Raw genomic sequence first — 55347 nt, 5'->3', positions numbered from 1 at the left:
GGCGCAGCAAGCGCAAACCTTCTTCCCGGGCGCCAAAACCTGTGCCACGAAACATCAGCAGATGGCCGTAAAAACTTTGTGCCGGGACATACCCCAGGTTCGCCATTCGGGAAAACTGCCCTTCCATCCAGCGCCAGGCCCGCGGCTGGGCGACCAACCAGCGCGAACGCACCAACTTGCGCGCCAGCCCGTAACCCAACCGTGCACGCAACCGCCACCACAACGCCATATATCAGGACTCCTGCGGATACTCGAACTCGAAAACCCTGGCCACTTCGGACGCATGCCAAGACGCGGCGGCAATACCGTCGATCGGGCCAGAGAACCTTCCCAGGCGCACCACACACTCAAAGAAACCCGGGCGTGGCAAGCGGCTGGCGCCCTGACTAATGACCAACGAGCTGCGCAAGGGTTGCTCGGAACGGGCATCCAGCGCTGCAAGATGCTCCAGCGCAGCCACCAGCGTTTGCATGGCCGGAGCCGGAAGTTGCAAACGCTCGATCAACGCCCGATACGTCAACAAGTGGCGCTGGCTTCGAGCGTAATTCAGTTCATCAAGCAATGCCTGCCAGTGTTGTCGGCTGATACGCACCTTCATGAGCTGGCCTCCCAGCCGGCCACGCCCAGCACTCGCGCCAGGGAGCGGCGAATCGCTGTGTCCGGCTCACGCACGCCGCGCTCAATCAACTCCAGGTAGGAAGGGCTGATACCCACACTGCGCCCCAGCTCCTCCAGGCTCATGCCCTGCTTTTCGCGCAACTCGCTTAAACGGGAAAAAGGCACTGCGCTGCGCTGGTCCGCCTGTGGCTCCGCTGCCGCTAGAGGTGTATGACCCGCCGCTTGCAGCAGGGTTTGATAGTCCGCCCAAGGCAGCACGGCATATTCCGGCTCACCGTCACGGGTAATCACTTGTACGTTCATGCCTTAATCTCCTGGTTAAACAACCGCCATTCCATTAGCAGCCACATCCTAACAGGTGAGCCTGACCACGTCAGGCGCTCACATCGGGTCTCGGCCGGAACGGGCACGAATCTCATCTTCTTGCGGCAATCGCTCCAGCTGGCTACGGCGCGCGGCCGGCTGTTGTTCCCGCCACCGGCTAAAGGCCTCCAGCTCGTGATCCCAGGTGCGCATGATCCAGGCCAACACCGCAACGTCGTCCAACAGGCCTACGCCCAAAATAAAATCCGGAATCAGATCAATGGGTGACAAGAAGTAAGCCAGGCCCGCTACGGCAACCAGCAAGGCCTTGCCACTGATTGCCCGGTACTCGCCGCGCCACCAGGCCAGACACAGCGCTTGAAGCAACTGCAGATTGTCCTTGAAGGATTTACGCCCTCCGCGCTTGCCGCTTTTACGCGCGACCGCCAAAAGAAGCGCCGGTAAACGCTGGCGGGCCAAAATTCGCTCAGCCACCGGCAGAAAACGGGCGAAGCTGGGTGGCATTTTCATGGTCATCTCCTGGTCGTAACAGAGTCGCGCACAGCTCAGCTCATGCTGCGCGAACTACATTCTTATTGAAGTTCAGACTCCTCTGATCGCCGCCAGGTTTCTTGTACAGCAAAACGACAACGCCCCGTATGAACGGGGCGTTGTAAAAGTGCGGTATGGCGGAACGCTTACTCGGCTTCGTTCTCGGCAGGCTCACCCTTGATGGCCAGCAGCTCCAGATCAAAGACCAATACCGAACTCGGCGGAATCATCGGGCTCGGGCTCTGCTCGCCGTAGGCCAGCTCGCTGGGAATATACAGCTTGAACTTTTCACCCACGTGCATCAGTTGCAGGCCTTCAACCCAACCCGGAATCACGCCACCAACGGGCAGGTCAATGGGGCTGCCGCGCTCGATCGAGCTGTCGAACACGCTGCCATCGGTCAGACGACCTTCGTAGTGGACGGTCACGATATCGTCGACCTTGGGTTGCGCACCTTCGGCTTTCTTGACGATTTCGTATTGCAAGCCGCTAGCAGTCGTGATCACGCCTTCGCGCTTGCCATTTTCTTCCAGGAATTTCTTGCCAGCCTCGGCATTCTCACCCTGCATGGCGAGCAGGCGCTCTTCGGCGCGCTCCTGCAGGGAGGCGAAGGCCTCCATCAGCTCTTCGTCCTTGATGCGCTGCTCTTTCTTGCCAATGGCGTCTTCGATACCCAATGCAACGGCTTTGGAATCCAGATCGTCCATGCCTTCCTGAGCCAGGCTTTTGCCCATGTTCAGGCCAATGCCGTAGGAGGCTTTCTGTGCCGGAGTTTCCAGCTCGACGCTGGTTTGCGAGTCACAACCCGCCAAAACCAGGCCCACCAGAGCCATGGACGCCGCCAACCGATGTTGTCTCATGCTGTTTCCTTAAGTTCGTGCGCCTTGCGGGCAAGCGATAAAGCGGCGAGCTTAACAGCCCACCCTAAAAACTGGCTACCGCGATAGGACTGGCAAAACCTCGACAAGGTTCAGAAGTTGAACAGTAACCGGCCGACGAGCCTGTGACATATTGCCACTATGCTTGCCTGATAGTGATGAAACGCAACCCCGCCCTGTGACCGCACCGCTTCGTCTGCGTTAAGCTTGCGCTGTCACTCTAGCCAGGGAACTGCCTACATGGTGCTCCATCGCGTACATAACCAGATTCTTCGCAGTCATCACCTGTTCGAACCTCTCAGCGATGAACAGCTCGATGAGTTGATGGGCACCAGCCAACTGCTGAATCTCGACAAGGGCGATACGCTGTTCCATCAAGGCGAGACTGCCCATTCGTTTTATTTCGTGATTTCCGGCGCGGTGAAAATTTATCGTTTGACTCCGGACGGTCAGGAAAAGGTCTTTGAGGTGATCGGCAACCGCCAGACGTTCGCCGAGGCGATGATGCTGATGGACACCCCCAACTACGTGGCCTCGGCCCAGGCTGTGGGCCCGACCCAGGTGTATCGTTTTTCCAACAATACCTACATGCACTTGCTGGAGAACAACAACCGCCTGGCGTTTGCGCTGCTCGGCAAGCTGTCGGTACGCTTGCATCAACGCATCAATGAAATCGAGACGCTGTCGCTGAAGAACGCCACGCACCGTGTGGTGCGCTACCTGATGACCCAGCAATCGCGGATGCCCAAAGGCGACAACGGCTTCGAGTTACCGATGGCCAAGCAATTGATCGCGGGGCATCTGTCGATTCAGCCGGAAACCTTTTCGCGCATCATGCGCCGCCTGATCGACGAAGCCGTGATCAGTCAGGAAGGCCGCAAAATCACCATTCTCGACAGTCAGCGCCTCGAACAGTTCGAATGAATTGATCGGTATCAAGCAGAAAACCGCGGCTGATATGCCACGCTGCAAGCAGGAGGACGAACCATGCCCAACTGCTTGTACTGCCAGCAAGACAATCCAACCGGCGCAGATGAATGCGAGAATTGCGGCATGCCGCTGCCCGCCCTCGCAGACCTGGCACCAGAGCGCCGTCAGCGCCGCTTCCTGTGGTTCTGTATCGGACTCACCGCATTTTGTGTGGTGATGTTCTTCTGGTTGCCACGCTCGATTCATTGAGCCGTTGCGGTCAGCCCGCCCTTTTTGAGCCCAGCTGTGCGCTGATAGCCCCAACTCACGTCCCGCCTGCCAGCTTTGGCCGAAGCGTTAACCCCACCTCTAATCAACAGTCATCCGCGCCCCACGAACCGTTGGCGAGACTGGAAGCTCGCCAACGGTTCGTAGTGATTTACGCGCAGTGCGCTGCGCCTTTCACGGCTGAGTCAGTTGCTTGTACAGCTGCGGCAGGCGGAACGGCAATTGCTGCGGTTCCTTGATCAAGGTAAAGCCGTTGGCGCCGAACATATAAGGCAGGTAATCGCCAGCCTCCTGATCGATGGTGATGCAGAACGGCAGCAACCCTGCTCGGCGAGCTTCCAACACCGCCTGGCGCGTGTCTTCCACGCCATAGCGGCCCTCGTAGAGATCCAGGTCATTGGGCTTGCCGTCGGTGACCAGCAGCAGCAACTTGCGCCGCTGCTTGCATTCGCTGAGCAACTGGGTGGCCTGGCGAATAGCCGCGCCCATGCGCGTGTAATAGCCGGGGCGCAACGCCTGGATGCGACCGCGAGTCGTATCGTCGTAGCGCTGCTTGAAGCTCTTCAATTCCTGCATGCGCACCTGCTGGCGACGCAGCGAAGAGAAGCCATAGAGGGCAAACTGATCCCCCACCGCCGACAGCGATTCACCAAACAGCAAGAGACTGTCGATGATCACGTCGATCACCTTGTGCTCGTTGTCCAGGTGCGCGTCGGTGGACATCGACAGGTCGGCCAGCAGCAGGCTGGCCAGGTCACGACGGTTTTGGCGCATTTCCATGAACAGCCCGCGCTCGGCGCATTGACCGTGTTGTCGCTCGACGTGGAAATCCAGCCAGGCCTGCATGTCCAGCTCCGCGCCTTGGGGCTGCTGGCGCAACCATTGGCGGTCGTTGCGCAAGTGTTCGAACTGGCGGCGCAGGCGGCGTGCCAAGGGCGCCAGCTTGGCTGGCAGTGGCGCAGGCTCGGAGCCGCGCGGCAGCATCATCTGCAGGTTGACGTAATCCTTTTGCAGTGACTGCTTGCGGTAGTCCCACTCCGGCAGCTTGAGACCTTCACCCAGCGGGATATCGTCGACATCGGCGGGGGGCAGATCGAGGTGCAATTTGAGGCCACCGCCCTTGCGCATGCGCTGGCGCGACAAGGCCAACTCGTCAAGGTCCTCGGCAACCCGACCGGCATCCATGTCTTCGCTGTCGTCGCCGCAGCGGTCCAGGTCCACATGCTCCGACCAACTGAACAGGTTTTCCAGGCGGAACAACAACAGCCCGCCTTTACCGGTGTTTTCCTCGACGCGCGTGGCACGCTTGCGCAGCTTTTTCTGATCTCCGGACGGCGCCAGCAGACTGCCTTCGTCCTCGTCGCCGAGATCGGCGGCCTGGGGCTCGCCAAGATTCTCTGCCGGATACAGCCACAGCGGCAGCGGCCAGGGAGCATGTTCGCTGCGTGGCCAGTGTGTCACGCTGCCAGGCTCACGTAGCGCCTGGCACAAGGCCCGCTCCAGTGCGGCCTCGTCTTTGGGCAGTTGCGCGGGATCGGGACGCAAGCGCAGGTGTGCCTCGACCAGCCGCTGATAACGCGTGCGCAGCGCCGGATAACGCTCCAGCAAGTCCTGCGTCCAGCGCTGATTGTCGCGCGCCCAGTGGCGCATCGAGCCGGACTGTGCCGCCAGCAGCGCCAGCCAGCGATAGAGTTCCTGGTTCAACCGCGTCTCGGGATACACCGCCAAACTCGAGGGCAGGCGCAGGTTATTGGCATCACACCACGCCACGGGCAGTTGCTTGCAGGTCCCGGCCACCTGTTGCAGCAGGTTGCGCCGCAGCATCAGCTCACGGGCGCTGGCGGCCTCGACCCCCACTCCGCTGGCGCCGCCCAGCGCACGAAACAGCACGGCCAGCGGACGCTGCATCTCGCTCAGCTCGACGCACGCCTCCGGGAAATCCGGGCTGGCCCGTCGGGTGATGAAGCGGTGCCAGACACCTCCCACCCACTCTTCGACTTCGACACTAAAGGCCATGCCGGTTTCCTCTTGCTATCGGTCAGGCTCCGTAGCGAGCCTGACGGTAATAATCGTGGATGAAGCTGGCTCCATCGTCGTGAAACAACAACGGCCCGCTGTTCCAGCCGGGCCGTCATTTACATACCGCTGCTGGTTTACGCGCTAGCGTTGACGGCAGCGGTTACCCGTACCTCGCCACGCTGGCGGAAGCTCAGGAAGTAGCAGATCAGACCGATACCAAAGCCCACGCCCGCAACCAGACGCAGCCAGAAGAACACAGCCAACTGGTCCATGGTGTTCATGAAGGACATGGCGGCGCCGTCAGCTGGGATGCGTTGCAGCCAGATCTGCACCACACCGGCGGCAGTGAGCAGCAGAGTGATCAGCAACATGGAGATGGTCATCAGCCAGAAGCCCCACAGTTCCACGGTCTGGGCGCGCGGACTCGGCGCTTCACCGAGGCCACGCAGACGCGGCATGGCGTAGGAGATCATGGTCATGATGATCATCGCGTAAGCACCGTAGAACGCCAGGTGGCCGTGGGCCGCGGTGAGCTGGGTGCCGTGGGTGTAGTAGTTCACCGGCGCCAGGGTGTGCATGAAGCCCCACACGCCAGCCCCCAGGAACGCAGTCACCGTGGTGCCCATTGCCCAGACAGCGGCGGCACGGTTCGGGTGTTCACGGCGACGACGGTTCACCATGTTGAAGGCGAACAGCACCATGGCGAAGAAGGGCAATGGTTCCAGCGCCGAGAAGATCGACCCCAGCCACAGCCAGACGCCCGGCGCACCGATCCAGAAGTAGTGGTGACCGGTACCGATGATGCCGGTGATCAGGGCCATGGCGATGATCACGTAGAGCCATTTTTCGATGACCTCACGGTCCACACCGGTGATCTTGATCAGTACGAAGGCCAGCATCGAACCCATGATCAGTTCCCACACGCCTTCCACCCACAGATGCACCACCCACCACCAGTAGAACTTGTCGCGGGTGAGGTTTTCCGGGTTGAAGAAGGAGAACAGGAACATGACGGCCAGGCCGATCAAGCCGGTCATCATGACCATGCTGATGGCAGTCTTGCGCCCCTTGAGCAGGGTCATGCCGATGTTGAAGAGGAAGCCCAGGCACACCACCACGATACCGATCTTGGTAATTGTCGGCTGTTCGAGGAACTCGCGCCCCATGGTTGGCAGCAGCTCGTTGCCGGTCATCTTGGCCAGTCCCGCGTACGGTACGAACAGGTAGCCCAGGATGGTGAGTACGCCAGCAGTCGCGAACACCCAGAACAGAAGCATGGCCAGTTTCGGGCTGTGCAGCTCGCGGTCGGCCTCTTCCGGAATCAGGTAGTACGCCGCGCCCATGAAGCCGAACAGCATCCACACGATCAGCAGGTTGGTGTGCACCATCCGCGCCACGTTGAAGGGGATCGCCGGGAACAGGAAGTCACCGACGACGTACTGCATGGCCATGATCAGCCCGAAGATGATTTGCCCGGCAAACAGCATCAGGGCAAACACGAAGTACGGCTTGGCCACCGCCTGCGAGGCGAATTTCAAATGGGGATTCATAATGCTCATCCCTTAGCCCTCTATGTTTGGTGGCCAATTGAAGTTATCGATCTTCGAAGTCCACTTGAGGAACTCCGCCATATCGTCAACTTCTTGCTCGGTCAGGTTGAATTGCGGCATTGCGCGACGGCCCGGCACGCCCAGCGGCTGGGCTTTCATCCAGGCATGCAGGAAAGGCTTGAACGCCTCCTCGCCACCACGGCGCTTGTACACGTTGGCCAGTTCCGGCGCGAAGTACGCACCTTCGCCGAGAATCGTGTGGCAACCGATGCAGTTGTTTTGCTCCCAGACCAGCTTGCCGCGTACCACCGCCTCGGTCATTTCCGATTCGTTGGTTCGCTCCGGTATGTGTTTTTCGGTGTGAAAGGTCAGGGCCAGGAATACCAGGATGAAGAAAACACTTCCTCCAAAGTAGATATTCCGGGCCATGCCTTTTGTGAAGGTCTCTGACATGGACGCCTCCTATGGCTTGGCGTGGCCATTCTAAGAAGCGCCCCCCTGCAAACCGCTTGATGGCAATCAAGAAAGCCTGAACGTAGCGCTGGGATATTGCGGCATCGGGCCGCAGCCGCAAGAGACGGCTCGGTGACGCGCTTTATATGTCGTGGGTGATCGGCGAAAACATCGTCGCGAATCGCACCGCACCACAGCGCGCCGACCTGCTCTCATAGTTGCTCAATTGACTGGCGCGCCATGCGGCAGGGTCATAGTCTGTGAGCGGTAGGCGCTCTAGGCTGCGCCTACTCGATCCGCCGATAACAACAACTCAGGCGCACATACATGTCCCAAACCGATCTGATCTCCCCCGCCCGCTTCCTTGGCCAACTGCCCCAGCATCTTCCCCATGTGCCGCGCCTGCTGCGCGGCCTGTATTACACACGCATTACCAATCGCGATAAAAAACTGTCCCTGGCCTGGGCGCTGGAACTCTGCACCGAGCGGTTTCCCACTCGCCCGGCCGTCATGGATGAACAGCGCACCCTCAGCTACGCCGAGTTCAATGCCTGGGCCAACCGCCTGGCCCGCGTACTGCAGCATGATGGCGTGGGGCATGGCAGCACGGTCGCGGTGATGCTGGAAAACCGCCTGGAAATACTCGCCGTCCTCGCCGCCCTGGCCAAACTGGGTGCCGTTGGCGCACTGCTCAACACCACCCAGCGGGGCAACGTTCTTTCCCACAGCCTGAATCTGGTCAAACCCAGCCACTGCGTGGTGGGCGAGGAGCTGCATAACGCCTTCTGCGAGGTCCACAGCGGCGTGCCGAGCATCAGCGCCGAGCATTGCCACTGGCTGGCGGACAGCGACACCTTGCGTGCGCCTGGCGAAGCCCCGCAGGGCTGGAGGAATCTCGCACTGCTGGCCCGGCAAGAGGCCGATGACAATCTTGCCCAGAGCCGCCAGGTGCGCATGAAGGATGCCTGTTTCTTTATCTACACCTCCGGCACCACCGGCCTGCCCAAAGCCTCGATCATGAGCCATGGCAAATGGATCAAGGCCTATGGTGGCTTTGGCTATTCCGGCCTCGGGTTGACCGAGCAGGACGTGCTCTACCTGACGCTGCCGTGCTATCACAACAACGCGGTCACCGTGTGCTGGAGCGCCGCCTTGGCCGGTGGCGCGGCCATTGCCCTGCGGCGTAAATTCTCCGCCCGCGCCTTTTGGAAGGACGTGCAATTCTTCCAGGCCACCTGCTTCGGTTACATCGGCGAGCTGTGCCGCTACCTGCTCAACCAGCCGCCCTGCCCCGAGGAGCGCAACAACACGCTGACCTGCATGATCGGCAACGGCTTGCGCCCCTCGATCTGGAGTGAATTCAAGGAGCGCTTCGGTATCCAGCGCATTACCGAGTTCTATGCCTCCAGCGAAGGCAACATCGGCTTTACCAATGTCTTCAATTTCGACAACACCGTGGGCTTCACTCCGGCCACCTATGCCATTGTCCGTTACGACCTGGACAGGGATGCCCCGCTGCGTGACCGCAAGGGGTTCATGCTCAAGGCGGAGAAAGGCGAACCCGGACTGTTGCTCAGTGAGATCAGCAAAAAATGGCCTTTCGACGGCTATACCGATCCCGCCAAAAGCGAAGCGGCGATCTTTCGCAATGTTTTCAAGAAGGGCGATGCCTGGTTCAACACTGGCGACCTGATGCGTGACATCGGCTGCAAGCACGCTCAGTTCGTCGACCGGCTCGGCGATACGTTTCGCTGGCATGGCGAGAACGTCTCGACCACCGAGGTGGAAAACGTCCTGGCTGCGTTTCCCGGCATAGAAGAGGCGGTGGTGTACGGCGTGGAAGTACCCGGCGCCGATGGCCGTTGCGGCATGGCCGCCTTGCGCCTGAACGCGGGACAGCCGCTGAATTGCACAGGCCTTGCCAGCCACTTGCAAGAAAAACTGCCTTCTTACGCCATCCCGCTGTTCGTGCGTTTGCTCGACGAAGTGGAGACCACTGGTACCTTCAAGTACAAGAAGACCGATCTCAAGCGACAGGCCTATGACCCGGCCCTCGTGCAAGGGCCGGTGTATGTGCTGCTACCCGACAGCGAGGCCTATGTCGTTTTGCAGGCAGAGGTGTATCAGGCAATTCAGCAAGGCAGACAGCGCGTCTGATCAATGCACAATTAAAATGCTGACTTCGGCGCCTTCGATGTCGTCGAGGTCTTCAAACTCCGCGCCGGTTATCAACCGGCCACCAAAGCGCAACTGGCTGGGCTCAGCCTCGAACAGTGGTGGTAAAAATGCGGGGACCACTATTGGTTCAGCCAGGGTCCAGGGCTCTGCAGGCAAGCTCAGGTCTAATGAAGAACGTAGCGAAACGGTCTGTTCGACTGGTTTTCTATTCAACCATTCGGGAAGCGGCAAAACACGAAACATGGCCTCGCACAGGCTCGATAGCCGGGCGACGGCTTCTCGACCCGACGTTTCAGCGTCTTCGAGCCGCATGAAATCAGCCTTGACTGAACCGGCAAACCCCGTCAGAAACAGGGTGTAAAAGACAACGCGATAGATGCGGTTCATGTGCTCTCTCGTTGACAATGTTTCGTCGCTGAGAGCAAAAAGCAGTTTCTATGCCAGGCCGAGCAATAGAACGCGAACCGGATCACAACCGTGAAATTCGCTTCCCTTGCAGTCGCTCGATAATGAGTTAACGCCTGTCACTGACTGACATCGGCGTCCATTTGAAGCTGCTGACCGGCCCAGCGCTGGAGATTTTCCGCAAGTAGACGCTCGGCAGTCTCTTGCAAAGCACTCTCCGTCAATTTTTTCGCCAACTGTCCGCGCAACCAAGCTTCGTTGCAAACCGAAGCATGGGAGAGCGCCAGGTACAGGCCCGCGCTGTAAATGGCCGGCTCGAACACCTCCAGTTCATCGGCCAAGCCCAGGCGCAGTGCCTCCGCCTGGCCGCGATAGCGCTCATAAAGCAAAAAGTCAGCGTGCCCTTCGAGTAGCTTGCTCCAGGCCAGCGATAAATCAGAAACCGTATCCAGCTGCAATTCGCCCCGCACGAAACGCTCGGAAGACGGAATGAGGGTTTCCGCCACATGAATGCCTTGGCGACCTTGCAGATCATCTCGGCCCAGATAACCAAAGTGCCGCCCCTTTGCCGCCCAGATCACACTGGGCGTCTCATGCAACGGCGGGTGGATGAAATCCATGCGCTCCAGCAGGGGCAGGCTCAATCGAGTATTTATCAGTAGGTCAACCCGACCACTGGCGACCTCTTGCTCTGCCTGCTCTGCAGTTCCGCTGGCGAGGATATCCACCTTCAGCCCCAGCTCATTGGCCAGCAGCCGCACCAGATCCGCACTGGCCCCGATCAATCGCTCGGGATTTTCTAGGTCCTGCCACAGGTAAGGAGGCTGGCCCGCTACGCCAGTCGCCACAATACGCTCGCAGGAGCCCATACCCAGCGCCCAGCCAGGCACCAACGCCAGGCACATTGCGCCGAGCCATACGGATAAATGTGTTGGCATGACTGTCTCGCCCAATCAAGAAGAACAAACCGCACCGGAGCTTAACATTGCCGGACAAGGCTTTTTCGACCGCCACAAAAAAACCCGCACTAGGCGGGTTTTTTGTGATTACAGCGAATCAGACCAGCTTTTCCAGCTCCGGAACGATCTCGAACAGATCGCCAACCAGGCCATAGTCGGCCACCTGGAAGATCGGTGCTTCTTCATCCTTGTTGATCGCCACGATCACCTTGGAGTCCTTCATGCCCGCCAGGTGCTGAATGGCACCGGAGATACCCACGGCGATGTACAGCTGCGGCGCGACGATCTTGCCGGTCTGGCCGACCTGCATGTCGTTGGGTACGAAGCCGGCGTCCACCGCAGCGCGGGAAGCACCGACAGCGGCACCCAGCTTGTCGGCCAGGCTGTAGAGCAACTGGAAGTTGTCGCCGTTCTGCATGCCACGCCCGCCGGAGACGACGACCTTGGCAGCGGTCAGTTCCGGACGGTCGGACTTGGCCAGTTCTTCGCCGACGAACACGGACTTGCCCGCATTGCCTGCGCCCGAGACCTGCTCGATGGCGGCGGAACCACCTTCAGCCGCAACCGGATCGAAGCCGGTGGCACGCACGGTGATCACCTTGACGGCGGCCGAGGACTGCACAGTGGCAATGGCGTTGCCGGCGTAGATCGGGCGCTGGAAGGTGTCGGCGCTTTCCACTGCGATGATTTCGGAAATCTGATCGACGTCCAGCAGGGCGGCCACGCGCGGCAGGTAGTTCTTGCCGTTGGTGGTGGCCGCGGCCAGCACGTGACTGTAGCCCTTGCCCAACTCTGCGATCAGCGGGGCGACGTTTTCCGGCAGTTGATGGGCGTAGGCGGCATCGTCGGCCACCAGCACCTTGCTGACGCCGGCGACCTTGGCGGCCGCTTCAGCCACACCCGCCACGTTCTGGCCAGCGACCAGCACGTGAATGTCGCCACCGATCTTGGCGGCAGCGGCCACGGTATTCAGGGTGGCAGCCGCCAGGGCTGCGTTGTTGTGCTCAGCGATAACCAGGATAGCCATTAGATAACCTTCGCCTCGTTCTTCAGTTTCTCGACCAGTTCAGCCACGGACTTGACCTTGATGCCGGCGCTGCGTGCAGCCGGCGCTTCAACCTTCAGGGTCTTCACGGTGGAAGCGGTAGATACGCCCAGGGCGTCCGGAGTCAGGGTCTCCAGCGGCTTCTTCTTGGCCTTCATGATGTTCGGCAGCGACGCGTAGCGCGGCTCGTTCAGACGCAGGTCGGTGGTGATAATGGCCGGCAGGCTCAACTCGACGGTTTGTGCACCCCCATCGATTTCACGCTCGACCTTGACCTTGTCGCCAGATACTTCGACCTTGGAGGCAAAGGTGCCCTGCGCGTAACCGGTCAATGCGGCAAGCATCTGGCCGGTCTGGTTGTTGTCGCTGTCGATGGCCTGCTTGCCAAGGATGACCAGTTGCGGCTGCTCCTTGTCGACAATCGCCTTGAACAGCTTGGCTACGGCCAGCGAGTTCAGTTCATCAGCGGACTCGACCAGGATGGCACGGTCGGCGCCCAGCGCCAGTGCGGTACGCAGTTGTTCCTGGGCAGCGGTCGGCCCTACGGAAACGGCAACAATTTCGCTAACGACGCCTTTTTCTTTCAGACGTACGGCCTCTTCTACGGCAATTTCGCAGAAGGGGTTCATGGACATCTTGACGTTGGCGAGATCGACGCCGGAGTTGTCCGCCTTGACGCGAACCTTGACGTTGTAGTCGACCACTCGTTTGACAGCTACAAGAACCTTCATGGATTCCTCGTTATCTCCGGTGAAAAGAATATCGCCAGGCGGCCTGGCGAGTGATGCATGTCGGCCGGAACCGACTGTCGAACCATACGGCGACCGCAAACCGCCCGTATCTTGACCGCAACACCCAATCCGGTCAATACGCGAAACGAGCGCATGGAAGGCCGCTAACGTCGATTCTATCAGGGCTTGACGAAATTCAAACAAACGTTTGTATTGGAGCCGTCGAAGGGTCTGGATATAATGCGCCAACCCTGGACCGGAACTGACCGGTTCCCCTTATAAAAAGCTCACAGAATACCGAAAGAGCCTAGAAGCAGGAGAACGTTGTGGAACGCGAATACATGGAATTCGACGTCGTCATCGTCGGCGCCGGCCCCGCGGGCCTGTCCGCCGCTTGCCGACTGAAACAGAAGGCCGCCGAAGCTGGTCAAGAGATCAGCGTTTGCGTGGTCGAAAAGGGTTCCGAAGTCGGCGCCCACATTCTCTCCGGCGCTGTCTTCGAGCCGCGTGCGCTGAACGAACTGTTCCCGGACTGGAAGGAACTCGGCGCCCCGCTGAACACTCCCGTCGTTCGCGACGACATTTATATGCTGAGAAGCGCCACCAGCGCCAGCAAACTGCCCAATCTTTTTGTGCCGAAGACCATGCACAACGAGGGCAACTACATCATTTCCCTGGGTAATCTGTGTCGCTGGCTGGCCCAGCAGGCCGAGAACCTGGGCGTTGAGATCTACCCGGGCTTCGCCGCCCAGGAAGCATTGATCGACGAAAACGGCGTGGTGCGCGGGATCATCACCGGCGACCTGGGCGTGGACCGTGAAGGCAATCCTAAGGACGGCATGTACACCCCTGGCATGGAACTGCGTGCCAAGTACACGCTGTTCGCCGAAGGCTGCCGCGGCCATATCGGTAAACAGCTGACCAAGCGCTATAACTTGGACTCGGAAGCCGACGCCCAGCACTACGGCATCGGCATCAAGGAAATCTGGGACATCGATCCGGCCAAACACCAGCAAGGTCTGGTGGTCCATACCGCCGGCTGGCCGTTGGATATCGTCGGCAGCGAGAACACGGGCGGCTCCTTCCTTTATCACTTGGAAAACAACCAGGTGGTGGTCGGTCTGATCGTCGATCTGTCTTACTCCAACCCGCACCTGTCGCCGTTTGACGAGTTCCAGCGCTACAAGCATCACCCAGTGATCGCTCAGTACCTGGAAGGTGGCAAGCGCGTGTCCTACGGAGCCCGCGCCATCTGCAAGGGCGGCCTGAACTCGCTGCCCAAGATGGTGTTCGACGGCGGCGCGCTGATCGGCTGCGACCTGGGCACGCTGAACTTCGCCAAAATCAAAGGCAGCCACACCGCCATGAAATCCGGCATGCTGGCCGCGGATGCGATTGCCGAAGCCCTGGCCGCCGGGCGCGAAGGCGGCGACAAGCTCGACAATTATGTCGAGGCCTTCAAGGCCAGCTGGCTGTACGACGAACTGTTCCGCAGCCGCAACTTCGGCCCGGCGATTCACAAATACGGCACGCTGCTGGGCGGCGCCTTCAACTACGTGGACCAGAACTGGTTCGGCGGCAAGATCCCCTTCACTCTGCGTGACACCACACCGGATTACGCCACCCTGAAGCCGGCTGCCGAGAGCAAGAAGATTGCCTACCCGAAACCGGACGGCAAGCTGAGCTTCGACAAACTGTCCTCGGTGTTCCTCTCCAACACTAACCACGAGGAAGACCAGCCGATTCACCTGAAGCTGAGCGACCCGAGCATCCCGATCGAGCAGAACCTGCCGAAATACGACGAACCTGCGCAACGCTATTGCCCGGCCGGCGTTTATGAAGTGGTCAGCAACGACGATGGCAGCAAGCGCTTCCAGATCAACGCGCAGAACTGCGTGCACTGCAAGACCTGCGACATCAAGGACCCGGCGCAGAACATCACCTGGGTAGCACCCGAGGGCGCAGGCGGCCCGAACTACCCCAACATGTGATGTAGCGGCATACCGCATTAAAAAACAGGGCGCTTTCCAGTGGAACGCGCCCTGTTTCGTTTGTGGCGCCTGGACGGACTCGTGGCCGGGGTCGACGCGACCTACCCCTGCCTTCCATTACCGACCTACGGTGCTACCGCATCCTTGGCGTTCTCAGACAGGAACTTCAGCACCAGCTGCTGCTCGCTGTCATTCAAGCCGGCACGCGGGAACATGCTTTGGGTAATGCAATACAAGTATTGGCGCTGTTGGTGATGCCGTTGATCCAGCTGCCTGTAGCGGCCTTTGGAACCGTTGTTACCCGGCCGATCACATGTGCGCTACTCATGTTGGTTCGATTTCAGCTTTGCTTAAGTCCAGTGCGGTAACGTGCAGCCTCGGCCACGGTTTTTTCAAACAGATACCTGACCAAAATGAAAATCTGCCCACCTAGGCAATATCCCGCCCCGCGCTCGCACCGCCGAGGCCAACTACCCCTGGCCTCCGCAAAACGGCGTCGGAACGCCAGGACTCTTTACGCTGTACTGTGCGCCTTGCTATTTAGCTGTACAGCCATGGCGCGAGACATTCATCAGAATGAGGCCCTACGGCTGCGCGAGTCCGGCCAGATTCTTCCTTTGGAGCAGCTTCTGGATCCGGTTCTGCGGCGTTACCCGGGCGCCCGCCTACTGGACATCGAACTGGAAGAGAAAAAAAACACTCTGGTATATGAAGTCGAGCTCGTAACGACCCAAGGCGTCGTGCGCGAACTGAAAATAAATGCGCGCGATGGCCAGATACTGGAAGACGAGGAAGACTGATGCGGCTTTTGCTAGTCGAAGACCACGTTCCACTGGCGGACGAATTGCTGGCCGGCCTGACCCGCCAAGGTTATGCCGTCGATTGGCTGGCCGACGGTCGCGATGCGGCCTATCACGGCCTGTCCGAACCCTATGATCTGATCATTCTTGACCTGGGACTGCCGGGCCGCCCCGGCTTGGAGGTCTTGCGCGAATGGCGCACCCAGGGGCTGAGCACACCGGTGCTGATTCTCACCGCCCGGGATTCTTGGGCGGAACGCATCGAGGGACTCAAGGCGGGGGCCGATGACTACCTGGGTAAACCCTTTCATCCCGACGAACTGTTTCTACGTCTGCAGGCCTTGCTGCGCCGTGCCCACGGCAAGGACAACAGCCCACAACTGGACGTCGCAGGACTGCAGCTCGACGAGTCACGACAATGCGTCAGCGCGCGGGGCGAAGTCATTGAACTCACCGCTGCCGAGTTCCGCCTGTTGCGCTATTTTATGCTCAAGCCAGACAGCCTGCTCTCCAAATCACACCTCAGCGAGCATCTCTACGATGGAGAAAACGAGCCGGATTCAAATGTGATCGAAGTGCATGTCAATCACCTGCGCCGCAAGCTGGGCAAGAACATCATCGAGACGCGCCGCGGGCAAGGCTATCGCTTCGTCGGGCTGAGCGGATGAAATCCATCCAGCGCCGCCTGGGTCTGGGTCTGTTCGGCATCTTGTTGGTGGTGGGCGTGATCACCGCGCAGAGCAGCCTCTGGCTGTTTGATCTTGGCCTGCGTCGTTACCTGCAAGGCAATCTGCGCGAAGAGGCGGAGATTCTGCTAACGGCGCTAAGCCGTGACGCCAATGGCCCGCAACTCAACGAGCAACGCCTGTCACCCCGTTACCAGCGGCCGTGGTCGGGCAGCTACTTTCGCATCGACCTGGGCGACCAGCTCTGGCGCTCACGCTCGGCATGGGATTATTCCCTCGAAAAGCCATCCACCGCCGGGCTCAACCCAGCCCTGGTGACGGGCCCCGAAGGCCAGCAACTGCTGATCTACCGCGCCGACTTTCAGCGTTTTGGTCAACCGGTGAGCATCAGCGTGGCACAGGATTACACGCCGATTCTTCAAGCCTCGCTACGTGCCCAGGGGCTTATCGTCGCGCTGGGCTGCGGTGCCTTGCTGCTGATTTTGCTCCTGCAGCGCCTGAACATTCGCCGCGCGCTGCGTCCACTCGAAGACGCCCGCCAGCAAGTCCAGCAATTGCAACAAGGACAACGCGCGCGCCTGGAGCGATCGGCTCCCCAGGAACTGGAGCCGCTGGTTACTCAGATCAATCGCCTGCTGGAGCACACCGAAAACAGCCTGAAGCGTTCGCGTGATGCGCTGGGCAATCTCGGTCACGCCTTGAAAACGCCTTTGGCCGTTCTGCTCAGCCTGGCGTCACGCTCGGAACTGGATGCCCACCCACAGCTACGCGCCCAGCTGCAGGATCAACTGGAGCAGATCCAGCAACGGCTGGTCCGCGAGTTGAACCGCGCGCGGCTGGCCGGGGATGTCCTGCCCGCTGCGCATTTCGATTGCGCTGCCGAATTACCCCCCTTGCTGGCCACCTTGCGCGTGCTGCATCCGCACGTGAGCGACATCAGCTATGACGCACCGCCAGGCCTGCGCCTGCGCTGGGAGCGTGAGGACGTCCTGGAGGTGCTCGGTAACCTGCTGGATAACGCCTGTAAATGGGCCACAAACCAAGTGAGCCTGGCCATTCGCCAGGAACCGGCTGAACTGTTGATCACCCTCGATGATGACGGCCCCGGGATTCCCGAGACGGAGCGTGAGCGATTATTCAGCCGCGGCGCTCGGCTGGATGAACAAATGCCGGGACATGGCCTGGGGCTGGCTATCGTGCGCGACACTCTCGAGGCCTGGCAGGGTCACTTGACGTTTCAGGACAGCCCGCTGGGCGGCTTGCGGGTAGTGCTGCGCCTGCCGTCACCGAAGGGCGATGCGTAGCGAGCACATTCGCCGTCGTCACCGCCTCGCAATTAGTCTCGCCGCGCTCAACACCTATGGAGGCGCTGCCGGCGCGAGCCGGTCAAACCGGGCCGATGGGGAAGAACACACCGCTGCTCCACACACCCAGCCAGCGGCGACCGTCGAGCTCATGCTCAACCGCCAGGTCCACCAGCTGATAGAACACATTGCGGTGAATCAGCGCGTGCAGATTGGTCCGCACATGCAGATAGGGAGACGGCTCGCCGGTCTGCTCATTCAGGTCGACCCGCATGGCATGCTCGGGACCGGCCACCACTTCGTCGTCGACGTTGGTGGTGAAGCGCAGGATCTGCTGTTCGCCTGAACCTTCTACCAGCAGCGTCACGGCCACGAAAGGCGCGTCATCGACCTGGATGCCGACCTTCTCCACTGGCGTCACCAGGAAGTAATCGTCACCATCGCGGCGAATGATGGTGGAGAACAAGCGGACCATCGGCTTACGGCCAATGGGCGTCCCCTGGTAAAACCAGGTGCCATCCCGCGCGATGCGCATATCGAGGTCGCCACAGAACGGTGGATTCCACAGGTGAACGGGTGGCAAACCCTTTTGCTCGCCCGCCGGTAACTGGGCAAGCAGATCAGTGGCCTTTCCGCTCTTGTGCATCAATACGTTCCTCTCTCAGTTCAACCCCAGAAGATTGCGCGCATACTGGCGCAGCGGCGCCCCGAGCAGCTCCTCCGGCGTGGTGCCATACATCGTCAAGAGCCCACCCCGAGGACGGATGCGCACGGTATCGACCAGATATCCCGTGGCAGTTTCCAGCAGCATCAACTGCACCACACCGCTGTCGACTCCCAGACGGCTCAGGGATTCCTGATCCTCCCACTCGCCCACCGTACCAATACGGTCATCCGCGGCCGCCAGTCGGCCATACAGCAGGTAATGCGCCCCACTGTTCATGGCCTGCACGCGCGCCTGCTGCAAGCCGATCGGCGCGTCGGCATGGCGCACCAGCGGGAAATATTCGACAAAGCCGCGGTAGGCCTCTTCAGCCACCGCATTGGCCCGCTGGCGTTCTGGCGACGGCATGAACGGGCTTTGGGCAATATAGATGAAGGAGTCGGCTTGCAGGCGCCGGGAGCTGGCACGCTGTGTCTCGCTATGGTCCAGCAGCCCGACGTCGCCCAGGTGATAACGAGCGCTACCCGCCATATCACTGACCTTCATGCAGCCACTCAGTGCCATTGCCAGCACCGACATCATGACCCACCTATGCATACTCGACTCTCCACTGCCGGCGCCGGAAAACCGGCAAAAAAGGGCACGATGCAGCTTCCGCGCCATGCCCAGCAGGAATGTTGTCGAGCGGACAGCGCGTAAAGAATGACGGTAAGGTCGTTAACTGGCCGGCGATTCCGGGTCGCGCTTGCGCTTGTTGCCCATGCGCACGCCGATATCCATGAGAAATTGGAAGAAGCCTTCCTGGTCTTCCAGAACGTTGCTCCAGAACGGCGAGTGATACAGCGCCACAGCGCCATGCACCAGCGCCCAGGCCGCACAGAAGTGAAAGTACGGCGGCACATCTTCCAACTTGCCTTCGGTGATGCGCCCTTTGATCAGCAGCGTCAGGCGCTCGAAGTTCGAGGCGCGAATCGCGTGCAACTGCTCGATCATATCGGGTAGCTGATGGCCTTTAACCACCTTTTCTTCCAGGCGATCAAATAGCCGGTAGCGTTGCGGGTCGCGCATGCGAAACTCGAAATAGGCTCGCGACAGGGCTTCGCGGTCCCGATCGACGTTGTCCGACATCAGCAATTCGTTGAGATCGCGCTCGTAGTCGAGCATCAGACGCAGGTAGATCTCGGCCTTGGATTTGAAGTGCTTGTAGATGGTGCCCTTACCAATACCCACGGCATCGGCGATCATTTCCACGGTGACACTGTCCTCGCCCTGTTCGAGAAACAGCTTGAGGGCTGTATCAAGAATTTCCTGTTCACGGCGACGAAATTCACGGACCTTGCGGGGTTCTTTCTGCATAAAAGGACTGGATAAGCTCTATTTGAAGCGGGCTATTATGCCTGACACGCAGCAAATTGTATGGAGCAACCCTCATGCTTGATCTGCAAGAAGAATTTCCCCAACCCGACGGGCTGCGTTATTTGAACCATGCCGCCGTCGCACCCTGGCCCAAACGCGCCGCCTTGGCCGTGCAGGCATTCGCCCAACAGAACTGTCAGATCGGTGCCCGGGACTATCCCGACTGGCTGCAAGTCGAAACGCGTCTGCGCGAGCGCCTGCAGCGTTTGCTCAATGCGCCCAGCCGAAATGACATCGCCCTGGTGAAGAACACCTCGGAAGCTTTGTCTTTCGTGGCCTTCGGCCTCGATTGGCGGGCGGGCGATCAGGTGGTAATCAGCGACGAAGAGTTTCCTTCCAACCGTGTGGTCTGGCAGGCACTGGCTCCTCAAGGTGTGGAGCTTATTCAGGTCAGCCTTGCCTGCCCGGACCCGGAAGCCGCCCTGCTCGCAGCCTGCGGACCGCGCACCCGCTTGCTATCGATCAGCTCGGTGCAATATGCCAGCGGACTTCACTTGGACCTGCCGCGCCTTGGCCAGGGCTGCGACAGCCGTGGCGTGCTGCTGTGCGTGGATGCCATTCAGCAATTGGGCGCCTTGCCCTTCGATGTGCAAGCCAGCCACTGCGCCTTCGCCATGGCCGATGGCCATAAATGGCTGCTGGGCCCGGAAGGCTTGGGCGTCTTCTATTGCCGTAGCGATTTGCGCGACCAGTTGAAGCTGCATGAATATGGCTGGCACATGCTCGAGCACCCCAGCGATTATCTGCGCCAGGACTGGCAACCGGCACGCAGCGCGCGGCGTTTCGAATGCGGTAGCCCGAACATGCTCGGCGCCATGGCACTGGAGGCCAGTCTGTCTTTGTTGGAAGACATTGGTATGGTCAACGTGAGCCATGCCCTGAACGACCGGATAACTTATCTGCAGGAAGGCTTGCTGCGTATCCCAGGAATTACGCTCCACAGCCCGCGTAATCCGCAGCGCCGTGCCGGCATCGTGAATTTCACCCTGACAGGGCATCAACAGGCGGAACTGTTCAAAAGGCTGACCGCCGAGCAGGTCGTGTGTGCCCAACGAGGTGCGGGCATCCGCTTGTCGCCTCATTTCTACACCGCTGATCGGGTTCTCGACGAAACCCTAACGCTGCTAAGCCAGCTGGCAGACGGGTAAGGTCTTAGAAGCAGAAGACCTATTCCAAAAACTTTTAAAAAACAGCCGGTGTAAATCAGCAAGGCAGGCAGTACTGGCCATACTTGCCCTCACCACTGTGGCATTTCCCCCCAAATGTCTCAGCGGTTGAAGGTACTTTGGAATGCGTGCCTTTTTTGTTTTACTCCTAATGGTCTTGACCCGGTTTCCCCCGAAACCGGGTTTTTTTATGGACGCTTGACGCGCGCCAAGGGAAACAGACGCTGAAAATTCTCGCTGGTCTGTTCCGCCAGGGTGTCGTAAGCAACGCCGCGCAGCTGAGCCAGGAACTCCGCGACGTCACGGACATATTCAGGCAGGTTGGGTTTGCCGCGATGGGGAATGGGCGCCAGATAGGGCGAGTCGGTTTCTACCAGCAGCCGGTCGGCCGGCACGCGACGGGCCACATCCCGTAGCGCGTCGGCATTACGGAAGGTAACGATCCCCGAGAGCGAAATATAAAAGCCGAGATCCAGGGCCGCCCGGGCCATGTCCCAATCTTCGGTGAAGCAATGCAATACGCCCGCCTGTGGCAGGGCAGCCTCGCGCAGCAGCTCAAGAGTATCGGCGCGGGCTTCTCGGGTATGCACGATGACCGGCTTGCCGGTCATGCGCGCAGCGTCCAGGTGCAGTCGAAAAGAGGCCTGCTGCACCTCGGCGCTCTCCGGCTGGTAGTGATAGTCCAGCCCGGTTTCCCCGATCGCCACCACATGGGGATGCTCCAGCTCGCCCAGCAGCCAATCCAGCGTGGGCTGCGCCCCGGCTTGCAGATCCAGTGGATGCACACCCACTGAGCAGTCGACATCGGCATAGCGCTCCGCCAGAGATTTCACCGTGGCGGCATTGTCGGCACTGACACCAATGCACAGAAAATGACCGACACCTCGCGCCCGCGCCGCATCCAGCGCAGCATCGAGGGAACCCTCATGGGCCGTCAGGTCCAGACGATCGAGATGACAGTGGGAATCTACCAGCATGGGAAAACGCTACTCGACGAGACACAAAGGACGGGCATTGTAGCGAAAGCGATGGGTGCCTTACATCGTATGCGTCGGCCGGTCCGACTTCAGCGCGCCGGCCAGGTAGGTCTCGATCTTGTTGCGCGCGGTGTTGTCGCCTTCGTTGAACTGCACCCCGACACCCGCCGCGCGGTTGCCCTGGGCACCCTTGGGCGTGATCCATACCACCTTGCCCGCCACCGGCAGTTTTTCCGGCTCGTCCATCAGGCTCAGCAGCATGAACACCTCATCGCCCACCTGATAGGTCTTGCTGGTGGGGATGAACAAGCCACCATTTTTGATAAAAGGCATATAGGCGGCGTACAAGACGGATTTGTCCTTGATGGTCAGGGACAGAATGCCGTTACGCGCCCCCAGATTCGGCGGCATGCTCATGACGACTCCTAGCGAGCGAATGGGTGGCCGATTCTAGCTCCGCTCGACCAGAGCCGCCCACTGCACCAGCAAGGCTTCGAGAAGCAGCGCACGGTTGAGGTTGGCTTTACCCAACACCTTCTGGCGTTGCGCCAACAACCAGTCCTGCATGACCAACAGTTTCGGCTGTGGCGTCTTGCCGGCCAGGTACTGCACCACCTTGGCCATGTCGCTCGCGCCCAGCCCCTGTTCGTCGTTGGTCAGCTGATAACGCAGCATCAATTGCGCCCAATCGCAAAACCAGTCGAACACCAACAGCAGCGGTACGCTATTCCACGCATCGGCCAGTTGGCTGGCACCCTGCTGACGCTTGATCAGTTTTTTTACACCCTCGACCACCAGCGCGCGCTGCTCTAGAACGCCTTGGGCATGCAGGCGCTGCGCACTGAGCGGCGAGCCGGCGGCCAGCGCCAGCAAGTCACTGCGAATGGGCGCCGTGACGTCCGGCAATGCCTCATCGAGCCAGGCCAGACTTTGTGCCTGGCTCGGAAGCGGGCAGGTCTGCTGCACGCAACGGCTCTTGATGGTCGGCAATAAACGGCTGGGCAGGTGACTGATCAGCAACATCACGGTATTGCCGGAGGGTTCTTCCAGACTCTTGAGCAGCGCGTTGGCGGCATTCAGGTTCATGGCTTCCGCCGGCTCCAGCAGCAGGACCTTACGGCCACCAAGCTGCGCCGTCTGTACCACGAAGTCCACCAACTGGCGCACTTGATCGACCCTGATCGCCTTGTCGGCTTCCTCAGGTTCGAGAACGAAATTATCCGGATGGGTGCCAGCGGCCAGCAGGTGACAGGCCTTACATTGGCCACAAGGCTGTCCAGCCACAGGATGCTGGCAGAGCAGGAACGCCATGAAACGCTCGGCCAACGCGCGCTTGCCAATCCCCTGAGGACCGTGCAGCAGGTAGGCATGGGCATGCTGGGTTCGGCTGGTCAGTTGCTGCCAGACTTCGGCCTGCCAGGGATACAGCTCAGCCACGGACGCGCTCCAGCACCTGCGGCACCAATACATCCAGGGTTTGCTGCACCACCGCCAGCGGCTGGGAAGCATCGATGATGCGGTAACGTTCGGGATGGCATTCGGCACGCTGCAGGTACGCCTGGCGCACCGCTTCGAAGAAGCCGCGGCCCTCCTGCTCGAAACGATCCAGCCGACCACGGGCGGCGGCGCGAGCCAGGCCGACCTCCACGGGCAAGTCGAACACCAGGGTCAGGTCGGGGCGCAAATCACCCTGCACGAAGGTCTCCAGCTGGGCAATACGCGCCTCGCTTACACCCCGTCCACCGCCCTGATACGCATAGGTAGCATCGGTAAAGCGGTCGCAGATGACGATCTGTCCCTGGGCCAGAGCCGGGCGAATCACCTGCTGCAAGTGTTGGGCACGGGCCGCGAACATCAATAACAGCTCAGTATCGCTGGCCATCGGTTCGTCGCTGGGCGCCAGCAGCAGTTCGCGAATGCGTTCGGCCAGCGGCGTGCCGCCCGGTTCACGGCTCAGCAGTACGGGCAACCCCCCGCTGCGCAGACGCTCGGCCAGGTACTCGCGGTTGGTGCTCTTGCCGGCGCCTTCCGGCCCTTCCAAGGTGATAAACAGACCGCTCACGGAGTGTCCTTGCTAACTGGGGCTGGGCTCGATCGGTAGTCGGCCCGGCGCTTGAGCTGAAATTCTCGCACCGCGCGAGTATGCGCTTCGAGTGTGGCCGAGAACACATGACTACCATCGCCGCGCGCCACGAAATACAGACTGTCGCCATCCTCAGGGTGCAAGGCGGCATGGATCGCTTCGCGTCCGACCATGGCGATCGGCGTCGGTGGCAAGCCATTGATCACATAGGTGTTGTACGGTGTCGCTTCACGCAGGTGGCTGCGGCGAATCTTGCCGGTGTAAAGCTCGCCCATGCCATAGATCACGGTCGGGTCAGTCTGCAGGCGCATGCCCTTGGACAGACGACGCACAAACACGCCAGCAATCTGGCCGCGCTCTGCCGGCACACCGGTTTCCTTCTCGATGATCGACGCCATGATCAGCGCCTGGTAGGGGTCCTTGTAAGGCAGCCCCTCGGCGCGTTGCGTCCATTCCTCGGCCAGCACCTGCTTGAGGCGCCTGTTGGCTTGAGTGAGCAGATCGAGATCACTCATGCCGCGCACATAGCGGTAGGTGTCTGGAAAGAAACGTCCTTCGGGGTGCACGCCCGGTTCTCCGAGCTCGCGCATCAAGTCCTCGTCGCTGAGTTGCGTCAGCGTCTGCTTGAGTTTTTCCTCGCCGGCCAGTGCGGTGCGCACCTGGCGAATATTCCAGCCTTCGACCAGCGTCAGGCTGTATTGCACAACCTCTCCTTTGATCCACAGCTCCAGCAGCTCACGGGCCGTCATGCCCGGCCTCATCCGATACTCGCCACTGTGCAGGCTTTGGTCGGCCAGGTTGAAGCGCCAATACTGGCGCAACCAGAAGGCGCCTTCGAGCACTCCTTCGCGCTCCAATCGGTTCAGTAATCCGCCGGGGGTCGACCCCACCGGCACCTCCAGCAAGCGCTCACCGTCCAGGTGCAACGGTTGCTGGATAGCCTGGTGCTGCTGCCAGAACACGAACGCTACCAGCAAGGCAGCGAGCAGCAGGCCGCCCTTGAGCAGCATCATCAATTTACGTATCACTATCGTACTTCCAAAAGCGTGCGAGCAATGCTCTGCAGTTTACGGGTGACCGGCCCGACCGGCCAACTTTGCTGTTCCAGATGGCGTACCGGCCAAATGCCATAAACACTGTTGCAGACGAATACTTCGTCGGCGGCCAGCAGCTCTGCATAGGAGATATCACGCACCGCGACTGCCACGCCAAGCGCTGCAGCCTGCTCCAGCAAAACACTGCGCATCACGCCCGCCACACCACAGCGCTCAAGGCTGGGCGTCAACAGCGCTTCTTTGCTGACCAGAAACAGGTTGCTGAAAACCGCCTCGATGGCGCGGCCCTGACTGTCGCGCATCAGGCCTTCGGCGCAGCGCTCATCAGACCACTCGCTGCGTGCGAGCACCTGCTCCAGACGGTTGAGATGCTTGAGTCCGGCCAGTAGCGGCTGCTCAGCCAGGCGCGTGGCGCAGGGAAACAGGCGCACACCCTGTTCGGCATGGGCCTCGGGATAACAGGGTAACGGGCTGCCCGACAGGATCCTTCGCGGGGTTGCCGGTTGGGGGGCCGCATAGCCTCGCCGGCCATCGCCACGGGTCAGAATCAGCTTGGCGACCCCTTCCCCCAGCAAGGTACTGAAGGCCTGAAGTTCCGTTTTGATCAGCCCTTCATCATAGGGAAGGCCCAGACGCACACAGCCGGCGCTCAAACGGGCCAAATGGGCCTCAAACAGGGTCGGGCGCCCCTGACGCACAGCAATGGTTTCAAATAAGCCATCGCCGTAGGCCAGGCCCCGGTCGGCGAGCGGTAGCCCGTCGGCCGGTTGGCCATCGACCCAACTGAGCATCAATCGGCGAACCGACGGAACACCAGCGAGCCGTTGGTGCCGCCAAACCCAAAGGAGTTGGATACCACGGCGTCGATGGGCATCGAGCGGGCTTCGCCCGGCACGAAGTCCAGATCGCAACCTTCGTCCGCCTCATCGAGGTTGATGGTCGGCGGCGCCACTTGCTCATGGATCGCCAGCACGCTGAAGATCGCCTCCACCGCACCGGCAGCGCCGAGCAAGTGGCCGGTCATCGACTTGGTCGAGCTGACCGCCAAGCGATAGGCATGCTCACCGAACACTGACTTGATTGCCCGCACTTCAGCCAGATCGCCGGCCAGGGTCGAGGTGCCGTGGGCATTCACATAGTGCACCTGATCAGGATTCAAGCCGGCATCGCGCAGCGCATTGGTCATGCAGCGTGCAGCGCCAGCACCGTCTTCAGGCGGCGAGGTCATGTGGAACGCATCGCCACTCATGCCAAAGCCAACCAGTTCGGCATAGATGGTCGCACCGCGCGCCTTGGCGTACTCCAGCTCTTCGAGTACCAGGGCACCCGCACCATCGGAGAGCACGAATCCGTCACGGCTCTTGTCCCACGGGCGGCTGGCACGCTGCGGATCGTCGTTGCGAGTGGACAGTGCGCGGGCAGCCGCGAAACCGCCGATACCCAGGCCACAGGCGGCCATTTCCGATCCGCCGGCGATCATCACATCAGCTTCGCCATAAGCGATGTTGCGCGCGGCCATGCCGATGGAATGCGTGCCTGTGGTGCAGGCAGTGGTAATGGCGTAGTTCGGCCCCTGGGCGCCGAGGTGGATCGACAGGAAACCGGACACCATGTTGATGATCGAGCCGGGTACGAAAAATGGCGATATACGCCGCGGACCCTGCTCGAACAGTAATTTGCAATTGTTCTCGATATTCGTCAGGCCACCGATACCGGAGCCCATGACCACACCGACTCGCTCGCGATTGGCGTCGGTGATCTCCAGGCCGGAATGACGCACTGCCTGAAAACTGGCAGCCAAGCCGTATTGAATGAACAGGTCGAGTTTTCGGGCTTCCTTGGCCGAGAGATATTCCTCGACATCGAACCCCTTGACCGAACCACCAAAGCGGGTGGAATAGGCGGAAAGGTCCATATGCTCAAGCGGACCGATGCCGCTGCGGCCAGCCAGAATGCCCTGCCAACTGCTCGGCACATCGGTGCCCAGCGGCGAAAGCATACCCATACCGGTGACCACGACACGTCTACGCGACACAGTTTTGTCCTCTTGTTCACTAACGGATAAACCCGGGAGCCTGCCTGGTTGTCTTCCGCTTCATAAAGCCCGGGGCCGGGCAACGAAGCGCCACTTTACACAACAGCAGATGACTCCCCAAAGAAAAGCCGCACGCCCGTTAAGGCAGTGCGGCTTCTCTGCGTCCAAAAGACGTCGATTACATTACTGCGCGTGGGCGGTAACGTAGTCGATGGCTTCCTGGACAGTGGTGATTTTTTCAGCTTGCTCGTCCGGGATTTCGGTCTCGAATTCCTCTTCCAGAGCCATCACCAGCTCAACGGTGTCAAGAGAGTCGGCGCCCAGATCTTCGACGAAGGAAGCGCTGTTGGTTACTTCCTCTGCTTTGACGCCAAGTTGCTCAGCAACGATTTTCTTGACGCGTTCTTCGATGGTGCTCATACCTAGTTTTCACTCCTATGGAAAAATCCAGACAGCTGGGCTGCGGGTAAGTGTATAGAAAGCGTTTTCGTTATTTCAAGCTGAAGAGAAAGCGCTGGCAGATACGCCCTGCTTACTTTCCCTTTCAGCCTCTTACAAAATCCGGTAGCCGTTATGACACGCGCATTTAACGCGGCGTCACATTACATGTACATTCCACCATTGACCGGGATGGTAGCCCCAGTTACGTAGGCTGCGCCATCCGATGCCAAGAAGGCCACCACCTTGGCAATTTCTTCTGCCTGACCCAGACGACCCAGGGGAATCTGGGTCAACAGGGCATCACGCTGGGCCTCAGGCAATTCGCGGGTCATGTCCGTGTCAATGAAACCCGGCGCGACCGTGTTAACGGTAATCGCGCGCGACCCCACTTCACGGGCCAGCGCCCGTCCAAAACCTTCGACACCTGCCTTGGCCGCCGCATAATTGACTTGCCCTGCATTGCCCATTGCGCCGACCACCGAGCCGACGTTGATGATACGACCCCAGCGCGCCTTGGTCATGCCGCGCAATACGGACTTGGACAAACGGTAAATACTGTTCAGGTTGGTGTTGATGACATCCAACCACTCGTCGTCTTTCATGCGCATCATCAGGTTATCGCGGGTGATGCCGGCATTATTGACGAGGATCAGCGGCTGACCGAGGTGCTGCTGTATATGCGCCAAGGTCGTGGCAACCGACTCATCGTTACTCACATCAAGCACCAGGCCGGCACCTTCGATACCGTTGTTCTTGAGAGTTTCGGCAATACGCTCGGCACCGGAATCAGACGTCGCGGTACCAATCACCACGGCACCCTGACGACCCAGCTCAAGGGCGATGGCCTGGCCAATGCCACGGCTCGCACCGGTCACCAGGGCAACCTTACCTTGCAGACTCATAAACACTTCTCCTAATTTCAGGCCAGCGCGGCGCGAGCGCCTGCAAATGCCTCGGGGGTATCCAGATTGTACGTATCGATGCCCTTCACGCAGCGCTTGTTGAGCCCAGACAGAACCTTGCCTGGCCCACATTCAACCAATGCCGTGACACCGCACTCGGCCAGCTTCTGCATCGATTCCACCCAGCGCACCGGACTGTAAAGCTGCGCCAGCAAGTCGCGCTTGAGGGTTTCCAGGTCATTGACGACCGCGGCGCTGACGTTCTGCACCAGAGCAATCTTGGGCGCCTGCCACTCGATGGCTGCCACGGACTCGGCAAAACGCTCGGCAGCCGGGCGCATCAGGTCACAATGCGACGGCACGCTGACCGGCAGGGGCATGGCACGCTTGGCGCCTCGGGCCTTGCACGCCTCGATGGCACGCTCGACAGCGGCAGCGGAACCGGCGATCACCACCTGGCCGGGCGCATTGAAATTCACCGCACTGACCACATCGCCCTGGGCCGCTTCGGAGCAGGCCGCCAGTACGTCAGCGTCTTCTAGGCCGAGAATCGCGGCCATGCCGCCCTGCCCAGCCGGTACAGCCTGCTGCATCAGCTGGCCACGCAGCTCGACCAGCTTGACGGCTGCAGCGAGGGGCAGGCTATCGGCCGCCACCAGCGCCGAGTATTCACCGAGACTGTGACCTGCCACGTAAGCCGGGCGCACACCACCTTCAGCCAGCCACAGACGCCACAAGGCGATAGAAGCCGCCAGAATGGCCGGCTGGGTCTTGTCTGTCTGGTTCAGTTGCTCAACCGGGCCGTTCTGGATCAACGCCCAGAGGTCATAGCCCAGGGCATCAGAGGCTTCACTGAAGGTGTCGAGGACCGAGCGCTGGTAAGCGCCCAGTTCGGCGAGCATGCCAAGCGATTGCGAGCCTTGCCCGGGAAAGACGAATGCGGGGGATACAGACATGAAAACGGTCCCTTGGTGGTCTTGTCGTCAGAAAATACATCACGCCACTACACACCTGGCGCAACAAACTGAGGATTGGATGACAACCTGTGCGCCGCAGTCACATCGCTCGCGCAGGCAACAGAGAAGCTATAGCAGCAAGTCCTCCAGGCGACCATGCAGGCGTTGCGGCAGATTTTCATGAATCTCCACCAGCGCCCGACGGATCGCACTCTGGAAAGCATCTTCAGCGGCCCCGCCATGGCTCTTCACCACCACCCCCTGCAACCCCAGAAAACTGGCGCCGTTATGGGTGGCCGGCTTGAGCTCTTCGCGCAGACTGCGCAGCAGCGGCAGCGCTACCGCACCCAGCAGACGCGAGGCCAGGTTGCGTGAAAACAGATCACGGATTTTCTCCGCCACCATTTCCGCCAACCCTTCACTGGATTTGAGCAGGATATTGCCGACGAAACCGTCGCAGACCACCACATCGGCGTCGCCACGGTATACGCCATCACCCTCGATAAAGCCGATAAAATTCAGTCCCGGTGCCTGACGCAACAAACTGGCGGCCAACTTGACCTGCTGGTTACCTTTGATCTCCTCGGTCCCGACATTCAGCAGGGCCACACGTGGTCGCCGCACGCCCAACGTCTCAGCCGCCACGGAACCCATGACCGCGAACTGGTAAAGATGCTCGGCATTGCAATCCACGTTGGCACCCAGATCGAGCAAATGACAACTGCCTGCGCGCGTGGGCAGCGCAGCCATCATCGCTGGACGATCGATACCCGGCAGGGTTTTCAGGACATAGCGCGACAAGGCCATCAATGCCCCGGTGTTACCGGCACTGACACAGGCCTGGGCACGTCCCTGCCGAACCATCTCTAGCGCCACACGCATGGAGGCATCCGGCTTGCCGCGCAAGGCCTGGGCTGGACGATCGCTCATGGCAACCACTTCCGAGGCATGCACGATTTGCAGGCGCGCGCGATCCACACCGGGCTGGCGATCGATCAGCTTTTCGATAAGAGGAGTTTGGCCGACAAGGGCCAGATGCAGCGAGGGGATTTCCGCCAGACAAGCAAGGCTGGCCGGAACAATGCAGTGGGGACCGAAGTCCCCACCCATTGCATCAATCGCGATGACCGGAGCGGACAAGGATTACTCGTCAGCGCCCTTGTCGATCACCTTGCGACCACGGTACACGCCTTCCGGCGAAACGTGGTGGCGCAGGTGAACTTCACCAGTGGTCTTTTCCACGGACAGAGCGTTGGGCTCCAGAGCATCATGGGAGCGACGCATGTCACGCGCGGAACGGGATTTTTTGTTCTGCTGAACAGCCATAACTTATTAACTCCTAAACGTTTGGGTCACGCTTTAACTGCGCCAGTACGCTGAACGGGTTGGACCGTGGAACCTCGTCCTCGCTCGGCTCAGGCTCATCGAGACCCGCCGGCTGCTGGCAAATTTCTGGGTCATGGACCGGAACGATAGGCAAGGAAAGCAACAGCTCATCCTCGACCAGAGTCAGCAGATCCAGGGGCTCCTCCCCCACCTCCAGCGCATCATAGCCTTTCGGCACAGACTGCTCGTCAGCCCCTTCCCTCACCACGACATAGTTGTATTCGCCGTGGATCGGCAAGTGAGCGACTTCCAGACAGCGCTGGCAAATCATTTTGACCACGACGTCAAACTCGCCATGGATGACGGGTACACGTCGTTCGTCGCGCTCGAAGATCAGCTTCGTGTGCACTTCGCCAACGTCGTCAACCAGTTGCGCAGCGAGACGCGACAAGCTGGAGATCTGTAACACACCCTCAAGGGTAGCGCCGCGATCAGCCAGTTTGCGTGGGTCAACGTGAGGTGGAATCGGTCCATTCAACATAGGCGCGAGATTCTAGGGATCTACCCTGCCCCTGTCAAAGGATATTCGGCCTGTGCGCGATCCCGCTCAATCGCTAGACTTCGCCTCCTTTATATAAGGAGAAGCTCATGCTGCCGTTGCTGCTTGCTTCCAGCTCGCCCTATCGCCGCGAACTGCTCTCGCGCCTGCGACTGCCGTTCACCAGCGCCAGTCCGGATATCGACGAAAACCCCCTGCCTGGGGAAAGCCCCCCGCAACTGGTCCAGCGCCTGGCGGAACAAAAGGCCAGAGCCCTGGCCCTCAGTCATCCCGCCCACCTGATCATAGGTTCCGACCAAGTTGCCGTTCTGGATGGACAAATCATTGGCAAACCCCATCACTTCGAGAGCGCCCGCCAGCAACTGCTCAACTCCAGCAATCGCAGCCTGACCTTTTTGACCGGCCTGTGCTTATTAAATAGCAGCAACGGCCACTGCCAGGTCGACTGCGTACCGTTCACCGTGCATTTTCGCGAACTGGACGAACAGCGCATCGAACGGTACCTGCAAATCGAGCAACCCTACGACTGCGCTGGAAGCTTCAAGGCCGAAGGCTTGGGTATTAGCCTGTTCCGCAGCACCGAAGGAAGTGACAGCACCAGCCTTGTCGGCCTGCCGCTGATCCGCCTGGTGGACATGCTATTAAAGGAAGGAGTAGAGCTCCCCTGAGATACGAGCTCGAACCAGGAATAGGAAAACCAGACGCGGGGTCGGCGCGACTCACACCCACCCCGCGAGCATTCAATCCGCCGCGACTACCTAAGCACGGGCCCCTGAAAACCCATCCACAGCGCCACGTGCTCAGCCACGCCCGCACCCAATTTCTTGGCGAAGCGATCGAACGCAGTTTCTTGCAGTGTGAAGTCAACGATTCGCTCTTCGCCAATCACCTCTCGGGCGATCTGGCTGCTGCTCGCCAGACCATCCACCAACCCCAGCTCCACCGCCTGCTCTCCGGACCACACCAGACCGGAAAACAGTTCTGGATGCTCCTCATCCTTCAGACGTTCGCCGCGCCCTTGCTTCACACTCTCAATGAACTGACGGTGCGTGGTTTGCAGCACCTCCTGCCAAAACGCGGTTTCTTCCGGCTTGGCGGGCTGGAACGGATCCAGGAACGCCTTGTGCTCGCCTGCGGTATACAAGCGGCGATCAACACCCAGCTTTTCCATGACCCCCACGAAGCCGAAGCCCGCCGCCGTCACCCCAATGGAACCCACCAGGCTGGATTTGTCGGCATAGATTTCATCGGCAGCGCTGGCGATGTAATACGCACCAGAAGCCCCAAGATCGGTGATCACGGCATACAGCTTGATATTTGGGTACTCGCCTCGCAAGCGGCGAATTTCGTCATAGACATAGCCCGACTGCACCGGACTGCCACCCGGACTGTTAATACGCATGATCACCCCACGGGTGCCCGCATCCTTGAAAGCCGCCCGCAGGCTGCCGACAAGATTATCCGCACTGGCATTTTCCTGATCAGCGATCATGCCGCGCACTTCGATCAACGCAGTATGAGCACCTCCGCCCACCGCTCCTTTTTGGCGATCCAGCAAAGGCGAAAACAATGCCAAAGCCCCGAACAGATACAAAAAAGTCAGCGACTTGAAAAAGATGCCCCAGCGCCGCGATCGACGCTGCTCCTGCACACCGGCCAGCACGGCTTTTTCCAGCAACTTCCAGCTTTTGTCATCAGCCTTTTCGTCGGGCGCTTTCCATTCATCCGCCATACACACCCACCTCAGTCAACGCCGGGCCAACCGGCAACAGCCAGTCAAGCAACTCGGCAAAACTCATGATTGCCCATCGAGGCTCAAACGCCTGTAAGCATTGCAAAGATTGAGCACCATAGCCCACCGCAACCGAATCCATGCCGGCGTGCCGAGCCATTTGCAAATCAAAGGAAGAATCTCCGATCATCAGGGCACGCTGCGGTGACACACTGCAGTATTCGAGAATTTCCCGCAGCATCAGCGGATCGGGCTTGCTGGCCGTTTCATCAGCGCAACGGGTGATTTCAAAATAACTGTCCCATCCCCGCCCAGCCAAAACCCGCTGCAGGCCGCGGCGGCTTTTACCGGTGGCAACCGCCAACCGATAGCCCGCTGCGCGTAGCGCCTCAAGACCGTCCGCCACACCCGGAAACAACGCCGTAGGCTCCGCTTCCAGCGCTACATAATGCTCAGCATAGATCGTGCGAAAGCGCTCAATCATCTGCCCGTCAGCCGACTCCGGATACAGCGTCGCAATCGCTTCGGGCAAACCAAGACCAATGATGCCCCTGATCGGCGCCTCATCAAGCTGTTGCAAACCGCACACATCGGCCGCGACGCGCACCGATTCGACAATGCGCGCCACCGAATCCACCAGCGTGCCGTCCCAATCGAACACCAACAACTCGTAGTCAGGCACCGAGACGCTCCAGCGCCTTCGCCCACATGGCATCGACAGGCGCCTCCAGGCTCAGCGCGGTGCCGTCCGGCAAGGTGATCCGCAAGGCATAGGCATGCAGGAACAGCCGCTTGCCGCCCAGCTCACGAATTTCACGGGTGAAGTCTTCATCACCATACTTGGAATCTCCAGCAATCGCGTGCCCGGCATGCAGCGCATGCACACGGATCTGATGGGTACGCCCGGTGATCGGACTGGCCTCGATCAGCGTGGCGAACTCACCGAAGCGGCGCAGTACCTTGAACTCGGTCAGCGCGTCCTTGCCCTCGGGATTCACTTCAACCATGCGCTCACCGGAACGCAGGGTATTTTTCAACAACGGCGCACTGACTCTCTTTTTCGCAGCAGGCCAGTTACCGCGCACCAGGGCCATATAGCGCTTGTCCACCCCATCCCCACGCAACGCCTCGTGCAGATGCCGCAGCATGCTGCGCTTTTTGGCAATCATCAGCAGGCCCGAGGTATCCCGATCCAGGCGATGCACCAGCTCGATATCCTTGGCATCCGGACGCATCTGGCGAAAGGCTTCGATCACACCGTAATTGAGGCCACTGCCGCCATGCACGGCAATACCGGCAGGCTTGTTCAGCACGATCAGTGCCTTGTCTTCATAGACGACTGCAGCCTCAAGGCGCTCCAGCAACCCCTGCGCCAGAGGCTCCGGCTCGTCGCGCTCAGCCAGACGCAGCGGCGGAACACGGACGATATCGCCAGCCTGCAATTTGTATTCAGGCTTGATTCTGCCCTTGTTCACGCGCACTTCGCCTTTACGCAAAATGCGGTAGATCAATGTCTTGGGGACCCCCTTCAACTGAGCGCGAAGGAAGTTATCGATGCGTTGGCCGGCAAGGTCCGGAGCGACTTCGAGCAACTGAACGCCGGAAGTCGGAGGGAGAGAAGTATTCATCGGCGCCATGATAGCAATTTTTAATGCAATTGAAGCACCAATAGGGAGCTGTTATAGTCGCGAACGCCGCCAAAAGCGGTCAAGTCAGGGAGCGAAGCAAAGAATGCCGCTTCAGCACTTGAGCAACTTTTTTCGGGACGTCAGGCCGTCCATCGAGCCAATCGCAGCACGAACGCGAAAAGCTCTGAAACCCAAGCCTTGAACCATGACGCGCGCCCGCCAACGTTACGGACGCGATAAATGACAACCCGCTACGGATTCTGTAAGCGGCACCCGATTTTCAAAGGATACGTGTGGGTGGAGATGCACAACCATCGGACTGTGTAGCATCAGGCTTTTACAGACGCTTCTCGTCCACTTCCGTTCTGGTTGATTCCTCCTCCTGAGTTAGTACTTCTGCAATTACAGCTGTAGCAGGAGACGTCGTCGCGAGCCCGACCCTACTGGTTGGTACTCGCTGGACACTGCAGTGTTTACACCACTGCTGATACGCGCCCGACACCGACCGTGAGAGTCGTGTGTGCCGATTGCCGTTTCCCTCCGCCTGGAAACCCAACGGTACTACATGAAAAGAATGCTGATTAACGCGACCCAACCCGAAGAGTTGCGTGTCGCACTGGTTGACGGCCAGCGCCTGTTCGACCTCGATATCGAATCGGGAGCGCGCGAACAGAAAAAGGCCAACATCTATAAGGGCCGCATCACCCGTGTCGAGCCGAGTCTCGAAGCTGCCTTCGTGGATTTCGGCGCCGAACGCCACGGCTTTCTGCCGCTCAAGGAAATCTCTCGCGAATACTTCAGCAAGGCTCCGGAAGGTCGCGTCAACATCAAGGACGTCCTGAAGGAAGGCCAGGAAGTCATCATCCAGGTCGAGAAAGAAGAGCGCGGCAACAAAGGCGCAGCGCTGACCACCTTTATCAGCCTGGCCGGCCGCTACCTGGTGCTGATGCCCAACAACCCTCGCGCCGGTGGCATCTCGCGCCGCATCGAAGGTGAGGAACGCAATGAACTGCGCGAAGCACTCAACGGCCTGAACGCGCCGGCCGACATGGGCCTGATCGTGCGCACCGCCGGCCTGGGTCGCTCCAGCGAAGAACTGCAGTGGGACCTGGACTACCTGGCCCAACTGTGGGCTGCCATCAAGGATGCCTCCCAGGATCGCGCTGCCCCCTTCCTGATCTACCAGGAAAGCAATGTCATCATCCGCGCGATCCGTGACTACCTGCGCCAAGACATCGGCGAAGTCCTGATCGACAGCGTCGAGGCCCAGGAAGAAGCACTGAGCTTCATCCAGCAGGTCATGCCGCAGTACGCCAGCAAGATCAAGCTGTACCAAGACAGCGTGCCGCTGTTCAACCGCTTCCAGATCGAAAGCCAAATCGAAACTGCCTTCCAGCGCGAAGTGAAGCTGCCGTCGGGCGGCTCCATTTTCATCGATCCGACCGAAGCCCTGGTGTCCATCGATATCAACTCGGCGCGCGCTACGAAAGGCGGCGATATCGAAGAAACCGCCCTGCAGACCAACCTGGAAGCGGCTGAGGAAATCGCCCGCCAGCTGCGCCTGCGTGATATTGGCGGTCTGATCGTCATCGACTTCATTGATATGACGCCGGCGAAAAATCAGCGCGCCGTCGAAGACAAGGTTCGCGAAGCCCTGGAAGCCGACCGCGCCCGCGTCCAAGTCGGCCGCATCTCGCGTTTCGGCCTGCTGGAAATGTCCCGTCAGCGTCTGCGTCCGTCTCTGGGCGAAACCAGCGGCATCGTCTGCCCGCGTTGTAACGGCCAGGGCGTCATCCGTGACGTCGAATCCCTCTCGCTGGCCATCCTGCGCCTGATCGAAGAAGAAGCCCTGAAGGACCGCACCGCAGAAGTACGCGCCCGCGTTCCCTTCCAGGTTGCCGCCTTCCTGCTCAACGAGAAGCGCAATGCCATCACCAAGACCGAACTGCGCACCCGTACGCGCATCTACATCCTGCCTGACGCGCACCTGGAGACCCCGCACTTCGAGGTGATCCGCCTGCGCGACGACAGCCCGGAGCTGCTTGCTGGCCAGTCCAGCTACGAAATGGCCCCGAGCGAAGCCGAGGAAGTCCAGCCGGTCAGCGCCACCCGATCGTTGGTCCGCCAGGAAGCTGCGGTGAAAACCGTCAGCCGTAATCGCCCAGCTCCCGAACACGTTGATGCCGCTCCCGCTGCATCGCTGGCGCCGGTTAGCGCCCCGGCACCGAGCCTGTTCAAGGGCCTGGTCAAGTCGCTGGTCGGCCTGTTCGCCAGCAAGGAAGAGCCAGCCAAGCCGGTCGAAAAAACCACTAACGCACGCCCGCAGCGCAGCAATGATGAGCGCCGCACCGGCCGCCAGCAAAACCGCCGCCGTGATGGCCGCGACACCAACAACCGCCGCGACGAGGAGCGCAAGCCACGCGAGGAGCGTCCAGCCCGTGAGCCGCGTGAAGAGCGCCAGCCTCGTGAAGCACGCGACACTCAAGAGCAGCAGCGTCGCGAGCGCCCGGCCCGTGAAGAACGTCAGCCGCGCGAAGACCGCCAGCCCCGCGAAGAGCGCGCCGCACGCGAAGAGCGTCCAGCCCGTGAGCCGCGTGAAGAGCGTCAGCCTCGTGAAGCACGCGACACTCAAGAGCCGCGCCGCGAGCGCCCCGCTCGTGAAGAGCGTCAGCCGCGCGAAGAGCGCAAGCCACGCAGCGCTCCGGTCGAGCAGGTCGACGAAGAAGTACTGAATACCGAAGAGCAGTTCGAAGATCAGCAGGATGGTCAGGATGGCGAGCGTCCTCGTCGCCGCTCCCGTGGCCAGCGTCGTCGCAGCAACCGTCGCGAGCGTCAGCGTGATGCCAACGGCAACCTGATCGAAACCAGCGAAGGCCAGGAAAGCAGCGAAAACGCACCGAGCGAAGGCGCCATGATTGCCGCTGCCGCCGTTGCCGGAGCACTGGCCAACCAGGCCGTCGAAGCTACCCCAGATGTGGTCGCTGTTGCCGAGCTGACACCGAGCGGTGAAATGCCGGCTGCCGAACAGTCCAGCGATAACGGCGCCAGCCTGAGCGATAGCAAGGTTGCGGCCGCCGAGCCTGAAATCGGCATCGAGCAACCTGCCGCCCCGGCAGAGGTCACTCCTCCCGCCGCTGTCGAGCCGGTTGCCGAAGCTGCTCCTGCTCCTGCTCCGACACCTGCACCTGTCGCTGTCGAAGCCGAAACACCTGCTGTCAGCGAAGTGGTTGAACCAGCCCCGACGCCTGCAGTGGAAGCTCCGGTCGTTACACCCGCTCCGGTCACCAGCGGCCGTGCGCCCAACGACCCGCGTGAAGTGCGTCGCCGTCAGCGCGAAGCCGAACGTCTGGCTCGCGAAGCTGCCGAGGCTGAAGCTGCGGCTGCAAGCGAAGCTCCGGCTCCGGCTGAGCCAGTGGTTGCTGAAGCACCACTGATTCAGCAAGCTGAAACTGCCTTGAACGAAACGGTCGAGCCCGTCGCCAAAACAGTTGAGAGCCAGGCCCAGGAAGCCGAAGCCGAGACAATCGTTGAAGCACAGGACGCGCCAGAGGTAGACAAGTCGCCAGAAACCGACGAGACCGCCAAGCCGCAGGCCTGATTCTTAGGCTGAAATAAAAAGGGGATGCCAGTGGCATCCCCTTTTTATTGGGCGGAGATCAATCAGCACGCGCCACTTTTTTCGAAACAACACCGCGGTGTAGGGAAGGGAATACGAAATCGCCCGGGCAACCCACCATGAAGCTAACGCCGCCGGCGGGGTGCCCGCTCAACCTTGTGCTTTGAGCCCTGCTACCTGGAGTGAGCGACGGTGCCCTACTCTGCTGTTAACATCCGCAACCACGGCGTCGCCCCACGCTCAAAGAACGTTCGGCTCGATTTCCAGTGTCACGCCGAATTTCGTGGTGATATCCGCCTGTATGCGCCGTGCCAGGCTCAGCAATTGACTACCGGTGGCTTGACCATAATTGACCAGCACCAGCGCTTGGCGTGCATGTACACCGGCGTCACCGTCGCGAAACCCCTTCCAGCCAGCTCGTTCGATCAACCAGCCGGCCGCCAGCTTCACTTGGTCATTCGCAGCCGGATAAGCCACCAGGTCGGGATGCTCAGCGCGTAGTCGTTCGGCCAGGGGAGCCGCCACCAGAGGATTCTTGAAAAAGCTGCCGGCATTGCCCAGACGCGCCGGATCGGGCAGTTTTTCACTGCGTATTTCACATACCGCCCGGCTGACATCCAGCGCCGTAGGCGCCTGGACCCCTTGCGCCTCCAGTCGCTGACGAATCGGGCCGTAGTCCAGGTGCAGGGTTGAGTGACGCTGAAGAACAAAGCGCACCCGCAGGATCAGCCAGCGGCCAGGCTGTTGCTTGAACAGGCTGTCACGATAGCCGAATGCGCAATCTTCCAAGGCAAAGTCGCGCACCTCGCCGGTTTCTCGGTCAAGCGCAGTCAAGCCGGCGAACACATCCTTGATCTCCACCCCGTAGGCACCGATGTTCTGCATCGGCGCAGCGCCCACCGTGCCAGGGATCAAGCTGAGGTTTTCCAGGCCGACCAGGCCCTGCTCCAGTGTCCATAGGACGAAGGGATGCCAGGGCTCACCGGCTTCGGCTTCGACCACCACGCGCTGGTCATCATCACTCAATATGCGTCGGCCAAGACTGGCCATGCGCAGCACCAGCGCTTCTACATCCTTGGTTAGCAGCAAGTTGCTGCCACCGCCAATGACCAACAGCGGCAGTGCGCGCTGCGCGGCCAGTGCTAGCGCTTCGCGCACGTGCGCTTCGTCATGGGCCTCGGCGAACAACTGCGCGCAGACATCCACGCCAAAGGTATTGAAAGGTTTGAGAGACAGGTGCTCCTTGAGCAGTAGACTCACAGCCGCCCCTTGATTTCGTCGAGCAAGGCATCGGCGGCCTGCTCGAGCAGATCAAGAACATGCTCAAACCCCTCGTCGCCCCCGTAATAGGGATCGGGAACGATCTCACCCAGGCCGTAGCGGCGCAGCAGCAGGTCCATCTCGGCACTGGCTTGCTCAGGCCGCGCCGCGCGCAGGCGTATCAGGTTGTCATGATCCATGGCCAGAATCAGGTCGAAGCGCTGAAAATCCTCTGCCTCCACCTGACGTGCCCGCTGGGCGGTGAGGTCATAGCCGCGCCGCGCGGCAGCCTGGCTGGAGCGTCGATCCGGCGCCTTGCCAGCATGCCACTCCTCGGTACCCGCCGAGTCGATGACGATGCGCGACTCCAGTCCCGCTGCACGCACGCGATGACGAAACACGCCCTCGGCGGTTGGCGAGCGGCAGATATTACCCATGCAGACAAACAAGACCTTCATTATCACGCTCCCAGAATGCGCCGCACGCGCTCCAGATCTTCAGCGGTATCCACGCCCGCGGGCGGCGCTTCCAGCGCATCGTCGACATGGATGCGCACGCCATGCCAAAGGGCACGCAATTGCTCCAGGCACTCTGTGTCTTCCAGCCAGCATGGGCCCCAGGCGACGAAATCCTGCAGAAAACCCGCACGGTAGGCATAAATACCGATGTGTCGACGCCAGGGCACATTGGCCGGCAACGTTTCGCGGCTCTGCGCGAAGGCATCACGTGCCCAGGCAATCGGTGCGCGCGAAAAGGTCAGGGCCAGGCCGGTTTTGTCGCTGACCACCTTGACCACGTTGGGATTAAACAGCGCCTCGATGTCGCTGATCGGCTCGGCCAGAGTGGCGATGCCAGCCTGCGGATGAGCCGCCAGATTGCGTGCCACCTGGTCAATGATCGCCGGCGGAATCAGCGGCTCGTCACCCTGCACGTTGACCACAATGGCATCGGCGGCCAAGCCCAACTGGCTGGCCACTTCGGCCAGGCGATCGGTGCCTGAGTTATGGTCGGCGCGGGTCATCACCACCTGGGCGCCAAACCCTTCACAGGCCGCCACGATACGCGCATCGTCAGTCGCCACGACCACTTGCTGCGCGGTACTTTTGCTGGCCTGTTCCCAGACGTGCTGGATCATCGGCTTGCCGGCGATGTCTTGCAGCGGCTTGCCAGGCAGGCGGCTGGAGGCATAGCGGGCGGGAATGACGACGGTATAGGCCTGGCTCATTTATCCAGACGCTCATCGACTGTGAGGGTGCGGGCTTCGCTTTCCAGCATGACCGGAATGCCGTCGCGAATTGGGTAGGCAAGCCCGGCGCCCTTGCTGATCAGTTCGGTCTTGTCAGTGCTGAGCTGCAGTGGGCCCTTGCAAACGGGGCAGGCCAGGATATCGAGCAGTTTCGGGTCCATCGGGAAATCCTCAAGAACAGGGAAAAGCCACCGCCCGCCAGCCTTGTGCGTAGCGCCTCAGCGGTCGGGTAGCAGGCGTGCCAGTTGCTCGTCGAACCAGTCGACGAAGGCCGGTGAAGGCTTAACATCGACGGCCAGGTACCACCAGTCGTCGGCGGCAAAGTCACGGCATTTGACCGCATCTTTTTCGGTCATCAGCAGCGGCAACGACGGGCTGAATCGTAACTGCTCGGCGCTGTACTGCGCATGGTCGGCGAAGGCATGCGGAATCGGCCGCCAGTTTAGCGCTTCGAGGGTGGCGAAGAAACGTTGCGGGTTGCCGATGCCGGCCACCGCATGCAGGGCTTGCCCGGCTGGAAAATGGCTCAAGGGTCGCCGTTCGCCATTGGCCACACGCACCAGCTCGGTCGGAGTCAGGGTAAAGGCATAGCCGTCTGGCTCATCCGCCACGGCCCCGTTGTAGAGCAGCGCATCGACGCTGGCCAAACGTTCGACCGGCTCGCGCAGCGGGCCCGCGGGCAGGCAGCGCCGATTGCCCAGGCCACGGGCCGCATCGATCAGCACCAGTTCAAGGTCTCGGGCCAGGCGATAGTGCTGCAAGCCATCGTCACAGAGAATGACATCCAGCGTCTCCTGCGCCAGCAACGCACGCACCGCGCCCGGACGATCCGGGTCGATCACCAGCGGCACGCCGGTACGCCGCACAATCAGGGATGGCTCGTCTCCTGCTTCACTGGCCGGCTGCTCGGCGGTGACGCGCCATGGCCAACTGGGCGGCTTGGCACCGTAGCCGCGACTGACCACACCGACACGCAGGCCGCGCGCGCGGCAATGGTCGATCAGCCAGAGAATCATTGGCGTCTTGCCCGTGCCGCCCACGGTGATGTTGCCCACCACGATGATCGGCACCGGCGAGCGGTAGATCTCGCCCTCGCCGGCCAGAAAAGCGGCCCGCTTGCGCTCCACCACACGGCGATACAGCGCCTCCAGGGGACGCAGCAGCGCCAGGCCGGGATGCCCTCGGTACCAGGCCGAGAGCAGTCGATCCGCCAGCGCCATCAGCGCGGTTCCGCCTGGGCCTCGACAGTGGTGATGCGCAGGTGGGCAAAGCCCAGCTTGCCGGCCGCGTCCATGGCGGTGATCACCGCCTGGTGCGGTGTCTTGCTGTCCGCACTGATGGTCAGCGGCAAGCTGCTATCCCCTTCGGATTCCCGCTGCAGCGATGTCATCAGACTGTTCAGGTCGTTTTTCACCAGCGCCTGGCCATTCACCGAAAAGCTGCCGTCGGCGCCAATCACCACTTCCAGGGGCTTGAGTTCGGACGCTGGCGGTGGTGTACCGCTGACCGCCTCAGGCAAGTCAACCTGCAGCTGCGTCTCGCGGGTGAAGGTCGTAGTGACAACAAAAAACAGCAGCAGGATGAATACCACGTCGATCAGCGGCGCCAGGCCGATCTCGACGTTATCCTGTCGTTTGCGCCGGAACTTCACGCCTTTTTAACCTCGCGCTTGCTGGAAGCAGGCGTCTCGGCCAGGTCGACATTACGGTCGCCCTGCACCACCTCCACCAGCTTGATGGCTTCCTGTTCCATGCCCATCACCAGCTCATCAACGCGACGCTGCAGAAAACGGTGGAAGAACAGCGCCGGGATCGCGACGATCAGACCGGCCGCCGTGGTGATCAAGGCCTTGGCGATACCGCCCGCCAGCTGCGGGGCGTTGGCCATGCCCGAACCCATGAACGAGCTGAAGATTTCAATCATGCCCAGTACCGTGCCGAGCAAGCCCAGCAAGGGTGCGATACCGGCGATGGTGCCCAGGGCATTGAGGTAGCGTTCCAAATCATGAACGACCCGCGCTGCGGCTTCCTCAATGCATTCCTTCATGATCTCGCGGCCATGCTTGGAGTTGGCCAGTCCGGCAGCGAGGATCACGCCCAGCGGCGAGTGGGCGCGCAGTTCCTTGAGACGCTCGCTGGTCAGCTTTTTTTCCTTGATCCAGCGCCAGACCAGCCCGAGCAGATGGGGAGGCGTGACGCGGCTCGGCCGCAGCGTCCAGAACCGCTCGATGATAATGGCCACGGCCATCACGGAACACAGAATGATCGGCAGCATGATCCAGCCGCCTGACTTTACCAACTCCCACACGGTGGCGATCCCCTCCAAAAAAGTGGCTCACTCTAGCATAGGGACACGGTCACGCCGACCGCCGAGCTTCTCATTTTTCCCGCCAGAAACGCGCTTCCTGTCGCAATGCTCGCGGCGGCGCAAACGCGCCTAGCTCAATGCGAAGAGCACCCTCGAGAGCAGTGTCGTGGATCTGCACGTCGTGTTGCCGGTAACGCTCTACGACTGACGGATGAGGATGCCCGAAGGCGTTATGGGCGCCCCGCGCAAATAGCACCGCGGTGGGTGCCACGCCCTGGATAAAACGCACGCTGGATGAGAACCGGCTGCCATGATGGGGCGCCAGCAGCCACTCGGCGCGCGGGGCCCAGCCTGAAGCGAGCAACGCAGCCTCCACCCGCGCGTCGATATCGCCGGTGAGCAACAGGCGCTCGCCACCGGCTTCGACCATCAGCACACAGGAGGCGGCATTGCCGGAGTGCGCCTGCGGCCAACGCCATAGCCGAAACCGCACGCCGTCCCAGTCCCAGGTTTTCCCGCTCTGACAAGGCCCAGCCTGCAACGCTGCCGGCAGGTTGTGAGATTCGCCACTGAGCACCTTGCCCACCGTCACCCCGTCGATCACCGCCTGTGCGCCGCCGGCATGATCGTTATCGGCATGGCTGAGCAGCAGTGCATCCAGGCGCTGGATGCCTAATGTGCGCAACGAGGGCACGACCACGCGCTCGCCCAGATCGAAATCACCGAAGCGCGCACCGGTGTCATACAGCAAGGCATGCTCGCGCGTACGCACCAGCACGGACAGCCCCTGGCCGACATCCAGCAACCAGACATGGGCACGCCCCGTCGGCACCTCGTCACGCGGCGGAGCGATGAGCACCAGCAGCATGGGGATGCCGAGCCAACGCAGCGGGACGGCGCCCGGCAGGAGTAGCAACGTTACGCCCAAGACACCGAGCAACCAGGCCCACACCGGAACATCCCTGCCCAGCCAGGCCGGCAGCCACTCGGCAATGTGGGCCAGGATTACGAACAACAGTTCCAGTAATCCTCCGGCCAGCCACCACATCCCTTCGGCCACAAAAGGCATGGGCAACAGCAGGGTCGCGAGCAAGGCCAGGGGCACGACCGTCAGGCTGATCCAAGGCACGGCAATCAGATTGGCCAGCGGCCCGCTGGCACTCACCGGCAGACTCAACGCCAGCAGTACCGGCAGCAGGCCGATGGCCACGGTCCACTGCGCACGTCCCAGGGTGCGCCATGCACTCCAGGCACCCAGGCGGCCACTGAACACCAGGATCAACACCGCCACGGCAGCAAAGGACAACCAGAAGCCCGCTTGCAGACTGGCCAGCGGTTCGGCGAGCAGGACGATCACCAACGCCGCCAGCAAGGGCGACCAGAAACCCAGGTGTCGAAAACGCAGGCGCCAGAGCAGCACCACGGCCAGCATCACACAGGCGCGCCGCACCGGGACTTCAAACCCGGCCAGCAGCCCGTACAACAGCGCCGCGGCCAGGGCCAGGCCGCACGCCCACGGCAGCCAGGGCAGCGCTCGCGGCCAGAGTCCCCAGCGCGCAAGCCCGGCGATTAGGCCGTAAACCAGCATCGCCAGCAGGCCAATATGCTGGCCGGAGATCACCATCAAATGCACCGTGCCGGTGTCGCGTAGCAGGCCCCAATCGGTATGCGTCAACCCAGAACCATCGCCCAGCACCAAAGCGACCAGTCCACCTTCGCGTCCGAAAGCCGGCATCGCCAGCAGACGTTGGCGCAAGCTGTCGCGCCAGGCGCTCAGGCCTTGGGTAACCGCTTGGCGCTCGCCCGCCTTGACCGAACCCGTCGCACCGATGCGTTTGGCCAACAGCCAAGCCTCGTAATCGAATCCGTGTGGATTGACCAGGCCATGGGGACGCTTGAGATTGACCGCCAGCCGCCAGCGCTCGCCGGCCTGTACAGGTGGGCCGCCATGCCAAGCCAGACGCAGCCGGCTGGGCAACGCGCCGCGCCGGGAAACCGCGTCGCGCAACTCGAAACGCACCACGCCATCCCGGTGTTCAGGCAGCCCGACCACCTGACCTTCCAGCCACAAGGTGCGGCCATCGAAAGCGGGCGCCAGGCGGTCATCGAGCGCCCACTGCGCCGACCAGCAGGCCCACACCAGTCCAAGGCAGAACAGCCCCAGCGGATAACTGCGAAAGGGTAACAGCAGCAGCCCGAGGACGAATCCGGCAAGCAACCAGGACGCGTCCGGCAATGCCGGAAGAAAACGCAGGGTCAGCAGACCCAGAGCGAGCGCAAGCATCCCTGTGCGCATGCATGATGACTCCGCCAACGCCGGCGGCGTCCTGCGGCCGGCTCAAGTGTTCGAAGCGGTTATGACTACAGTTCGGGCGGTGCAAAAAACGGCGGGCTGCCCGAAAATCACCGCGCCAACGACCTCGACACCGTGCGACGGGCGAGGCCGCCCTACGGATTCCGTGGGTCTTATTGCTTAACGGCGGGCCGCCCTACGCGGCCCGCGTCTGGCGCTTATTCGTAGCGCAAGGCCTCGGCCGGCTGGGTACGTGCCGCGCGCCAGGCTGGGTACAGGGTAGCCAGGAAACTCAGGATCAGCGCTGCGGTGCAGATCAGCACTACGTCCAGCGCTTGCAGGTCGGAGGGCAGGTAACTGACGTAATAGATGTCCGAACTGAGAATCTGCTGGCCGCTCAGGCGCTCCACCCATCCCACCAACTCACTGACATTCAGCGCCGCCAGCACGCCCAGCACCGCGCCGACCACCGTGCCGATAATGCCGATCACCGTGCCCTGGACCATGAAGGTGGCCATGATCTGCCCGGGCGTGGCGCCCAAGGTGCGCAAGATAGCGATATCGGTGCGCTTGTCAGCCACCACCATGATCAGCGTGGCGATGATATTGAACGCCGCCACCGCGATGATCAGCAGCAACAACAGGCCAATCATGGTCTTTTCCATCTGCATCGCGCTGAACAGGCTGCCCTGAGTGTGGGTCCAGTCGGTGGCGCGATAGCCTGCGCCCAGCGAGGTCGCCAACGCCGTGGAGATCTGCGGCGCCAGGTACAGGTCGTTCACGGCGATACGCACGCTCTGCACCTGGCCCGGCTGCAACTTGAGAATCGTGCCGGCATCGGCGATGTGGATCAGCGCCAACGAGCCATCCAGCTCGGCGCCGACCTTGAAGATGCCCACCACATTGAGGCGCTGCATGCGCGGCGTGATACCCGAAGCGGAGTTCGTGGCTTCCGGCACGATCAGCGTCAGCTTGTCGCCGACTCGCACACCGAAACGCCGCGCGGACAGCTCACCCAGCACCACCCCGAACTCGCCCGGCTGCAGATCCGTCAGGCGTCCGCGCACCATGTGCGCGCCGATGATCGACACCTGCGGCTCCAGCGCCGGGTCGATGCCATTGATCTGAATCGGCTGCATGGCGCCCTTGTAGGTGAGCATGCCCTCCAGCTCGCTCAGCGGTACTGCCGCGTTGACCTCGGGATGCTGCAACACCTGCTCGGCAACCGTCTGCCAGTCGTTCAGCGGCTGCTCGGCCGACAGCGCGGCATGGGGCACCATGCCGAGAATGCGCCCGCTCATTTCCTTCTGGAAGCCGTTCATTACCGACAGCACCACGATCATTGCCAGCACGCCGAGCGCCAGGCCGATCATCGAGGTCAGCGAAATAAAGGAAATGTAGTGATTACGGCGTTTGGCCCGCGTGTAGCGGGTGCCGATGAACAGCGGTAGAGGTCTGAACATGGTCGCCCTTACTCCGCCACCAGGCGGCCGTCGTCCAGGCGCAGCACCCGATCCATCTGCCGCGCCAGTTGCATGTCGTGGGTGACGATCAGGAACGCCGTACGCAGCGAGCTGCTCAGCTCCAGCATCAATTCCTGAATGCCCTGGGCAGTGTGATGGTCGAGGTTGCCGGTGGGCTCGTCCAGCAACACCAGGGCCGGCTGGTTGATCAGCGCCCGGGCAATGGCCACACGCTGGCGTTCGCCGCCGGACAGCTCGGACGGTTTATGGCTGAGCCTATGCCCCAGCCCGACCCGCTCCAGCAGCGCACTGGCGCGCTGGCGCGCTTCGGGGATCGGCGTAGAACCGATCAACAGCGGCATGCAGACGTTTTCCAGAGCGGTGAACTCGGGCAGCAAATGGTGAAACTGGTACACGAAGCCCAGCGCCCGATTGCGCAACAGGCCGCGCGCCTTTTCACCCAGCGCCGAAAGCTCTTCGCCGGCCAGCCAGACACTGCCATGGCTGGGCGTATCCAGGCCGCCCAAGAGGTTAAGCAAGGTGCTCTTGCCCGAACCGGAGCTGCCGACAATGGCGATACGCTCGCCCGGATGCAGTTCCAGTTGCACATCGGCCAACACCTCGACCGACTGCGGACCTTCCTCGTAACGCTTGCCCAGGTTGCGGCAACTCAGGACTGCCTTCTCACTCATAACGCAAAGCCTCCGCAGGTTGGGTGCGCGCCGCACGCCAGGCAGGATAAAGGGTGGCAAGGAAACTCAGGATCAACGCCGAGGCGCAGACCAGCACCACATCGGCGGCCAGCAACTGAGATGGCAGGTAATCGATGAAGTACACCTCGGCACTGAGAAATTTGTGCCCCATCAGGCGCTCCAGAGCGGCAATCCAGCTGCTGATATTCAGCGCAGCGAAAATGCCCAGCAACGCGCCGATCAAGGTGCCGACCACGCCGATCACCGTGCCCTGCACCATGAAAATCGCCATGATCTGACCGGGCGTCGCGCCCAGGGTGCGCAGAATGGCGATATCGGATTTCTTGTCGGTGACCACCATCACCAGGGTGGAAATGATGTTGAACGCCGCCACCGCAACAATCAGCAGCAACAGCAGGCCGATGATCGCCTTTTCCATACGGATCGCTTGGTACAGATTGCCGTGGGTGCGAGTCCAGTCCTGCGCGTAGAAGTCATCGCCCAACTGCATGGCCAATGACCAGGCCAGACGCGGCGCCTGGAATAGATCATCGAGCTTGAGACGCAGCCCCTGTACCTGATCGGTGCGCCAGCGTTTCAGACGTGCCGCATCCTCGATATGGGTCATGGCCACAAAGCCATCGATTTCACCGGCACCCACATGGAAGATGCCAACCACCGTGAAGCGTTTCATGCGCGGAAACATGCCGGCCGGCGTCACCGCCACTTCCGGCGCCACGAAGGTCAACTTGTCGCCCAGGCCGACGCCGAACTTCTTCGCCGCACGGTCGCCAATAACGATGCCGAATTCGCCCGGCTTGAGCGCATCGAGACTGCCCTGCCCCGGTAAAAAGAACTGATCAATGATCGACACCTGCGACTCCAGGCGCGGATCGACGGCATTGATCAACACCTTCTGCACCTGGCCCTGGTGCGTCAGCAACCCCTGCATTTGCGTGTAGGGGGCCACCGCCAGCACCTGCGGCTGGTCGTCCAGTTGGCGAGCCAGTTGTGGCCAATCATTCAGTGCCTGGCCTGTTTCCAGGCTGGCGTGGGGCACCATGCCCAGCACGCGATGGCGCATCTCATGGTCGAAGCCATTCATCACCGACAGCACCACAATCATCACCAGCACGCCGAGCGCGAGGCCGAGCATGGAGGTCAGGGAGATGAACGAAACAAAGTGGCTGCGGCGTCTGGCCCGCGTGTACCGCGTGCCGATATAGAAGGAAAGAGGTCTGAACATGCCGGGCGGGTTCGCTGAAAAAAGGAACATCCATTGCAGGCCGCCTGATGCAGCCCGCAGGGGCTCCAGTCAAACGGACGAAGCTGGACAATCTACAGGATGTCTGGCTGCAACGCCGAATTGCGGTGCGACCAGCCATTGAAAAACGCGTCTGCCTGGCAAGCCTGAACCGTGCGATTTACACTCGTCTCACGCTTATTGCTATTGGATCGCCATGCCCACTCAAGACGCAGAACGCCGCGAATACTACCGCATCGAAGATCGGGTCGCATTGCAAATCACCCCACTCTCAGCCGAGCAGAGCGAGACGCAGCAACCGCTGCACGATGACTCCGCCCTGTTCGGCCTGTTGGGCGAGCTGGGCCTGATGGATTACGAGACCCAGCACCTGCTGCGCCAGATCGACGATCAGAATCGCAACCTGGGCGCCTTCCTGCGGCTGCTCAACAAGCGTGTCGACCTGATCGCCCAGGCCATGGCCCAGCAGGTGTGTGGCGAATTCGGCGACGTGCAGACGGTGATGCTCAGCGAAGACGGGATCAGTTTTACCCATGAACAGGCACTGGCCGGCGACACCCAGCTGGCATTGCGCATGCTGTTGATGCCCCAAGCCTTGGGTTTATTGCTCAGGGCACGGGTGGTCCACTGTCAATTACAGGAAAATGGTCAATACGAGATCGGTGCGCAGTTCGAAGCGTTGACCGACGCACAGCGCCAATTACTGGCCCGGCATATCCTGCAAAAGCAGGCCCTGGCCCGTCGTCAGGCCCGCGAACTCTCCGAACAGCCATGAGACTTTCGCATGACCCGCCTCTTTTTCCTGCTTGCCCTGCTTTTGCCCCTGCCCAGTCTGGCCGATACTTTGAGCGTACCGGTTGGCCAGCAAGGCACCGCCGCTCAGTCACTGCCCAAGCAAGGCGAAACGCAACACAGCGTCAAGCAACGCTTTGGACAGCCTGAGCAGCAGCACCCAGCTGTCGGCCAACCCCCCATCAGCCGCTGGGATTACCCTGGCTTCTCCGTGTATTTCGAAACGGACCGGGTCATCGACAGCGTGCGGCACCACCAACCACGTCCCTAGCAGGCCACTTGATGGTCCTGCAGGTCTGTACTGAAGGATCCAGCATGACGTTGATCTACGGCCATCGCGGCGCCAAGGGCGAAGCCCCGGAAAACACCCTGGCCAGTTTCCAGAAGTGCCTGGAGCACGGCGTAACCCGCTGCGAGCTGGACCTGCACCTGTCCCGGGACGGCGAGTTGATGGTGATCCACGACCCGACCCTGAAACGCACCACTGGACGCCGCGGCAAAGTCGTCGAGCACGATGCCGAGGTGCTGCACGCCTACGACGCGCGCCAAGGCGGGCCCGGCTGGCCGCAACCCACACCGATTCCACGCCTGGCGGATCTGTTCGAGCACTGCCCGTTCGAGCACTGGCAACTGGAAGTTAAAAGCGCCTCGCGGGTTCGCGCCGCGCGCATGGTGATGGCCATCAAGGGTTTGGCCGAGCACTACGGTCTGCAAGACAAGATCACCGTCACCTCGAGCTCTCGCGAAGTACTGCGCGCACTGATGCGCCGCGCCCCGGAACTGTCACGCGGGCTGGTGGCGGAATACGCCTGGCTCGATCCACTCAAGGTTGCCCGCCAGTATGGCTGCAACCTGCTCGCCCTGAACTGGACGCTGTGCACCCCGGAACGCCTGCACAAAGCGCAGCAGCAAGGCCTGCACGTGTCGGTGTGGACAGTCAACGAACCGGCACTTATGCGCCGCCTCGCCGATTTCGGCGTGGACAGCATCATCACCGACTTTCCCGGCCTGGCCGTGGAAACTCTGGGCAAGCCCTAGCGCTTCCCCGGCAGCCCGCCCCCCGGCAATCCCAGCCCTACGTGACCCCGACGTAGGGCGGCCTCGCCCGTCGCAGGGTGTGACATGTGAACTCGGAGCCCTCCGGGCAGCCCGCCATAGAACCTCCAACAATCCCAGCCCTGCGAAACACCGACGTAGGGCGGCCTCGCCCGTCGCAGGATGTTATGTGGAAATGCGGAGTTACCCGGGCAGCCCGCCATAGAACCTCCAACAATCCCAGCCTCGCCATAGCCCAAACGTTGTTGGCAGGGTGCTCGTCGTTGCTACATATCAAACGCCAAAGCGCACTGCTGGGCTTTGACGCCTCGAATCGGCAAACGCATGTGTCGCGTCTGGCTAACAGCTTTTTAGCATGCGCACCCGAAGCTTCCGACGGAGCTGGAAGAGCCGGCTCCGCCCACACTATCTCAGCCAACTGCTCGTTTCTCCCTGGCCTCACTTTGGCTGTACGCTCTTCCCTCAAGTGCAGCACGCTCCCCTCGTGACAGCCCCTCAAGCAGCTCAAGTCGGCGCTGCATAAACTCGCAATGCTGCACATCGACCAGATAGGCGGATGGTTTACCGTGCTCGGTGATGAGTACCGGTTCCTTTGTCACTTTCAGCTCTGCCAGAATCTTCGTGGCTTGACGCTTTAGATTGCTCATAAGCTCGACTTTCATGGCGCCTCCTGAAGCGAACAAAAACTGATACATTCGGAACTCGTCCGAAGTTGGTCAGTACACCACAATCAGACCTCGCCCTGCGCCTCCAGCAGTCTGAGTGTCCGCGTATCGCGCTCCCCACCAAATAAGCTATCAAGCGCATCGCCAAATACGTGATCTGCGGGATCAGCAAGTGAGAACAAAGTAAGGCAGGACCGGAACTTCAATGCATCAAGTTCGCCCAGCACCGCGCTGGCGCCTTTGGACTGATGCGCAAGCATGGCGGCGGTGGCTTCACGAAGTCGCGGCCCCAGGTCCGGATGCGCAAGATAGGCGCGAGCCTCGGCCAACCCGCTTAAACCGTAGTGCTCGGAGTTGAAGCTGCTCCCAAGCCCCTTAAGCTGCGGAAAAACAAACCAGATCCAATGCGCCTTTTTCCTGCCAGAACGCAGTTCGGCTATTGCAGCGTCATATGAAGTCTCTTGAGCCTCCATGAACCGCGCTAAATTGAACTCATCGCTCTTCATGTGACCTCCAGTGGACAACACCCGAATCAGGCACTCTCTCAGCCTTTCGCTGGCGATGGAAACAGATGCATCGCCAGCCATAGAGCCCCGTCCGTGACACATCGAACAACGTGGCACGTGCCGGCGGGCAAGAACACATAGTCACCGGAATGAAGCTCAACGGAGCGGTCTGCGATCTCAAGGGTCGCCTCGCCCCGAAGCAACACAACCCACTCATCCTGGTCCTGCACGTACTCCGTCGGAGCCGTGTCCGCCGAGCTGACGATACGCTCCACAACAAGGTTCCTGTGGGTCAGCAGCGCGTCGAAGCGCTCCCCCTTCAGCGGAGCCTCTGCATCAGTGAACAGGTTTCCCATCTGCATGATTGCTACTCGCGGTCGCGATGACGCCTGCGGGTTGGCGGAAAGTACCACCACGCGGCAACGACGAGCACTGCGAACACCGTGTATGCCAAGGTGAAGACCCAATATGGCGCCTCGTAGAAGATAATGCGCTGCAGCCAGTGCTCGATGAAGCTTTTCGTGTAGCTGGGTTGGCCGGCCTGTACTCTCAGCCAAGATTCCAAGGTTGTGAGTGGGCATAGCCGCCCGAGCAAAGCCTGCGCAACCACAACCCCAATGGCCACCAGGTGTGCCAACCGGAACCACCATCCGTTTACCCACCGCCACTCAAGCCAGTTGCCCGCAACGATGACAACCAAACCGCCGATGACGAACAAGACGACACAGAAGTGCACAACGAGCACCGCGTCGGCAAGAAGCTGGTACGGCATAACGCTTACCTCGCGAGTGGCAGGAGCGCTTCATGGTGAGAACTGTGCCGGCTAATGCAAAGCACAGCGGCGCGAGTTTACGAGGGTCCGGCGACCAACGGCCGCGCACTTCCGCGCCTTGTTATGAGTGATACTCCATGATGAGCTCAGGGTGCCCTGTGTGCTCATCGCATTTCTCTCCAAGTAAAGTGAATCCGTGTTTTTCATAGAACTTAATGCTCGGAGTATTTTCTTTGTAAACAGCGAGCTGTAAGTTCTTTCGCCTACTCTTAGCATCATCAAGCAAGACTGAGCCTAACCCCTTGCCCTGCGAGCCCGGTGCAACAAAGATCGCAGCAAGATTGTTCTCATACAGGCTATAAAACCCAACGACTGCTCCGTCAGCTTCATACACAAGCGTTTCCGATGATGGGATGTATACATCACGCATCTCGCTAATCTTCGATTTCCAAAACGCAGATTCGATGAAGTCATGGGCTTTAATTGATGCTGACAGCCAAATTGCCAAAACTTGATCAATATCGGCTGCCCGATAAGCGCGAATCATTTGGTTACCCCCGAGTACTCGTAACGTGCCGCTAAGCCGCGCCGAGTATGCGGCGTCGGCTTGGGTGGCGCGTTAGAACCGGTGGGCTCGCCGCCACCTTTGCGCGGGCCACCGATCCTGTTCTTATCCTGAGCGGCATCGCCGACACCTCGGCGAACCACCCGGTGCCGCATTAACCTGCTCTCGGCACCAGCCGGCCATCAATGAAGTGGCTGACGAAGCTTTGCGGAGAGGCGGCGTCCTCGGCCTGGATCGTTAGCTCCAGTCGCGTGCCTACCAGGCTAGCCGACTGCAGCCACGCCGGCTGCTCGTCTATCCAGGCTCGGCCGCTAACCTGCTGATATTCCTGCTCCAGCTCCACGCGGCAGATCCGGCCGTCCGGCGTCTTCCACTGCCAGGTGCCGGCGACGGCGGCCGGCACGATCCACAGGAAAAATTTGGCGCCCCGACCGTCGACGACCTCGTCAGGTTTCCACTCGCCCATGTCGAAGGCGTGGGAGACGATGCGCGTTCCGGGCGCAAGCTCGCGCAGCAGGCGCGGACGCAGCGTGAGATTGATCTCCGGCAGCAGGTACAACGTGACCACGGTGGCCTTGCTGATATCGACGGTGAACAGGTTCTCCTCGAGCAGGGTCAGCTTGTGTCTGACGCCATTCCACCTGGCGTGCTGGCGGGCCTCCTCCAGGCGCTGCGGGTCCAGCTCGACGCCGACGGCTCTGGCGCCGAAGTCGCGCGCGGCGATGACGATGATCTGCCCGTCGCCGCAGCCGAGATCGTAAAGCAAGTCGTCCTCGCCGACGCCGGCGAGCTCCAGCATTTTCGTGGCCTGTCTTTCCCCTGACGGCGCGAACGGCGCGTCCAGCCTCAGCGCGCCGGCTGCGTCGTGATCGAAGTCATAAACACTGTCGTAAAAATCAGTAAGCAACAGGATCTCCCATTAGGCGAGTGATACACCGAAGACCGTCGGACGTGAGCGACGCCCTAGCTCTTCGGTGCAAATAGATTGGTAGCCCAGGCAGTGCGCAACGAGCCTGGGTCATGAACTTGTCTACGGTCCTGAGCGGTTCAACGACCTCACCGAGGCCATGACTCCAAGCCCGGGGACAGAGCAAACTCCGTTAATAGACGCGGACTCTACCGCAGGCCCCGCCTTCATCAGACGCGCCACTTCCCTATCGACTACAAAGATCGCCCCTTCTCTAGGTTCTTGCGGCCTAACGTTGAAATACGCGGCTGAACCGCCCCAATGATCTCAGTGGCGAAGCCGCGACTGCGCTCTCTACTTTGCTGTGAGCTCGTGCCTAAGTCCATGATCTCCCGTTTGTTATGTGCTGCGTGGAGCGAACATGATAATTGCCATGCCCAACAGCGCCACACTAGAACCAACAAGATCCCACATAGTTGGACGAATACCATCGACAGTCCATAACCACAAAATGGCCATAAAAATATAAACCCCGCCATACGCAGCATAAACTCTACCCGCCGCTGTCGGATGCAGGGACAGCAACCAAGCAAAAGCGGCAAGACTAAGTGCTGCAGGTACGAGCAACCAAACTGATTTCCCTTCACGCAACCAAAGATAGGGCAGGTAACAGCCGATAATTTCTGCCAACGCAGTAACTACAAATAGACCTACGGTTTTCAGTTCAGACAAAACATGATTCCTATGAGTGGTTGCACATAACGTTTGGTTAAGGGGCTGCGGAACGCAGTCCCAAGTGAGCGAAGCGAACGATTGAACCAATTGTTATGCGTTTGGAGGTCGGAGCAAAAGGCTTGGCTCCCATTTTACCTCGCGAGAAGAGAGGGAGAGCACAGGGGTTCTAGAGAGCTCCTTCCACGGCTCAACGGAAGTATTGAACTCCACAATTGAGTATTCACGGCCACACGTGCGCCAGCTCATACATGGACAGATATTTGGTGCTTGATCCCATGGCGTTAGGCTTCTCGCTCTGAGTTCGTGCATAGCATCTTCCTTGGTTGTGAATTCACCACACCATTCTGCGTGAGCTTCATCTTCAATGATGAACATGGTTGAACCTCGTGCCTTTAAGCGCATAACGAAGCTGTAGAAAAACCCCAAAAACACCCGCCCATTCAGCGCTCACGGCACTTTTTTCAAGTGACTGACCAAGGATCGGGGCATGGGTTATCCGGGGCTGTTTATGTTGTGTGGGCTGGTCGGTAGCCGAAATCGAGTCGCTGGAGCGCATCAAGGGCATTCTTTGAGGGTTCTGGCTCATGTCCAGGCTCCTC

General features: G+C 60.6%; 63 protein-coding genes (1 of these 63 only partly in view). 13 read left to right on the top strand and 50 right to left on the bottom strand.

The window, feature by feature from the left end:
• The 5 genes from H9642_RS16930 to bamJ form a co-directional block, all read right to left on the bottom strand.
• Positions 1 to 229, bottom strand: the start of a protein-coding gene (locus tag H9642_RS16930) for a tetratricopeptide repeat protein (RefSeq protein ID WP_251837650.1). The gene continues 245 nt to the left of window position 1, outside the view; the window shows 229 of its 474 coding nt (coding positions 1-229); its start codon is at positions 227 to 229; its stop codon lies off the left edge, out of view.
• Between the two features lie 3 nt (positions 230 to 232).
• Positions 233 to 598, bottom strand: coding sequence for a hypothetical protein (locus tag H9642_RS16925; protein ID WP_251837649.1), 366 nt, complete (start codon positions 596 to 598; stop codon positions 233 to 235).
• Positions 595 to 921 (bottom strand): helix-turn-helix domain-containing protein, encoded by a 327-nt coding sequence (locus H9642_RS16920; protein WP_251837648.1) that lies wholly within the window; start codon positions 919 to 921, stop codon positions 595 to 597. Before H9642_RS16920 ends, H9642_RS16925 begins: the two co-directional genes overlap by 4 nt.
• 78 nt (positions 922 to 999) lie before the next feature.
• Entirely contained in the window at positions 1000 to 1452 is a 453-nt protein-coding gene (locus H9642_RS16915; protein ID WP_251837647.1) for a YkvA family protein, read from the bottom strand.
• A 167-nt stretch (positions 1453 to 1619) separates the two neighbouring features.
• Positions 1620 to 2333 (bottom strand): BamJ family beta-barrel-assembly machinery protein, encoded by a 714-nt coding sequence (bamJ, locus tag H9642_RS16910; RefSeq protein WP_251837646.1) that lies wholly within the window; start codon positions 2331 to 2333, stop codon positions 1620 to 1622.
• A 258-nt stretch (positions 2334 to 2591) separates the two neighbouring features.
• On the opposite strand from bamJ, the gene H9642_RS16905 reads away from it, so the two are divergent.
• Together H9642_RS16905 and H9642_RS16900 are read left to right on the top strand one after the other, a co-directional pair.
• The gene (locus H9642_RS16905; protein WP_251837645.1) at positions 2592 to 3275 is read left to right on the top strand and encodes a Crp/Fnr family transcriptional regulator; all 684 of its coding nucleotides are present in this window, start codon (positions 2592 to 2594) and stop codon (positions 3273 to 3275) included.
• A gap of 63 nt (positions 3276 to 3338) precedes the next feature.
• Positions 3339 to 3530, top strand: coding sequence for a hypothetical protein (locus H9642_RS16900; protein ID WP_251837644.1), 192 nt, complete (start codon positions 3339 to 3341; stop codon positions 3528 to 3530).
• 192 nt (positions 3531 to 3722) lie between these two features.
• Here H9642_RS16900 and H9642_RS16895 read toward each other — a convergent pair whose 3' ends face one another.
• The 3 genes from H9642_RS16895 to H9642_RS16885 all read right to left on the bottom strand — a co-directional run bounded on the left by H9642_RS16895 (position 3723) and on the right by H9642_RS16885 (position 7570).
• Positions 3723 to 5564, bottom strand: coding sequence for a nitric oxide reductase activation protein NorD (locus H9642_RS16895; protein WP_251837643.1), 1842 nt, complete (start codon positions 5562 to 5564; stop codon positions 3723 to 3725).
• A gap of 137 nt (positions 5565 to 5701) precedes the next feature.
• A complete protein-coding gene (locus tag H9642_RS16890; protein ID WP_251837642.1) occupies positions 5702 to 7126 on the bottom strand; it encodes a cbb3-type cytochrome c oxidase subunit I in 1425 nt (474 codons plus the stop codon).
• Between the two features lie 3 nt (positions 7127 to 7129).
• Positions 7130 to 7570 (bottom strand): c-type cytochrome, encoded by a 441-nt coding sequence (locus tag H9642_RS16885; protein WP_251837641.1) that lies wholly within the window; start codon positions 7568 to 7570, stop codon positions 7130 to 7132.
• 327 nt (positions 7571 to 7897) lie between these two features.
• Here H9642_RS16885 and H9642_RS16880 point away from each other — a divergent pair, with 327 nt between their 5' ends.
• The gene (locus tag H9642_RS16880) at positions 7898 to 9727 is read left to right on the top strand and encodes a long-chain-acyl-CoA synthetase (RefSeq protein WP_251837640.1); all 1830 of its coding nucleotides are present in this window, start codon (positions 7898 to 7900) and stop codon (positions 9725 to 9727) included.
• Here the strand turns inward: H9642_RS16880 and H9642_RS16875 are convergent, their stop codons facing one another.
• From H9642_RS16875 to H9642_RS16860, 4 genes are all read right to left on the bottom strand, one after another.
• A complete protein-coding gene (locus H9642_RS16875; RefSeq protein WP_251837639.1) occupies positions 9728 to 10135 on the bottom strand; it encodes a hypothetical protein in 408 nt (135 codons plus the stop codon).
• A gap of 137 nt (positions 10136 to 10272) precedes the next feature.
• On the bottom strand, positions 10273 to 11091 hold the full coding sequence (locus H9642_RS16870; protein WP_251837638.1) for a substrate-binding periplasmic protein: 819 nt from the start codon (positions 11089 to 11091) through the stop codon (positions 10273 to 10275).
• A 118-nt stretch (positions 11092 to 11209) separates the two neighbouring features.
• The gene (locus tag H9642_RS16865) at positions 11210 to 12139 is read right to left on the bottom strand and encodes an electron transfer flavoprotein subunit alpha/FixB family protein (protein WP_251837637.1); all 930 of its coding nucleotides are present in this window, start codon (positions 12137 to 12139) and stop codon (positions 11210 to 11212) included.
• Positions 12139 to 12888, bottom strand: coding sequence for an electron transfer flavoprotein subunit beta/FixA family protein (locus tag H9642_RS16860; RefSeq protein WP_251837636.1), 750 nt, complete (start codon positions 12886 to 12888; stop codon positions 12139 to 12141). Before H9642_RS16860 ends, H9642_RS16865 begins: the two co-directional genes overlap by 1 nt.
• A 326-nt stretch (positions 12889 to 13214) precedes the next feature.
• Between H9642_RS16860 and H9642_RS16855 the strand changes: the two genes are divergently transcribed.
• From H9642_RS16855 to H9642_RS16840, 4 genes are all read left to right on the top strand, one after another.
• The gene (locus H9642_RS16855; protein ID WP_251837635.1) at positions 13215 to 14879 is read left to right on the top strand and encodes an electron transfer flavoprotein-ubiquinone oxidoreductase; all 1665 of its coding nucleotides are present in this window, start codon (positions 13215 to 13217) and stop codon (positions 14877 to 14879) included.
• A gap of 554 nt (positions 14880 to 15433) precedes the next feature.
• Complete coding sequence (locus H9642_RS16850; RefSeq protein ID WP_251837634.1) at positions 15434 to 15679, top strand: PepSY domain-containing protein; 246 nt, start codon at positions 15434 to 15436, stop codon at positions 15677 to 15679.
• Positions 15679 to 16347 carry a response regulator transcription factor gene (locus H9642_RS16845; protein WP_251837633.1) on the top strand — a complete coding sequence of 223 codons (669 nt, stop codon included), beginning with the start codon at positions 15679 to 15681 and terminating at the stop codon, positions 16345 to 16347. The genes H9642_RS16850 and H9642_RS16845 overlap by 1 nt, the downstream gene beginning before the upstream one ends.
• Positions 16344 to 17669, top strand: coding sequence for an ATP-binding protein (locus H9642_RS16840; protein ID WP_251837632.1), 1326 nt, complete (start codon positions 16344 to 16346; stop codon positions 17667 to 17669). Before H9642_RS16845 ends, H9642_RS16840 begins: the two co-directional genes overlap by 4 nt.
• Before the next feature lie 82 nt (positions 17670 to 17751).
• On the opposite strand, the gene H9642_RS16835 is transcribed toward H9642_RS16840, so the two are convergent.
• The 3 genes from H9642_RS16835 to H9642_RS16825 all read right to left on the bottom strand — a co-directional run bounded on the left by H9642_RS16835 (position 17752) and on the right by H9642_RS16825 (position 19689).
• Positions 17752 to 18315: a DUF1285 domain-containing protein gene (locus tag H9642_RS16835; protein WP_251837631.1), complete on the bottom strand. Its 564-nt coding sequence runs from the start codon at positions 18313 to 18315 to the stop codon at positions 17752 to 17754.
• Between the two features lie 15 nt (positions 18316 to 18330).
• Complete coding sequence (locus tag H9642_RS16830) at positions 18331 to 18930, bottom strand: DUF4823 domain-containing protein (RefSeq protein WP_251837630.1); 600 nt, start codon at positions 18928 to 18930, stop codon at positions 18331 to 18333.
• Positions 18931 to 19050: 120 nt separating this feature from the next.
• The gene (locus tag H9642_RS16825; protein ID WP_251837629.1) at positions 19051 to 19689 is read right to left on the bottom strand and encodes a TetR/AcrR family transcriptional regulator; all 639 of its coding nucleotides are present in this window, start codon (positions 19687 to 19689) and stop codon (positions 19051 to 19053) included.
• A 74-nt stretch (positions 19690 to 19763) separates the two neighbouring features.
• On the opposite strand from H9642_RS16825, the gene H9642_RS16820 reads away from it, so the two are divergent.
• A complete protein-coding gene (locus tag H9642_RS16820; protein ID WP_251837628.1) occupies positions 19764 to 20897 on the top strand; it encodes an aminotransferase class V-fold PLP-dependent enzyme in 1134 nt (377 codons plus the stop codon).
• A gap of 206 nt (positions 20898 to 21103) precedes the next feature.
• On the opposite strand, the gene H9642_RS16815 is transcribed toward H9642_RS16820, so the two are convergent.
• The 13 genes from H9642_RS16815 to H9642_RS16755 form a co-directional block, all read right to left on the bottom strand.
• Positions 21104 to 21892: a TatD family hydrolase gene (locus tag H9642_RS16815; RefSeq protein ID WP_251837627.1), complete on the bottom strand. Its 789-nt coding sequence runs from the start codon at positions 21890 to 21892 to the stop codon at positions 21104 to 21106.
• A gap of 60 nt (positions 21893 to 21952) precedes the next feature.
• The gene (locus tag H9642_RS16810; RefSeq protein ID WP_251837626.1) at positions 21953 to 22309 is read right to left on the bottom strand and encodes a PilZ domain-containing protein; all 357 of its coding nucleotides are present in this window, start codon (positions 22307 to 22309) and stop codon (positions 21953 to 21955) included.
• Positions 22310 to 22342: 33 nt separating this feature from the next.
• Entirely contained in the window at positions 22343 to 23329 is a 987-nt protein-coding gene (locus H9642_RS16805; protein WP_251837625.1) for a DNA polymerase III subunit delta', read from the bottom strand.
• Positions 23322 to 23954: a dTMP kinase gene (gene tmk, locus H9642_RS16800; protein WP_251837624.1), complete on the bottom strand. Its 633-nt coding sequence runs from the start codon at positions 23952 to 23954 to the stop codon at positions 23322 to 23324. The genes H9642_RS16805 and tmk overlap by 8 nt, the downstream gene beginning before the upstream one ends.
• On the bottom strand, positions 23951 to 25003 hold the full coding sequence (gene mltG / locus H9642_RS16795) for an endolytic transglycosylase MltG (protein ID WP_251837623.1): 1053 nt from the start codon (positions 25001 to 25003) through the stop codon (positions 23951 to 23953). The genes tmk and mltG overlap by 4 nt, the downstream gene beginning before the upstream one ends.
• Positions 25003 to 25821, bottom strand: coding sequence for an aminodeoxychorismate lyase (pabC, locus tag H9642_RS16790; protein WP_251837622.1), 819 nt, complete (start codon positions 25819 to 25821; stop codon positions 25003 to 25005). Before pabC ends, mltG begins: the two co-directional genes overlap by 1 nt.
• The gene (gene fabF / locus H9642_RS16785; RefSeq protein ID WP_251837621.1) at positions 25821 to 27065 is read right to left on the bottom strand and encodes a beta-ketoacyl-ACP synthase II; all 1245 of its coding nucleotides are present in this window, start codon (positions 27063 to 27065) and stop codon (positions 25821 to 25823) included. The genes pabC and fabF overlap by 1 nt, the downstream gene beginning before the upstream one ends.
• Positions 27066 to 27248: 183 nt before the next feature.
• Entirely contained in the window at positions 27249 to 27485 is a 237-nt protein-coding gene (gene acpP, locus H9642_RS16780) for an acyl carrier protein (protein ID WP_251837620.1), read from the bottom strand.
• A gap of 182 nt (positions 27486 to 27667) precedes the next feature.
• A complete protein-coding gene (fabG, locus tag H9642_RS16775; protein ID WP_251837619.1) occupies positions 27668 to 28408 on the bottom strand; it encodes a 3-oxoacyl-ACP reductase FabG in 741 nt (246 codons plus the stop codon).
• Positions 28409 to 28425: 17 nt separating this feature from the next.
• Positions 28426 to 29364, bottom strand: coding sequence for an ACP S-malonyltransferase (gene fabD, locus H9642_RS16770; RefSeq protein ID WP_251837618.1), 939 nt, complete (start codon positions 29362 to 29364; stop codon positions 28426 to 28428).
• 129 nt (positions 29365 to 29493) lie between these two features.
• Complete coding sequence (gene plsX, locus H9642_RS16765; protein ID WP_251837617.1) at positions 29494 to 30504, bottom strand: phosphate acyltransferase PlsX; 1011 nt, start codon at positions 30502 to 30504, stop codon at positions 29494 to 29496.
• A 3-nt stretch (positions 30505 to 30507) separates the two neighbouring features.
• The gene (gene rpmF / locus H9642_RS16760) at positions 30508 to 30690 is read right to left on the bottom strand and encodes a 50S ribosomal protein L32 (RefSeq protein ID WP_168081858.1); all 183 of its coding nucleotides are present in this window, start codon (positions 30688 to 30690) and stop codon (positions 30508 to 30510) included.
• 13 nt (positions 30691 to 30703) lie between these two features.
• On the bottom strand, positions 30704 to 31231 hold the full coding sequence (locus tag H9642_RS16755) for a YceD family protein (RefSeq protein WP_251837616.1): 528 nt from the start codon (positions 31229 to 31231) through the stop codon (positions 30704 to 30706).
• A gap of 107 nt (positions 31232 to 31338) precedes the next feature.
• Between H9642_RS16755 and H9642_RS16750 the strand changes: the two genes are divergently transcribed.
• The gene (locus H9642_RS16750; protein ID WP_251837615.1) at positions 31339 to 31917 is read left to right on the top strand and encodes a Maf family protein; all 579 of its coding nucleotides are present in this window, start codon (positions 31339 to 31341) and stop codon (positions 31915 to 31917) included.
• 86 nt (positions 31918 to 32003) lie between these two features.
• Here H9642_RS16750 and H9642_RS16745 read toward each other — a convergent pair whose 3' ends face one another.
• From H9642_RS16745 to rluC, 3 genes are read right to left on the bottom strand one after another with little or no spacing between them, the layout of a single operon-like run.
• Positions 32004 to 32981, bottom strand: a complete 978-nt coding sequence (locus H9642_RS16745) for a S49 family peptidase (protein WP_251837614.1) — start codon at positions 32979 to 32981, stop codon at positions 32004 to 32006.
• Entirely contained in the window at positions 32971 to 33663 is a 693-nt protein-coding gene (locus tag H9642_RS16740) for an HAD-IA family hydrolase (RefSeq protein WP_251837613.1), read from the bottom strand. The genes H9642_RS16745 and H9642_RS16740 overlap by 11 nt, the downstream gene beginning before the upstream one ends.
• Positions 33656 to 34609 (bottom strand): 23S rRNA pseudouridine(955/2504/2580) synthase RluC, encoded by a 954-nt coding sequence (rluC, locus tag H9642_RS16735; protein WP_251837612.1) that lies wholly within the window; start codon positions 34607 to 34609, stop codon positions 33656 to 33658. Before rluC ends, H9642_RS16740 begins: the two co-directional genes overlap by 8 nt.
• A 565-nt stretch (positions 34610 to 35174) precedes the next feature.
• Between rluC and rne the strand changes: the two genes are divergently transcribed.
• Positions 35175 to 38207, top strand: a complete 3033-nt coding sequence (gene rne, locus H9642_RS16730) for a ribonuclease E (protein ID WP_251837611.1) — start codon at positions 35175 to 35177, stop codon at positions 38205 to 38207.
• A gap of 258 nt (positions 38208 to 38465) precedes the next feature.
• Here the strand turns inward: rne and murB are convergent, their stop codons facing one another.
• The 11 genes from murB to H9642_RS16675 form a co-directional block, all read right to left on the bottom strand.
• Positions 38466 to 39485 carry a UDP-N-acetylmuramate dehydrogenase gene (murB, locus tag H9642_RS16725; RefSeq protein ID WP_251837610.1) on the bottom strand — a complete coding sequence of 340 codons (1020 nt, stop codon included), beginning with the start codon at positions 39483 to 39485 and terminating at the stop codon, positions 38466 to 38468.
• Positions 39482 to 39943: a low molecular weight protein-tyrosine-phosphatase gene (locus H9642_RS16720; protein ID WP_251837609.1), complete on the bottom strand. Its 462-nt coding sequence runs from the start codon at positions 39941 to 39943 to the stop codon at positions 39482 to 39484. Before H9642_RS16720 ends, murB begins: the two co-directional genes overlap by 4 nt.
• Positions 39944 to 39945: 2 nt before the next feature.
• Positions 39946 to 40710, bottom strand: coding sequence for a 3-deoxy-manno-octulosonate cytidylyltransferase (gene kdsB / locus H9642_RS16715; protein ID WP_251837608.1), 765 nt, complete (start codon positions 40708 to 40710; stop codon positions 39946 to 39948).
• A complete protein-coding gene (locus H9642_RS16710; RefSeq protein ID WP_251837607.1) occupies positions 40707 to 40892 on the bottom strand; it encodes a Trm112 family protein in 186 nt (61 codons plus the stop codon). The genes kdsB and H9642_RS16710 overlap by 4 nt, the downstream gene beginning before the upstream one ends.
• Positions 40893 to 40949: 57 nt before the next feature.
• Positions 40950 to 41951, bottom strand: coding sequence for a tetraacyldisaccharide 4'-kinase (lpxK, locus tag H9642_RS16705; RefSeq protein ID WP_251837606.1), 1002 nt, complete (start codon positions 41949 to 41951; stop codon positions 40950 to 40952).
• Positions 41951 to 42382 carry an ExbD/TolR family protein gene (locus H9642_RS16700; protein WP_251837605.1) on the bottom strand — a complete coding sequence of 144 codons (432 nt, stop codon included), beginning with the start codon at positions 42380 to 42382 and terminating at the stop codon, positions 41951 to 41953. The genes lpxK and H9642_RS16700 overlap by 1 nt, the downstream gene beginning before the upstream one ends.
• Positions 42379 to 43038, bottom strand: a complete 660-nt coding sequence (locus H9642_RS16695) for a MotA/TolQ/ExbB proton channel family protein (protein WP_251837604.1) — start codon at positions 43036 to 43038, stop codon at positions 42379 to 42381. Before H9642_RS16695 ends, H9642_RS16700 begins: the two co-directional genes overlap by 4 nt.
• Positions 43039 to 43108: 70 nt before the next feature.
• Positions 43109 to 45334, bottom strand: coding sequence for a DNA internalization-related competence protein ComEC/Rec2 (locus H9642_RS16690; protein ID WP_251837603.1), 2226 nt, complete (start codon positions 45332 to 45334; stop codon positions 43109 to 43111).
• A gap of 215 nt (positions 45335 to 45549) precedes the next feature.
• Positions 45550 to 46794 (bottom strand): lipoprotein-releasing ABC transporter permease subunit, encoded by a 1245-nt coding sequence (locus tag H9642_RS16685; RefSeq protein WP_251837602.1) that lies wholly within the window; start codon positions 46792 to 46794, stop codon positions 45550 to 45552.
• A gap of 8 nt (positions 46795 to 46802) precedes the next feature.
• Entirely contained in the window at positions 46803 to 47486 is a 684-nt protein-coding gene (gene lolD / locus H9642_RS16680; RefSeq protein ID WP_251837601.1) for a lipoprotein-releasing ABC transporter ATP-binding protein LolD, read from the bottom strand.
• Entirely contained in the window at positions 47479 to 48732 is a 1254-nt protein-coding gene (locus H9642_RS16675; RefSeq protein ID WP_251837600.1) for a lipoprotein-releasing ABC transporter permease subunit, read from the bottom strand. The genes lolD and H9642_RS16675 overlap by 8 nt, the downstream gene beginning before the upstream one ends.
• A 214-nt stretch (positions 48733 to 48946) precedes the next feature.
• On the opposite strand from H9642_RS16675, the gene H9642_RS16670 reads away from it, so the two are divergent.
• From H9642_RS16670 to H9642_RS16660, 3 genes are read left to right on the top strand one after another with little or no spacing between them, the layout of a single operon-like run.
• Complete coding sequence (locus H9642_RS16670; RefSeq protein ID WP_251837599.1) at positions 48947 to 49525, top strand: PilZ domain-containing protein; 579 nt, start codon at positions 48947 to 48949, stop codon at positions 49523 to 49525.
• A gap of 9 nt (positions 49526 to 49534) precedes the next feature.
• The gene (locus tag H9642_RS16665) at positions 49535 to 49813 is read left to right on the top strand and encodes a phosphodiesterase (protein WP_251837598.1); all 279 of its coding nucleotides are present in this window, start codon (positions 49535 to 49537) and stop codon (positions 49811 to 49813) included.
• 44 nt (positions 49814 to 49857) lie between these two features.
• On the top strand, positions 49858 to 50580 hold the full coding sequence (locus H9642_RS16660; protein ID WP_251837597.1) for a glycerophosphodiester phosphodiesterase: 723 nt from the start codon (positions 49858 to 49860) through the stop codon (positions 50578 to 50580).
• A gap of 428 nt (positions 50581 to 51008) precedes the next feature.
• Here H9642_RS16660 and H9642_RS16655 read toward each other — a convergent pair whose 3' ends face one another.
• The 8 genes from H9642_RS16655 to H9642_RS16620 form a co-directional block, all read right to left on the bottom strand.
• The gene (locus tag H9642_RS16655; RefSeq protein ID WP_251837596.1) at positions 51009 to 51260 is read right to left on the bottom strand and encodes a type II toxin-antitoxin system Phd/YefM family antitoxin; all 252 of its coding nucleotides are present in this window, start codon (positions 51258 to 51260) and stop codon (positions 51009 to 51011) included.
• Between the two features lie 68 nt (positions 51261 to 51328).
• Positions 51329 to 51769 carry a DUF1810 domain-containing protein gene (locus H9642_RS16650; protein WP_251837595.1) on the bottom strand — a complete coding sequence of 147 codons (441 nt, stop codon included), beginning with the start codon at positions 51767 to 51769 and terminating at the stop codon, positions 51329 to 51331.
• A 38-nt stretch (positions 51770 to 51807) separates the two neighbouring features.
• Positions 51808 to 52131 carry a cupin domain-containing protein gene (locus H9642_RS16645; protein WP_251837594.1) on the bottom strand — a complete coding sequence of 108 codons (324 nt, stop codon included), beginning with the start codon at positions 52129 to 52131 and terminating at the stop codon, positions 51808 to 51810.
• A gap of 5 nt (positions 52132 to 52136) precedes the next feature.
• The gene (locus tag H9642_RS16640; RefSeq protein WP_251837593.1) at positions 52137 to 52541 is read right to left on the bottom strand and encodes a DUF2784 domain-containing protein; all 405 of its coding nucleotides are present in this window, start codon (positions 52539 to 52541) and stop codon (positions 52137 to 52139) included.
• Positions 52542 to 52662: 121 nt separating this feature from the next.
• Positions 52663 to 53088, bottom strand: coding sequence for an N-acetyltransferase (locus H9642_RS16635; RefSeq protein WP_251837592.1), 426 nt, complete (start codon positions 53086 to 53088; stop codon positions 52663 to 52665).
• Between the two features lie 172 nt (positions 53089 to 53260).
• A complete protein-coding gene (locus H9642_RS16630) occupies positions 53261 to 54013 on the bottom strand; it encodes a class I SAM-dependent methyltransferase (RefSeq protein WP_251837591.1) in 753 nt (250 codons plus the stop codon).
• 399 nt (positions 54014 to 54412) lie between these two features.
• On the bottom strand, positions 54413 to 54745 hold the full coding sequence (locus H9642_RS16625) for a YnfA family protein (protein WP_251837590.1): 333 nt from the start codon (positions 54743 to 54745) through the stop codon (positions 54413 to 54415).
• A 364-nt stretch (positions 54746 to 55109) separates the two neighbouring features.
• A partial coding sequence (locus tag H9642_RS16620; protein WP_251837589.1) for a hypothetical protein occupies positions 55110 to 55347 on the bottom strand: 238 nt, incomplete at its 5' end.

This window comes from Serpens gallinarum, from assembly GCF_014836765.1.
Lineage (GTDB): Bacteria > Pseudomonadota > Gammaproteobacteria > Pseudomonadales > Pseudomonadaceae > Serpens > Serpens gallinarum.
The sequence above is the reverse complement of the archived record's forward strand: the minus strand, read 5'-3'. Positions and strand labels throughout refer to the sequence as shown.

What these genes read in the sequence shown, in the direction of transcription:
- H9642_RS16925 (WP_251837649.1), bottom strand. Translation starts at nt 598, where the DNA reads ATGAAGGTGCGTATCAGCCGACAACACTGGCAGGCATTGCTTGATGAA.
- H9642_RS16920 (WP_251837648.1), bottom strand. Translation starts at nt 921, where the DNA reads ATGAACGTACAAGTGATTACCCGTGACGGTGAGCCGGAATATGCCGTG.
- H9642_RS16915 (WP_251837647.1), bottom strand. Translation starts at nt 1,452, where the DNA reads ATGAAAATGCCACCCAGCTTCGCCCGTTTTCTGCCGGTGGCTGAGCGA.
- bamJ (WP_251837646.1), bottom strand. Translation starts at nt 2,333, where the DNA reads ATGAGACAACATCGGTTGGCGGCGTCCATGGCTCTGGTGGGCCTGGTT.
- H9642_RS16905 (WP_251837645.1), top strand. Translation starts at nt 2,592, where the DNA reads ATGGTGCTCCATCGCGTACATAACCAGATTCTTCGCAGTCATCACCTG.
- H9642_RS16900 (WP_251837644.1), top strand. Translation starts at nt 3,339, where the DNA reads ATGCCCAACTGCTTGTACTGCCAGCAAGACAATCCAACCGGCGCAGAT.
- H9642_RS16895 (WP_251837643.1), bottom strand. Translation starts at nt 5,564, where the DNA reads ATGGCCTTTAGTGTCGAAGTCGAAGAGTGGGTGGGAGGTGTCTGGCAC.
- H9642_RS16890 (WP_251837642.1), bottom strand. Translation starts at nt 7,126, where the DNA reads ATGAGCATTATGAATCCCCATTTGAAATTCGCCTCGCAGGCGGTGGCC.
- H9642_RS16885 (WP_251837641.1), bottom strand. Translation starts at nt 7,570, where the DNA reads ATGTCAGAGACCTTCACAAAAGGCATGGCCCGGAATATCTACTTTGGA.
- H9642_RS16880 (WP_251837640.1), top strand. Translation starts at nt 7,898, where the DNA reads ATGTCCCAAACCGATCTGATCTCCCCCGCCCGCTTCCTTGGCCAACTG.
- H9642_RS16875 (WP_251837639.1), bottom strand. Translation starts at nt 10,135, where the DNA reads ATGAACCGCATCTATCGCGTTGTCTTTTACACCCTGTTTCTGACGGGG.
- H9642_RS16870 (WP_251837638.1), bottom strand. Translation starts at nt 11,091, where the DNA reads ATGCCAACACATTTATCCGTATGGCTCGGCGCAATGTGCCTGGCGTTG.
- H9642_RS16865 (WP_251837637.1), bottom strand. Translation starts at nt 12,139, where the DNA reads ATGGCTATCCTGGTTATCGCTGAGCACAACAACGCAGCCCTGGCGGCT.
- H9642_RS16860 (WP_251837636.1), bottom strand. Translation starts at nt 12,888, where the DNA reads ATGAAGGTTCTTGTAGCTGTCAAACGAGTGGTCGACTACAACGTCAAG.
- H9642_RS16850 (WP_251837634.1), top strand. Translation starts at nt 15,434, where the DNA reads ATGGCGCGAGACATTCATCAGAATGAGGCCCTACGGCTGCGCGAGTCC.
- H9642_RS16845 (WP_251837633.1), top strand. Translation starts at nt 15,679, where the DNA reads ATGCGGCTTTTGCTAGTCGAAGACCACGTTCCACTGGCGGACGAATTG.
- H9642_RS16840 (WP_251837632.1), top strand. Translation starts at nt 16,344, where the DNA reads ATGAAATCCATCCAGCGCCGCCTGGGTCTGGGTCTGTTCGGCATCTTG.
- H9642_RS16835 (WP_251837631.1), bottom strand. Translation starts at nt 18,315, where the DNA reads ATGCACAAGAGCGGAAAGGCCACTGATCTGCTTGCCCAGTTACCGGCG.
- H9642_RS16830 (WP_251837630.1), bottom strand. Translation starts at nt 18,930, where the DNA reads ATGCATAGGTGGGTCATGATGTCGGTGCTGGCAATGGCACTGAGTGGC.
- H9642_RS16825 (WP_251837629.1), bottom strand. Translation starts at nt 19,689, where the DNA reads ATGCAGAAAGAACCCCGCAAGGTCCGTGAATTTCGTCGCCGTGAACAG.
- H9642_RS16820 (WP_251837628.1), top strand. Translation starts at nt 19,764, where the DNA reads ATGCTTGATCTGCAAGAAGAATTTCCCCAACCCGACGGGCTGCGTTAT.
- H9642_RS16815 (WP_251837627.1), bottom strand. Translation starts at nt 21,892, where the DNA reads ATGCTGGTAGATTCCCACTGTCATCTCGATCGTCTGGACCTGACGGCC.
- H9642_RS16810 (WP_251837626.1), bottom strand. Translation starts at nt 22,309, where the DNA reads ATGAGCATGCCGCCGAATCTGGGGGCGCGTAACGGCATTCTGTCCCTG.
- pabC (WP_251837622.1), bottom strand. Translation starts at nt 25,821, where the DNA reads ATGCTCAGTTGGGTCGATGGCCAACCGGCCGACGGGCTACCGCTCGCC.
- acpP (WP_251837620.1), bottom strand. Translation starts at nt 27,485, where the DNA reads ATGAGCACCATCGAAGAACGCGTCAAGAAAATCGTTGCTGAGCAACTT.
- fabG (WP_251837619.1), bottom strand. Translation starts at nt 28,408, where the DNA reads ATGAGTCTGCAAGGTAAGGTTGCCCTGGTGACCGGTGCGAGCCGTGGC.
- fabD (WP_251837618.1), bottom strand. Translation starts at nt 29,364, where the DNA reads ATGTCTGTATCCCCCGCATTCGTCTTTCCCGGGCAAGGCTCGCAATCG.
- rpmF (WP_168081858.1), bottom strand. Translation starts at nt 30,690, where the DNA reads ATGGCTGTTCAGCAGAACAAAAAATCCCGTTCCGCGCGTGACATGCGT.
- H9642_RS16755 (WP_251837616.1), bottom strand. Translation starts at nt 31,231, where the DNA reads ATGTTGAATGGACCGATTCCACCTCACGTTGACCCACGCAAACTGGCT.
- H9642_RS16750 (WP_251837615.1), top strand. Translation starts at nt 31,339, where the DNA reads ATGCTGCCGTTGCTGCTTGCTTCCAGCTCGCCCTATCGCCGCGAACTG.
- H9642_RS16745 (WP_251837614.1), bottom strand. Translation starts at nt 32,981, where the DNA reads ATGGCGGATGAATGGAAAGCGCCCGACGAAAAGGCTGATGACAAAAGC.
- rluC (WP_251837612.1), bottom strand. Translation starts at nt 34,609, where the DNA reads ATGAATACTTCTCTCCCTCCGACTTCCGGCGTTCAGTTGCTCGAAGTC.
- rne (WP_251837611.1), top strand. Translation starts at nt 35,175, where the DNA reads ATGAAAAGAATGCTGATTAACGCGACCCAACCCGAAGAGTTGCGTGTC.
- H9642_RS16720 (WP_251837609.1), bottom strand. Translation starts at nt 39,943, where the DNA reads ATGAAGGTCTTGTTTGTCTGCATGGGTAATATCTGCCGCTCGCCAACC.
- kdsB (WP_251837608.1), bottom strand. Translation starts at nt 40,710, where the DNA reads ATGAGCCAGGCCTATACCGTCGTCATTCCCGCCCGCTATGCCTCCAGC.
- H9642_RS16710 (WP_251837607.1), bottom strand. Translation starts at nt 40,892, where the DNA reads ATGGACCCGAAACTGCTCGATATCCTGGCCTGCCCCGTTTGCAAGGGC.
- lpxK (WP_251837606.1), bottom strand. Translation starts at nt 41,951, where the DNA reads ATGGCGCTGGCGGATCGACTGCTCTCGGCCTGGTACCGAGGGCATCCC.
- H9642_RS16690 (WP_251837603.1), bottom strand. Translation starts at nt 45,334, where the DNA reads ATGCGCACAGGGATGCTTGCGCTCGCTCTGGGTCTGCTGACCCTGCGT.
- H9642_RS16685 (WP_251837602.1), bottom strand. Translation starts at nt 46,794, where the DNA reads ATGTTCAGACCTCTACCGCTGTTCATCGGCACCCGCTACACGCGGGCC.
- lolD (WP_251837601.1), bottom strand. Translation starts at nt 47,486, where the DNA reads ATGAGTGAGAAGGCAGTCCTGAGTTGCCGCAACCTGGGCAAGCGTTAC.
- H9642_RS16675 (WP_251837600.1), bottom strand. Translation starts at nt 48,732, where the DNA reads ATGTTCAGACCTCTTTCCTTCTATATCGGCACGCGGTACACGCGGGCC.
- H9642_RS16670 (WP_251837599.1), top strand. Translation starts at nt 48,947, where the DNA reads ATGCCCACTCAAGACGCAGAACGCCGCGAATACTACCGCATCGAAGAT.
- H9642_RS16665 (WP_251837598.1), top strand. Translation starts at nt 49,535, where the DNA reads ATGACCCGCCTCTTTTTCCTGCTTGCCCTGCTTTTGCCCCTGCCCAGT.
- H9642_RS16660 (WP_251837597.1), top strand. Translation starts at nt 49,858, where the DNA reads ATGACGTTGATCTACGGCCATCGCGGCGCCAAGGGCGAAGCCCCGGAA.
- H9642_RS16655 (WP_251837596.1), bottom strand. Translation starts at nt 51,260, where the DNA reads ATGAAAGTCGAGCTTATGAGCAATCTAAAGCGTCAAGCCACGAAGATT.
- H9642_RS16650 (WP_251837595.1), bottom strand. Translation starts at nt 51,769, where the DNA reads ATGAAGAGCGATGAGTTCAATTTAGCGCGGTTCATGGAGGCTCAAGAG.
- H9642_RS16645 (WP_251837594.1), bottom strand. Translation starts at nt 52,131, where the DNA reads ATGCAGATGGGAAACCTGTTCACTGATGCAGAGGCTCCGCTGAAGGGG.
- H9642_RS16640 (WP_251837593.1), bottom strand. Translation starts at nt 52,541, where the DNA reads ATGCCGTACCAGCTTCTTGCCGACGCGGTGCTCGTTGTGCACTTCTGT.
- H9642_RS16635 (WP_251837592.1), bottom strand. Translation starts at nt 53,088, where the DNA reads ATGATTCGCGCTTATCGGGCAGCCGATATTGATCAAGTTTTGGCAATT.